This window comes from Streptomyces sp. CA189 (assembly GCF_056428985.1).
The window spans coordinates 1-56,220 of the sequence record NZ_JBWJVM010000035.1 but is presented as its reverse complement, the minus strand read 5'-3'; the positions used below and the strand labels follow the sequence as shown (position 1 = coordinate 56,220).

Below are 56,220 nucleotides of genomic sequence, written 5' to 3'. Positions count from 1 at the left end.
CTGCTGCGCAGCCTGCTCGGCGGCAAGGCGAACGCCGTCACCGAGCGGCTGGTCACGCGTCTCGTCACGCACCCGCGTGGACGTAGCCTGGAAGCGGGCCTCGAGTCCCTTTCCAAGGTCGCCGCCGAGCGTCGTGGCCGCATGGTCGCCACCGTGACCACTGCGGTTCCGCTCAGCGACGTCCAGAAGCAGCGTCTCGGCGCGGTGCTGGCCAAGCTGTACGGCCGCCCGATGCACCTGAACCTCGACCTGGACCCGACGGTCCTCGGCGGGATCTCGGTGCGGGTCGGCGACGAGGTCATCGACGGCACCATCTCGGACCGCATCGCAGAGGCGTCCCGACGCATGGCCGGCTGACCAGCCACAAAATTAGTACGAAGCATTCCTAGCGGCCCGGTTGGGCCGTGCAGAACTTGCAGAAGATTCCTGGGGGTCGCCCCCAGACCCCTAAGAAGCTTCAGGCCCAACAAGGAGAGCAGGGAACCCAGATGGCGGAGCTCACGATCCGGCCGGAGGAGATCCGGGACGCACTGGAGAACTTTGTCCAGTCGTACCAGCCGGACGCGGCCTCGCGCGAGGAGGTCGGTACGGTCAGCGTTGCCGGCGACGGCATCGCGAAGGTGGAGGGCCTGCCCTCCGCCATGGCGAACGAGCTGCTGAAGTTCGAGGACGGAACCCTTGGTCTCGCCCTGAACCTCGACGAGCGCGAGATCGGCGCCGTCGTCCTCGGCGAGTTCAGCGGTATCGAGGAGGGCCAGCCGGTGCAGCGCACCGGTGAGGTGCTCTCCGTCGGCGTCGGCGAGGGTTACCTCGGCCGCGTTGTCGACCCGCTCGGCAACCCGATCGACGGCCTCGGCGAGATCGCGACCGAGGGCCGCCGCGCCCTCGAGCTGCAGGCCCCCGGCGTCATGGTCCGCAAGTCGGTCCACGAGCCGATGCAGACCGGCTACAAGGCGATCGACGCGATGGTGCCGGTCGGCCGTGGTCAGCGTCAGCTGATCATCGGTGACCGTCAGACCGGCAAGACCGCTCTGGCCGTCGACACGATCATCAACCAGCGCGACAACTGGCGCTCGGGCGACGTGAACAAGCAGGTTCGCTGCATCTACGTCGCCATCGGCCAGAAGGGCTCGACCATCGCGTCCGTTCGCGGCGCCCTGGAAGACGCCGGTGCGCTCGAGTACACGACGATCGTCGCCGCCCCGGCGTCCGACCCGGCCGGCTTCAAGTACCTGGCGCCGTACACCGGTTCGGCCATCGGCCAGCACTGGATGTACGCCGGCAAGCACGTCCTGATCATCTTCGACGACCTGTCGAAGCAGGCCGACGCCTACCGCGCCGTGTCGCTGCTGCTGCGCCGTCCGCCGGGCCGCGAGGCCTACCCGGGCGACGTCTTCTACTTGCACTCCCGTCTGCTGGAGCGTTGCGCCAAGCTCTCCGACGACATGGGTGCCGGTTCGATGACCGGTCTGCCGATCGTCGAGACCAAGGCGAACGACGTGTCGGCGTTCATCCCGACCAACGTCATCTCCATCACCGACGGCCAGTGCTTCCTTGAGTCCGACCTGTTCAACGCGGGCCAGCGCCCGGCGCTGAACGTCGGCATCTCGGTCTCCCGCGTCGGTGGCTCGGCCCAGCACAAGGCCATGAAGCAGGTTTCCGGCCGTCTGCGCCTGGACCTCGCCCAGTACCGCGAGCTGGAGGCGTTCGCCGCCTTCGGCTCCGACCTGGACGCCGCTTCGAAGGCCTCGCTGGAGCGCGGCAAGCGTCTGGTGGAGCTGCTGAAGCAGGGCCAGTACCAGCCGATGCCCGTCGAGGAGCAGGTCGTCTCCGTCTGGGCCGGCACCACCGGCAAGATGGACGACGTCCCGGTCAACGACATCCGTCGCTTCGAGTCGGAGCTGCTGGACCACCTGCGCCTCGAGCGCAAGGAGCTCCTCACCTCCATCGCGGACGGCGGCAAGATGTCGGACGACACCCTGTCCTCCATCGCGGACGCCATTGCCGCCTTCAAGCGGCAGTTCGAGACCTCGGACGGCAAGCTCCTCGGCGAGGACGCGCCGGCCGTCAACGTCTCCAAGTGACGACGGAAGGGACCTGACTCATGGGAGCGCAGCTCCGGGTCTACAAGCGTCGCATCCGTGCCGTCACGGCGACCAAGAAGATCACCAAGGCGATGGAAATGATCGCCGCCTCGCGCATCGTCAAGGCGCAGCGCAAGGTGGCGGCATCGATGCCGTACGCGACCGAGCTCACCCGTGCGGTGACCGCGGTGGCGACCGGTTCGAACACCAAGCACGCCCTGACGACCGAGGTCGAGGCACCGGTGCGAGCCGCGGTCCTGCTCATCACGAGCGACCGCGGTCTGGCCGGCGGCTACTCCTCGAACGCCATCAAGCAGGCGGAGCGGCTCACCGAGCGGCTGCGCGGCGAGGGCAAGGAGGTCGACACGTACATCGTCGGCCGTAAGGGTGTCGCCTACTACGGCTTCCGCGAGCGCAAGGTCGCGGAATCGTGGACCGGCTTCACCGACAGCCCGGCCTACGCCGACGCCAAGCGCGTCGCGGCGCCGCTGATCGAGGCCATCCAGACGGTTACGGCCGAGGGTGGCGTCGACGAGCTGCACATCGTCTACACGGAATTCGTGTCGATGATGACGCAGAACGCGGTGGACGGCCGGATGCTGCCGCTCAGCCTCGACAAGGTCGAAGAAGAGGGCGGTGCGAAGGGCGAGATCCTTCCGCTGTTCGACTTCGAGCCGTCGGCGGAGGACGTCCTCGACGCCCTTCTGCCGCGCTACGTCGAGAGCCGCATCTACAACGCACTGCTGCAGTCGGCCGCTTCCGAGCACGCCGCCCGCCGCCGCGCGATGAAGTCGGCTACCGACAACGCCGGGGATCTCATCAAGAGCCTCTCCCGGCTTGCCAACGCGGCCCGCCAGGCCGAAATCACCCAGGAAATCAGCGAGATCGTCGGTGGCGCGAGCGCCATGGCTGACGCGACCGCGGGGAGTGACAAGTAATGACGACCACTGTTGAGACGGCCGCCGCCACGGGCCGCGTCGCCCGGGTCATCGGCCCGGTCGTCGACGTGGAGTTCCCCGTCGACGCCATGCCCGAGATCTACAACGCCCTCAAGGTCGAGGTCGCAGACCCGGCCGAGGACGGCAAGCTCAAGACGCTGACCCTCGAGGTCGCGCAGCACCTGGGTGACGGCCTGGTCCGCACCATCTCCATGCAGCCCACCGACGGTCTGGTCCGCCAGGCCACGGTGATCAACACGGGCGAGGGCATCACCGTCCCCGTCGGTGACTTCACCAAGGGCAAGGTGTTCAACACTCTCGGTGAGGTGCTGAACTACCCGGAGGAGAACGCCAACGTCACCGAGCGCTGGCCGATCCACCGCAAGGCGCCCCGCTTCGACGAGCTCGAGTCGAAGACCGAGATGTTCGAGACCGGCGTCAAGGTCATCGACCTTCTCACCCCGTACGTCAAGGGTGGAAAGATCGGTCTGTTCGGTGGTGCCGGTGTCGGCAAGACCGTTCTGATCCAGGAAATGATCTACCGCGTCGCCAACAACCACGACGGTGTGTCGGTCTTCGCGGGCGTCGGTGAGCGTACCCGTGAGGGCAACGACCTCATCGAGGAAATGGCCGAGTCGGGCGTCATCGACAAGACGGCGCTTGTCTTCGGCCAGATGGACGAGCCCCCGGGCACCCGTCTTCGCGTCGCCCTTGCCGGTCTGACCATGGCGGAGTACTTCCGCGATGTGCAGAAGCAGGACGTGCTCTTCTTCATCGACAACATCTTCCGTTACACCCAGGCCGGTTCGGAGGTGTCGACCCTTCTGGGCCGCATGCCGTCCGCCGTGGGTTACCAGCCGAACCTGGCTGACGAGATGGGTCTGCTGCAGGAGCGCATCACCTCGACCCGCGGTCACTCGATCACCTCGATGCAGGCGATCTACGTCCCCGCGGACGACCTGACCGACCCGGCGCCGGCCACCACCTTCGCCCACCTCGACGCGACGACGGTTCTTTCCCGTCCGATCTCCGAGAAGGGCATCTACCCGGCCGTGGACCCGCTGGACTCGACGTCCCGCATCCTCGACCCGCGGTACATCGCGGCGGACCACTACGCCACGGCGATGCGCGTCAAGGGGATCCTGCAGAAGTACAAGGACCTCCAGGACATCATCGCGATCCTCGGTATCGACGAGCTGGGCGAGGAGGACAAGCTCGTTGTCCACCGTGCCCGTCGTGTCGAGCGCTTCCTGTCGCAGAACACCCACGTCGCCAAGCAGTTCACCGGCGTCGACGGTTCGGACGTTCCGCTCGAGGAGTCCATCGTTGCCTTCAACGCGATCTGCGACGGAGACTACGACCACTTCCCCGAGCAGGCGTTCTTCCTGTGTGGTGGCATTGAGGACCTCAAGGCCAACGCCAAGGAGCTGGGCGTCTCCTGAAGCCGCGCTCATTCGTGAGCACAGCTGACTGACGGAGAGGGGCGGGTGTGTCCCGTCCCTCTCCTCACGCCCATTAGAATTTGACCCAACACCCGGCCATTCCGCCGGGTGGTGACCCGAGGAGCCTCCATGGCTGCTGAGCTGCACGTCGAGCTGGTCGCGGCGGACCGGAATGTCTGGTCCGGCGAGGCCACCCTGGTTGTCGCCCGCACCACGTCCGGCGACATCGGCGTCATGCCCGGTCACCAGCCGCTTCTCGGTGTGCTGGAATCGGGCCCGGTGACCATCCGTACCAGCGGGGGCAACACTGTTGTCGCCGCGGTGCACGGCGGATTCATCTCGTTCGCGGACAACAAGTTGTCGCTGCTGGCCGAGATCGCCGAGCTTGCCGACGAGATCGATGTCGAGCGGGCGGAGCGGGCACTGGAGCGCGCGAAGGCGGAGACCGATTCGGTCTCCGAGCGTCGCGCCGATGTCCGGCTGCGCGCGGTTTCGGGGCGCTGAGCCCCGGTACTGGTAAGAGTTTCAAACCTCAGCCGCGGCCTGTTCCGGAATTTTCCGGACCGGGTCGCGGCTGAGGCGATACGGGTCCCCCAGACTCCGTCTGGCAGGAACGCTGTCGTTTTGGGTTATTCGATGAGCGAGGAGGTCGGTGAAAGATGCTCCTCGCTCTGCTTGTGAGCGGCCTGGTCGTCGTGGCCCTGGTGGTGATCGGGCTGTTTGTGTTCGGGCTGCGCCGCAGGCTGATCCAGCGCTCCGGCGGCACCTTCGACTGCAGCATGCGCTGGGGCGTGTCCGAGGAACCCGACGTCTCCGGCAAGGGCTGGGTGTACGGGGTCGCGCGCTACAGCGGTGACCGCATCGACTGGTTCCGCGTCTTCAGCTACTCCCCGCGGCCGCGCCGGCTGCTGGAGCGGTCCTCCATCGAGGTCATCGCCCGCCGTGCGCCCGAGGGCGAGGAGGAGCTGGCCCTGCTCTCCGACGCCGTCGTACTCTGCTGCGCGCACCGCGGCACCCGCCTGGAACTGGCGATGAGCGATGACGCGCTGACCGGTTTCCTGGCCTGGCTGGAGGCGGCTCCGCCCGGGCAGCGGGTGAACGTCGCCTGAGGGCCGGCGGCGCCGGGTCGTCCCCGCCGGACGGAGTCCGGTGCAGCGGCGCGAAGCCGGGGAGGCCCCCTGGGGGCCGAGCCGTGCGAGCGGCGCGTGAAGAAGAAGAAGAAGCCGGGGGAGACGGGGGCGGACCCGTCTCTCCCGGCTTCGGTCTTTCTACTGGAGTCCGCTGTGGATCGCGGAGGCCAGCTCACCGTTCGTGGTGTCGCCGCTGAACTCCCAGAAGAAGGCGCCCTTGAGGCCCTGCTGCTTGGCCCAGGTCATCTTCCCGGCGATGGTGGCGGGGGTGTCGTAGCTCCACCAGTTGCTGCCGCACTTGGCGTAGGCGGTGCCGGCGATGGTGCCGGTGGCCGGGCAGCTGCTCTTGAGCACCTTGTAGTCCTCGATGCCCTGCTCGTACGTGCCGGCGGCCGGGCCGGTGGCGGTGCCGCCGGGGGCGGCCTGGGTGACGCCGGTCCAGCCGCGGCCGTAGAAGCCGATGCCGAGGTTGAGCTTGGAGCCGGTGATGCCCTTGCCCTTGAGCTTGGTGATGGCGGCCTCGGAGTTGAACCCGGCGGTCGGGATGCCGCTGTACGACGTGAGCGGGGAGTGCGGGGCCGTCGGGCCCTGCGCCGCCCAGGCGCCGAAGAAGTCGTAGGTCATCACGTTGTAGAAGTCGACGTACTGCGCCGCTCCCGCGTAGTCCGCGGCGTCCAGCTTGCCTCCGTTGGAGCCGTCGGCGGAGATGGCGGCGGTGACCAGGTTGCTCGCGCCGAACTTGGTGCGCATGGCCTGCATCATGTTCTTGATGGAGGCCGCTCCGCTGGTGTCGCAGGTCAGGCCGCAGGCGTTCGGGTACTCCCAGTCCAGGTCGATGCCGTCGAAGACGTCGGCCCAGCGCGGGTCCTCGACCAGGTCGTAGCAGGACTGGGCGAAGGCGGCCGGGTTCTGTACGGCCTGGCCGAAGCCGCCGGACCAGGTCCAGCCGCCGAAGGACCACAGCACCTTGATGTTCGGGTACTTCTTCTTCAGCTCGCGGAGCTGGTTGAAGTTGCCGCGCAGCGGCTGGTCCCAGGTGTCGGCGACGCCGTCGACGCTCTGGTCGGCGGTGTAGGCTTTCTCGTAGTCGGCGTAGGAGTCACCGATGGTGCACTTGCCGCCCTGGACGTTGCCGAAGGCGTAGTTGATGTGGGTGATCTTCGCAGCGCTGCCCGAGGTGACCAGGTTCTTCACGTGGTAGTTGCGGCCGTAGACGCCCCAGTTCGTGAAGTAGCCGAGCTTGACCGGGCCGCCCGGCGGCGGGGGATCGACGACTCCGCCGGTGGTGGTCACCGAGAGGACGCCGGAGGAGGGTCCGGTCTGGTCGATGGTGTCGCGGGCGGTGACCGTGTAGGCGTAGGCCGTGCCCTTGGTCAGGCCCGAGTCGGTGTACGAGAGGGTGGTGACGGTGGCGATCTTGGTGCCGCCGCGGAAGACGTCGTAGTTCTTGACGCCCTTGTCGTCGGTGGCCGCGGCCCAGCCGAGGGTCAGCCCGGTGTCGGTGACGCCGCTGGCCGTGGGGGTGCCGGGAGCGCTGGGCGGGTTGTCGGTGGGGTTGGTGCCGCCGTCGCAGCTGCCGCCGTTGATCTTGCAGCCGCTGGGGGCGCCGGAGCCCGTGCCGTTGAAGCCGAAGCTGACGGTGGCACCCGGGGCGAGGGTCCCGTTCCAGCCGACGTTCTTGCCGGTCCAGTGGGTGCCCGAGCTGGTGACGGTGGCGTCCCAGGCGGAGGTGACGGCGGTGCCGGCCGGGTAGTCCCACTCCACGGTCCAGCTGCTGAGGGTGGTCGTGCCGGTGTTCTTCACCGTCCACTTGCCCTCGAAGCCGGAGCCCCAGTCGGAGACCTTGGTGTACGTCGCGGTGGCGGAGGCGGCTGCCTCGGCGGGACCGGCGATGGCCACGAGTCCGGCGACGGGCAGGGTGAGGACGGCCAGTGCGGCCGCGACTCTTCGAAACAGCGATGCGCGTCGTGGGGGTGCTGTGCTCAAGGGTGCTCCTCCGAGGTCCGCAGCGGCCGTGGGGACGTCCGCTGCATGGGGGTGGGACCTGCGCCGCCCGTGAGCCTGCCGTATGACGTCTTGTCATGGCACGCTCACCACAGTTGTGCGTGAGAGTAGAAAGGTCTGGACCAACCGTCAAGAGGTCCAGACCTCCTTGAGCACCTCGGACGCATTTCCGGCCGGATTCGCTCTAGATCCCCAACTCCTGCGCCAGCACTGCCGCTTGGACCCGACTGCGCAGCTCCAGTTTGCCCAGTACCCGGCTGACGTGGGTCTTCGCCGTCGCCTCCGCCATCTCCAGGCGCACCGCGATCTCGGCGTTCGACAGACCCTCGCCCAGGCACCCCAGCACCTCCCGCTCGCGCGGGGTCAGGGATTCCACCGTGGCCGGCACGGGTACCCGTACGGGCCGCGGATCCGCGAACTCCGCGATCAGCCGCCGGGTCACCGCCGGGGCGATCAGGCCCTCCCCGCGCGCGACGGTCCGTACCGCCCCGATCAGCTCCGCCGCGTCCGCGTCCTTCAGCAGGAAGCCCGCCGCGCCCGCGCGCAGCGCGCCGAAGACGTACTCGTCCAGGTCGAAGGTGGTGAGTACGAGGACGTCGGCCCAGCCCTCCGCGACCACCCGGCGGGTCGCCGAGACCCCGTCCAGGATCGGCATCTGCACGTCCATCAGCACCACGTCGGGCCGCAGCTCGCGGGCCAGGCGCACGGCCTCCTCCCCGTCCGCGGCCTCGCCCGCCACCTCGATGTCGCCCGCGCTGCGCAGGATCAGGACCAGCCCGGCCCGTACCGCGCTCTGGTCCTCCGCCACCACGACCCTGATCGTCACGTCCGTACCGCCTCTTCTTCCACGGGCAGCGTCGCCCGGACCCGCCAGACCGCGTCCGCGCGGCCCGCTTCGAATGCTCCGCCGAGCAGTTCCGTCCGCTCGCGCATGCCGATCAGGCCGGCGCCCGAGCCGGGTGCGCGGGGGCCGGGGCGTTCCCCGTAGGGGGAGTCGACCGCGACGTGCAGCGCGCCGCCCCGGCCACCGCCCCCGCCCGCGGGGCGGTCGCGGGCCAGGCGGACGGTGACCGTGCCGGGGGCGGCGTGCTTGAGGGCGTTGGTCAGCGACTCCTGGACGATCCGGTACGCCGCCAGCTCCACCGGGGCGGGCAGCGGCTCGCGGGTGCGCCCGGCCTCCGCGGATCCTGCGGGCCGGTCGTCGAGGAGTACGAAGTCCAGCCCGCTCGCGGCCCCGTTCGTACGGGCCTGTTCCAGCAGGGCGCCCAGCCCCTCCAGCGAGGGCGTGGCGACGGCCTCCTGTCCGGCGCCCGCGTCCCGCAGCAGTCCGATCAGGCGGCGCATCTCGGCCAGGCCCTGGACGCTGTTCTCCCGGATCACCCCGAGCGCCTCCCGGCTGGTGGCGGGGGAGTCGATGGAGAGCGCGGCGGTGGAGTGGATGGCGATGGCGGAGAGGTGGTTGGCCACCATGTCGTGCAGTTCCCGGGCCATCCGGGCCCGCTCGGCGACCACCGCCTGCGACCGGTCCATTTCGGCCAGCAGCGCGGTCTGCTCGGCGCGCAGCCGGGCGGCCACGGCGGCCTCCCGGTGGTTGCGCAGGGTGGCGCCGGTCAGTGCAGGGCCGAAGCTCACGATGCCGGTGACCACGCCGATCAGCAGCGCCTGCGGGGTGCGCAGCCAGGCCACGGAGGCGATGGTCACGGCGACGGTGATCAGGCCGGTGGTCACCGGGAGGCGGCGGGCCATGGCCGGTTTTCCGTAGACGACGGCCGCGTACATCAGGTCGGTGAAGATCAGGACGGTGGCCAGGTTCCCCACGGTGAACTGATCGGCGATCAGCCCCGCGGTGCCGACCGCCAGGGTCACCCGGGGCATGCTGCGGCGCAGCAGCTCCATCGCGCCGAGGGCGAGGAGCGGGACCAGGGCCGCCCAGGCCGGGAACAGGTCCCGGGTGGGGGAGCTGTACACCCCGAGCGACCACAGGAGCAGGCCGGCGGCCACGCTGACCACGGCGAGCAGGACGTCGTCGCGGTGCGGTGGCGGGATCTGGGGGGTCACGGACCCATCCAACAGGGTGCGTCCGCGGCGGGCGTCGCCATCGCGGCCGCCTTTTGGACGGGTCCGTACATCGAAGGATGCAGGGCGGCCCCGCGGTATTCGTCATCGGCGACGAGGAATCGGTGCGAACCGGGCGGGAAGCTGGAGGCATCCCCCACACCGCAGGAACGGAGACTCCCGTGCTCGTCACCCTGATCATCGCCTGTGAAGTCGGCTTCTGGGTCCTGCTGGCCGGCGGCCTGGCCCTGCGCTACCTCGCGAAGATGCCGAAGACCGGCGCGGCCGTCCTGCTGTGCGAGCCGCTCCTGGAGCTGGTGCTGCTGGCGGCCACCGCGGCGGACCTCCGCGGCGGCGCGGAGCCGGACTGGAAGCACGGGCTCGCCGCGCTGTACCTCGGCTACACCGTCGCCTACGGGCACTACACCGTGCGCTGGCTCGACGGCCACGCCGCGTACCGGCTGGCCGGAGGGCCGAAGCCGGCCGGCGCCGGTTACGGCGGGGCGCGGGCCCTCCACGAGTGGAAGCTGGTCGCGCGGACCGTCCTCGCGGCGGCCGTCGCGGCCGGCCTGCTGCAGGCCGCGATCTGGTACGTCGGCGGTTCGGGCGACACCACCGTGCTGCGCGGATGGCAGCTCACGTCCCTGCGGGTGGTCGGCATCCACGCCCTGATCGCCCTCACCTACACGGTGTGGCCGAAGCGGGCACCGGTGGCGCAGACCGGCCCGCGCGGCTCCGTGGACGCGCCCTAGTGCTGTGACCGGAAAGGTTTGCCGTGTCACGGCGCCCGGCACGGCACCTCGCCGCGTTGTCGGACCACGACGAGCCACAGCACTAGGTTTCGCATGGACGTCCCGCGCTACGGCAGTCGGCTGGTTCGCGGCCGACTCGGTGGCGCGGGCCGGGCGGTCCCGGGCGGGAACTGATAGGCGGTCACCTGTCACCCTCCCGTCGCTCACCGCAAAGGGGCTGGTCCATGCCGGGCACGCCGACGACTCGACCGGCTGCTCACCGCCTCCCTGGGCGCACTGCTCGCGGTCGCGGTGCAGGCCGCTCCCGCCCGGGCCGCCGTGGGGGACATGACGGAGTATCCGGTCCCGACCCCCGCGAGCTCGCCTGCGGGGATCACGGCGGGACCGGACCGGGCGCTGTGGTCCACCGAGTCCGACGCCAACAAGATCGGACGCATCACGACCGGCGGCACCGTCACCGAGTTCACCGTACCCACCGCGTCGAGCTTCCCCTTCGACATCACACAGGGCCCCGACCGCGCCCTGTGGTTCACCGAGGGTGCGGCCGACAAGATCGGGCGGATCACGACCGGGGGCCAGTTCACGGAGTTCCCCCTGCCCGTGGCGGGCAGCTTTCCCACGGGCATCACACTCGGCGCCGACCGCGCCCTGTGGTTCACCGAGAACGGTACGAACAAGATCGGGCGGATGCGGCTCGACGGAACCGTCACCGAGTACGCCATCCCCACACCGGACAGCTTCCCGTACCACATCGCGGCCGGCCCCGGCGGGATGTGGTTCACCGCTTCCGAGCAGATCGGGCGGATCACCCCGACGGGCACCATCACGCTCTTCCCCCGGCCGAACCCGGGCGGAGGCGCCGACGGCATCACCCGCGGCCCCGACGGGAACATGTGGTACGCCGACCAGTTCGGTGTCATCGGGCGGATCACCCCGACGGGGGAGATCACCGAGTTCCCGGTGCCGGACGGCGCGGAGAAGGTGCCCTTCAACATCGCGACGGGGCCCGACCGGAACGTCTGGTTCACCGAACTCTTCGGCAACGCCATCGGCCGCGTCGAAGCCCTCCCGGGCCGGGGGCACGGCCCGCACGCCGCCGCCCCGCAGCCGGGTCCGCGTCACGAGGGCTCGCGTCACGAGGACGCGCGTCACGAGCGCCCGCGCCACTTGCTGCCCTGCGGTACCGGGACGCCCCCGGGGGCGGCCTCGTTCTGCCGCTGACGACACATCCGGGTCTTGGGGACCGCGGGGACGTTCCGTACCGGTACGTCCCCGCGGTCCCGGCGGGGCGTTCTAGCGGTCGCCGCCCGGGACCCACAGGACGTCGCCGACCTCCTTGTTGGCCGTGCGGGCCAGGATGAAGAGGAGGTCGGAGAGGCGGTTGAGGTACGTGGCCGTCAGCGGGTTCATGACCTCGCCGTGCGCCTCCAGGGCCGCCCACGTGGAGCGCTCGGCGCGCCGGACCACCGTGCAGGCCTGGTGCAGGAGGGCCGCGCCGGGGGTGCCGCCGGGGAGGATGAAGCTGCGGAGCTTCTCCAGCTCGCCGTTGAAGAGGTCGCAGTCGGCCTCCAGCTTGTCCACGTAGAACTGCTCGACGCGCAGCGGCGGGTACTCGGGGTTCTCGACCACCGGGGTGCAGAGGTCGGCGCCCACGTCGAACAGGTCGTTCTGCACCCGGACCAGGACCTTCACGACATCGGCGGGCAGCGAGCCGAGCGCGATCGCCGTCCCGATGGCCGCGTTGGCCTCGTTGGCGTCGGCGTACGCCGAGATCCGCAGATCGGTCTTGGCCGTGCGGCTCATGTCGCCGAGCGCGGTCGTGCCCTTGTCGCCGGTGCGGGTGTAGATGCGCGTGAGGTTCACCATGCCGCAAGCCTAGTGCGGACCAACTGCGGCCCCCCGTCGCACTGCTGGGCCGTCCCGGTGTGATGTCCGTCATCTGAGACGTGACGCGTGTTACTTCGCGGTCACTCCGCCCCTCGTGGACGCTAGTCTCCGCCGGAGAACGAACGAGGCTGTGCCGTATCCGAGGCCGTGTCCTAGGAAAGAACGTGGGGTGTGCAGTGGCTGGGAAGCTCGCCGTCATCGGTGCCGGACTGATGGGTTCCGGAATCGCGCAGGTCTCCGCTCAGGCGGGTTGGGACGTCGTGCTGCGCGATGTGACCGACGCCGCTCTGACGCGCGGTACCGACGGGATCAAGGCCTCGTACGACAGGTTCGTCGCCAAGGGCAAGCTGACGGCCGAGGACGCCGAAGCCGCGCTCGCCCGCATCACCACGACCACCGAGCTGGAAGCGGTCTCCGACGCCGACATCGTCGTCGAGGCCGTCTTCGAGAAGCTCGAGGTCAAGCACGAGATCTTCCGCGCGCTCGACAAGCTCGTGCGCGAGGACGCGATCCTCGCCTCCAACACCTCCGCCATCCCGATCACCAAGATCGCGGCCGTGACGGAGCGCCCGGACCGGGTCGTCGGCGCGCACTTCTTCTCGCCCGTCCCGATGATGCAGCTGTGCGAGCTGGTGCGCGGCTACAAGACGAGCGACGAAACCCTCGCCACCACCCGGGCGTTCGCCGAGTCCGTCGGCAAGACCTGCATCGTCGTCAACCGCGACGTCGCCGGCTTCGTGACGACCCGTCTCATCTCCGCGCTGGTCGTCGAAGCCGCGAAGCTGTACGAATCGGGCGTCGCGTCGGCCGAGGACATCGACATCGCCTGCAAGCTCGGCTTCGGGCACGCGATGGGCCCGCTGGCCACCGCGGACCTCACGGGCGTCGACATCCTGCTGCACGCCACCAGCAACATCTACACGGAATCGCAGGACGAGAAGTTCGCGCCGCCGGAGCTGATGCGCCGCATGGTGGACGCGGGCGACATCGGCCGGAAGAGCGGTCAGGGCTTCTACAAGCACTGAGCGTCAGTTCGAATGCCTGCACCCCACAGGGTGAATTAGGTATCGGTTCGCTCACGGTCGGCAACTTCCCTGCCCCCAAGGCAGTCAGTTGTAGTGAGAGTTGCCGACCACGGACCAGTCGGACCATACGCAATCAGTACCGCGCTGCCGGGAGTACACATGCACATCAGGGGCGACCACGCCGAACTCGCTGTCGGGGGTCGCCTCGACGTGCGCAGCGCGGCGGACGCCCGTACGGTCCTGCACACCGCCCTGGACGACGGTCACGGCGACCTCGTGCTGGACCTCACCGGGCTCGACTCCTGGGACGCGACGGGCCTCGGCGTGATCATGGGCGCCCACCGCCGGGCCGGCCGGACCGGCCGGCGGCTCGTCCTGCGCGGGGTCCCGCCCCAGATGCAGCGGCTGCTCGTGGCCACCCGGCTGCACCGGATCCTCGCGATCGAGGGCGGACTGGAAGCGGAGTCGCTGCCGCGCGCGTGACGCCCCCGGGGCCGTTCACGTGTCGACCAGGCCTGATTCACGGGGCCCGCGCAAACGTAACGGTCCGGTGGTGAAGGCACCCCTGCGGTTCCCGCCCCGCCGGGCACGGTCTAGGGTTCGGGCGGAAACCGGACCAGTAGCGACAGCGGCGTGTGCGAAGGCCGGGCGGGACGACGGCGCACGGCGCGATCGGGGGACTTGGTCATGGACCGCAGCAGCACACAGGGGCAGGCTGATCCGGCGGAGCGGCCGGCGCGCGTGGTGACACTGACCTCCGGGGACCTCACCCTCACCGTGAACCCCGTCGACGGCAGCGAGATCGTCAAGACGCACCGCCCCGGCGGCGAACCCGCCCCCGCCCCCGTCAAGCGCACCGCCGCCGCCCGCGCCTCCCGTGCCGCCGCCGCGCGGCCCCCCGTACCGCCGGGCGCCCCGGCCGGTGCGCGGCCCCTGCTGGGCCGCGAGGAGGAGCGCGAGCGCCTCGTACGCCTCCTCGCGCGCGGCCGCTCCGTACGGCTGACCGGGCCGCCCGGATCCGGGCGCACGGCGCTCCTCGACGCGGTCGCCGAGGCCTGCGCGGACCTCGCGCCCGACGGGGTCGTACGGCTCTGCGGGCACGGACACCAGCAGCCCGGCGAGCTGCTCCAGGCGCTGTACGCCACCGTGTACGAGGCTCCGGCCGAACGCCCCGACCGGGCCGGGCTCCTCGCCCGGGTGGCGGAGATAGGCGCCGTCGTCCTCGTCGACGACCTCGACATGGGCGGCACCGCCCTCGACGAACTGCTGCGGGCCACGCCGGAGTGCGCGTACCTGCTGGCCGCCACCCCCGACACCCGGGCCCCCTCCGACGACTCGCACCTCGAAGAGGTCTTCCTCGGCGGGCTGGCCCGCGCCGACTGCACGGCCCTGCTCGAAGCGGGCACCGGACGGGCGCTGACGGACGAGGAAACCGCCTGGGCCGGAGACCTGACCTTCGCCTCCGAGGGGCTGCCGCTGCGCTTCGTGCAGGCCGCCGCGCTGCTGCGGCAGCGCGACGAGCTCAACCGGACCGGCCTCTTCGACGAGGACGACGAGGACGAGGAGCCCGGCGTCTTCGAGGAGAAGCCGCGCGACACCGTCTTCGTGCCGCTGCCGACGCTGGCCGAGGGCGCCGCCCCGGCGGAGCTGCTCGCCTCGCGGGTCAGCGAGTCGGCGCGGGCCGCGCTACGGATCGCCTGCGCCCTGGGCGGGGAGCTGCCGCACCACGCGCACCTGCCCGCGCTGGTCGGCGACACCCACGCCGACACGGCCGTCTCGGAACTGCTCGACTGCGGGCTGCTGAGCCCCGTCGGGACGCGCTACCGGCTGGCCGCGGGGGTCGTACGACAGCTGGAGGAGACCGGCTACGGGGACACCGCGGCCGAGGAGGCCCGTACGGCCGCCCGGCACTACGCCTGGTGGACCGGGCACACCTCGGTCAGCCCCGAGCATGTCGCGGCGGAGGCCGACGCGGTGCTCTCGGCGCTGGCCGGGGCCGATGTGGTGGCCGCGGTACTGCTGGCCCGGACGGCGGCCCCGGCGTTCGCGGCCTCGCTGCACTGGGAGGCCTGGGAGCGGGTGCTGCGCGCGGGCGCGGAGGCCGCGCGGAAGGCCGGCGAGGTCGCGGAGCAGGCGTACTTCCACCACGAGCTGGGCGTACTGGCCCTGTGCGAGGGCCGGCTCGACCGGGCGCGGGCCGAGCTGGAGGCCTCGATCGGGCTGCGCGGCGCGCTGGCCGACAAGCGGGGGACCGTGGCCGGACGTCGGGCACTGGCCCTGGTCACCGACCGGGAGGCGGCGGAGGTCCAGGTATCGCCGCCGCTGCGACTGGCTCCGCCCGCCGCGGCTGCGGCTGCGGGCGGGGGAGTCGCGAGGCCGGCGGGGCCGGGTCAGCCGGCCGCGGGGGCCTTGGGCGGGGTGCCGGTCGCGGGTGCCCCTGGTGCCCCTGCTGTCCCGTCGGGTCCCGGCGGTCCGGGCCTTCCGCCGGCTCCGGGCGGTGCCGGGACTCCGGCGGCTCCTGGCCTTCCCGGGATTCCTGGGGCTCCCGAGGCTGCTGGTGCTGCCGGGCTTCTTAGCGCTGCCGGGACTCCGCTGCCTCCTGGGGCTGCCGAGGCCCCGCTGTTCCCCGGGATTCCCGGCGGTCCGGGGGCCGTCGGAGCTCCTGGGACTCCGCTTGCTCCCGGTGTTCCTGGGGCTGCCGGGGCTCCTGGGACTCCGCTTGCTCCCGGCGTTCCTGGGGCTGCCGGGGCTCCGCTGCTTCCTGGGGGTCCCCGGGTTCCGGGTGCTGCCGGTGCTGCCGGGACTCTGCCGACTGCCGGTGCTGCCGGGACTCCGCTTGTTCCTGGGGTTCCTGGGGTTCCCGGGGCTCTGCTTGCTCCCGGCGCTCCTGGGCCTGCCGGGGCTCCGTTGCTTCCTGGGGGTCCCCGGGTTCCGGGCGCCCCCGGTGCTGCCGGTGCTGCCGGGAACCCGTCGGCTGCCGGTGCTGCCGGGACTCTGCCGGAGGCCGGTGCTCCCGGTGCTCCCGTCGGCCCGGGGACGCCGTCCGCTCCCGGGGCTCTCACTGCTCCGGTGGTCCCCTCGCCCCCCGTGACTCGGGCGACCCTGTCGAAGGCCCTCGCCGCCCCGGCGTCCGAGCGTGCGGCGACGCGGGCTCAGGACGCCTTCACGACGGTGGTGCCCGCGGTGGCGCCGGCGGGCTCCGTCGCGCCCTCGACCCTGGCCGAGGTGTTCGAGGACGCCTTCCCCCTCAGCCCCGAGCCGGCCCCCGCGCCCAGGGCGCTGCCCGAGCCGAAGCCGAAGGCCGGCCGCAAGCCGCTGCTGCTGGCCGCGGCCGGGGCGGTGACCGTCGTAGTGCTGGGCACGGTGGTCGCACTGGCGATGACCACCGAGGACGAGGCGCCGCCGGCGCAGGCGCCGGCGGTCTCCACGGCCCCGAGCTCGGAGGACGCGCAGTCGCAGCCGAGCACTCCCGATCCGAGCGGAAACGCTCCCTCGCCGGAGCCGGAAGCCTCGTCCCCCACCACGCAGGCGCCGGGCACGACCCCGTCGCCGCGCAAGTCCCCTTCGGCCAAGCCGACGTCGACCCCGCAGACGTCGAGCCCGGCGAACCCGCCTCCGTCGTCGGCGACGAGCTCGGCCCCGTCGGAGAGCACCCCGCCGGCTTCATCGAGCCCCTCCGCGTCCGTCTCCGTGTCGCCGAGCGCCACGCACACGGAGCCGACCGAGAAACCGGAGACCACCACGGGCGGCACGGGCGGCACGGGCGGGACGGAGAACACGGCCCCCTGAGGGCCCGTCCCCCCGCCGCCGGGGCGGCCGGCAGTCGCCGCCGCCCCGCCCCGCCGCCTAGAACAGGCGGAGCTTGTCGTCCTCGATGCCGCGCATCGCGTTGTAGTCGAGGACGACGCAGTCCATGCCGCGGTCGTTCGCCAGGACGCGGGCCTGGGGCTTGATCTCCTGGGCCGCGAAGACGCCCTTGACCGGTGCCAGGTGCGGGTCGCGGTTCAGGAGTTCCAGGTAGCGGGTGAGCTGCTCGACGCCGTCGATCTCGCCGCGGCGCTTGATCTCCACCGCCACCGTCGCGCCGGAGGCGTCCCGGCACAGGATGTCGACCGGCCCGATCGCGGTCATGTACTCGCGGCGGATCAGCGTGTAGCCCTCGCCGAGGGTGTCGATCCGGTCGGCCAGGAGCTCCTGCAGGTGGGCCTCGACCCCGTCCTTGATCAGACCCGGGTCGATCCCCAGTTCGTGCGAAGAGTCGTGGAGGACTTCCTCCATGGTGATGATGAGCTTCTCGCCAGCCTTGTTGACGACGGTCCAGACGCCGGCGTCGTCACCGGTCCCCTCCTTGAGGGTGCACGGCGGCGACATCCAGTTGAGCGGTTTGTACGCTCGGTCGTCCGCGTGGATCGAGACACTGCCGTCGGCCTTCACGAGGATCAGACGGGGTGCCGAGGGCAGATGGGCGGTGAGCCGGCCCGCGTAATCGACGGAGCAGCGGGCAATGACGAGACGCATGGTCGGCAACGCTACTCGACCGACGGGCCTGCACGCGATTCGCCCCCGAAAGCCCCGTTCGAGGATGGCGCGTTGTATGCGCATTCTCCTGGTGCGGTACCCACCGGGCGCCTACCGTGGTGAGCGGGAGGTTGCGACACGTGCACACTGCGTCGCGATCTCCCTCCCTGCCCGTAAGGCTCCGGCAACCCAATCGGCCGGAGTCGCGAGAGGAGAACCCATGTCGCTCGACGTCTCACCGGCCCTACTCGAACAGGCCGAGCGAGGCGAGGTCGACGAAGCCGCTTTCGTCGACTGCGTCCGGACCTCCCTGCCCTACGCATGGGAGATGATCAGCTCGCTGGTGGCCCAGCTCAAGGTGGACGGCGGACAGTTCGCCGACAACCAGACGCCGCCGCCGGACGAGCAGGCGCGTGGCCAGCTGCTGCGCGCCCTCGCGAGTGACGCGATACGGGGTGCGCTGCAGCGCCACTTCGGAGTGCGCCTGGCATTCCAGAACTGCCACCGGGTAGCGGTGTTCCCGCTGGACTCCTCGGTGGACGACCGGCTGGCCAAGTTCACTTCGATCCGTGGTCAGCTGCTCAACCAGTCGCCCGAAATGCGCGACTGTTAGCAGGAAGACCGCACCACCGGCACGACCGCACGACCAGCACCTCCGCACGACCAGCACCTCCGCACCGCCGTACGACCGTATCGCCGCACGACCGGTACCTCGCTGCCGCTCCGGTGCCAACGGAGCGGCAGCCCTGGTCTCAGCCGAGCCGGGGGACCACCTCGGCGCCGAGTCGCCGGAGGTTCTCCTCGGTCGCGGCGAGGTCGCCCGATCCCTCCGTCAGCAGGGCGAACCGCGTGATGCCCGTACGCTCCGACGTGGCCGCCAGCCGGTCTGCCGCCAGTTCGGGCGTGCCCACGGGGTGCAGATCGCACAGCAGCTCGGTGTACGCGACCGGGTCGCGCATCGCCCGCTGCCGTCCGTCCACCGTGACGTGTGCGTCCAGGCCCTGCTTGAGCCAGCCCGGCATCGCCTTCAGCAGCGTTTCCCGGGCGTCGGCAGTCCGGTCCGCCAGCTGGCACACCCCGGCCGACACGTGGCCGGCCTCGGGCGAATGCCCCGCGGCCCGCGCCGTACGCCGCCACAGCTCGACCATGGCGGCCTTGTCCTCGTCCCCGCAGTGCATGCCCAGCAGCATCGGCAGTCCGCGCTCCGCGGCCAGCCGTACCGAGCCGGGAGAGGTGCAGGCGACGATCAGTTCCGGCCCAGTACCGTCCCCGTCCAGCGCCTCCGACGCCCGCGGTACGACGGCCACTTCGCGGAAGCCGTGCCGGCCGCCGGCCTCGGCCCCGGGCGCACCCACGCGCGGCTCGCTCAGCCAGCGGCGCAGCAGGTCCAGGTCCTCCGGGAAGCGGTTCTCGTACGCGTCGAGCCCGCCGCCGAAGACCTCCAGGTCCACCCAGGGACCGCCCCGGCCCACCCCCAGGGTGAACCGCCCCTCCGAGGTCAGGTGCAGCAGGGCCGCCTGCTCGCCCAGGGTCACGGGGTGGGTGCTCGGCAGCACGCTCACCGCCGTGCCCACCCGCAGCCGCCGGGTGCGGCCCAGCATCAGGGCCGCCAGCGTCACCGCGGACGGGCAGACCCCGTACGGGACGAAGTGGTGCTCGGCGAGCCAGACCGAGTCGAGTCCGGCCTCCTCGGCCACCTCGGCGGTCCGCACCGCCCGGTGCAGTGCCTCGCCCTGTCCCTGGCCCGGGAACTGGGCAGCCAGTACAAATGCTCCTACGCGCATCGCCTTTAGCCTCCTCGCGGCTGACGCGGCCTCCCCCAGGCGGACCGTTCTCCTCATTGGCAACAACGTCTGACACGTGCCAAAGGCACGGCCTGACCGGAAAGTTATTGGGATTGTCAGGCCAGTCGCGCCAACCGGCCGCCCAGTACTACGGTCGTCTTCGGCCACCCTGCGGGTACCCGGTCTCGCTGCGCGTAGTCTGGGAGAAAGTCACTGCCGTCCGCCCATCCGTGAGGTATACGTGTCACCGCGCCACAACCGCCCCAGGGGCGGCGAGAATCCAGCCGATCGTTCGGACCAGGGCTCGGGCCCGGGCAGTCTGGACCGGTACGGCCTGGAGCGCACGGAGGAGTACCAGGGCGAGGACTGGAAGGTCCGGCACGTCGCGGGCGCGAGCGCCGCGGGCAAGCGCTACCGCTGCCCCGGCTGCGACCAGGAGATCCCCTCCGGCACCCCGCACCTGGTGGCCTGGCCCGAGTACGGCGGGGTCGACGACCGCCGGCACTGGCACAAGGCCTGCTGGAACGCGAAGGACCGCCGCGCCTCCAAGGTGCAGCGGTCCCGCAACGCTCCCAAGTACTAACCGGCGCCGGCCGGCAGCGGCCTAGACGTCCCGGCGGCCGACCACCACGTACGAGGCGGCGATCGCGGCGCCCGTCACCACCAGGATCAGCGCCATGTGGCTCATGCTGCCCGGGATCACCATCTCGCCGGCCGCCGGGTCGGAGGCGGTGTTGGTCGGCATGCCGAACAGCTCCATCATCGCCACCGGCGCGTTGTACTGGAGCAGAGTCCGGCCGACCGGGGCGACGGCCTCCCAGATGCTGAGCACCGCCCCTATCACCGGCGGCAGCGTGACGACGCCGAGCATCACGGCGATCGCCCCCGCCGAGTGCCGCACCAGCGCCCCGACCGCCAGGGCCAGTACCCCGAGCAGGGTGACGTACAGGCTGCCCACGAGCCCGGAGGCCCACTCGGAAGGCGGGTGCGGCCCGGCGTCGGGGCCGTCGCGCAGGATCGACGCGGCCAGCCCCACCAGGCAGACCGACCCGGCGGTGGTGAGGAACGCGGTGAGGCCGAAGACGAGGTACTTCGCGGTGAGCACCCGGTACCGGTCGGGGGCCGCCGTGAAGGTGGTGCGGACCAGGCCGGTGCCGTACTCGGAGGTGATCGTCAGCACTCCGAGCACCATCACCGCGAGCTGCCCGACCAGCAGTCCGAAGAGGGCGGGGGCGATGAACGGCATCTGCTCGTAGTCCAGGGACCGGGTCTGCACGATGACCGTGCCGCCGATGCCGACGACGAGCAGCACCAGCGAGCCGAGCGTCCACATCGTGGAGCGCACCGAGGTCAGCTTCGTCCACTCCGAGGCCAGCGCGTGCCCCAGGTGCGGCCGGGGGGCCGGCAGCGGCGAGGTGTAGCCCGCCGGGCCCTGGTCCCCGGCGGTCGCGGTCGTCGGGGCGGTCATCGGGTGTCCTCGGGCTTCTGCGCGGGGGTGCGTACGGGGTCGGGGGAGTGCGTGGCTCCGGGGGAGTGCCCGGTCCCGGGCGGGCGCTCGGTCTCGGGGCCGGCGAGCTCACCGGGGCTCCCGGGCATCAGGAACGGCCGGCCGCCGGTCCCGGGCGGCGGGGGCGCGAAGAAGCCCGCCTGCGGGACCTGGAGGGCCTCGGCCGCCTCTTCTTCCTCCCACTTCGGGACGCTCAGCGGTTCGGGCTCCCAGAGCTCTGCGCGCGGGTCCTCGGTGGACGTGTACTCGACGGAGGACTGGGTCATCCGCATGTAGGCCTCCTCCAGCGAGGCCCGGTGCGGCGACAGCTCCCACAGCCGTACGCCGGCCGCGTGCGCGAGGTCGGAGATCTGCGGCAGCTCCAGCCCGGTCACCCGCAGCGCCCCGGCGGGCTCCCGGAGGACCCGGCCGCCCGCCTTGGTGAGGACGGAGCCGAGGGTGTCCCAGCCGCCCGGGTCGGTGTCGGCCGTGCGGACCCGGGCGAATCCGGCCGAATTGTGGGTGATGAAGTCCTGGGTGCCCATGTCGGCGAGCAGCCGGCCCCGGCCGATCACGATCAGGTGGTCGGCGGTCAGCGCCATCTCGCTCATGAGGTGGGAGGAGACGAAGACGGTGCGGCCCTCGGAGGCGAGCCGGCGCATCAGATTGCGGACCCAGAGGATGCCCTCGGGGTCGAGGCCGTTGACCGGCTCGTCGAAGAGCAGCACCTGGGGGTCGCCGAGCAGGGCGGTCGCGATGCCGAGCCGCTGGCCCATGCCGAGCGAGAACCCCTTGGCACGCTGCCGGGCCACGTCCTGCAGTCCCACGACGCCCAGCACCTCGTCCACCCGCTTCTCGGGGATCCCGGAGAGCTGGGCGATCGACAGCAGGTGGGTGCGGGCCCGGCGGCCGCCGTGGACGGCCTTGGCGTCGAGCAGGGCCCCGACGTGCCGCTGGGCGTTCGCGAGCTCGCGGAAGGGCAGGCCGTTGATCGTGACCTGGCCGGCGGTGGGCCGGTCCAGGCCGACGATCATGCGCATGGTGGTGGACTTCCCGGAGCCGTTGGGCCCCAGGAATCCCGTCACGTGACCGGGCTTGACCTGGAAGGAAAGGTCGTCGACAGCGGTCTTCGCGCCGAAGCGCTTGGTCAGGCCGACTGCCTCGATCATCTTTGCTGCCCCTTGCCAGGCCGGGACGACTCTCGCCCGCGTAAGGGTTAAGAGGATATCCAGTCCCTTGCGGTTCCACGTCGTCCCGGACCCTGAGCTACCCCTGAGAACCGACCCGGGGATCCCCCGTAGTACGTCAGGCGTCCCTCTTCTTGAGGACCAGCAGGCCTCCGGCCACCGCGGCGAGTACCCACAGCACCATGATCCCGAAGCCGCCCCACGGGCCGTACGGGGTCTCGAAGGACCCGAGGGCGTCGGGCACGACCTGCATGATCCTCCCCCCGGCAATGCTCGGCAGGTACTGGCCGACCGTACGGGTCGCCTCGAAACCCACGAGGAGGTTCGAGACGATCAGGAAGAACGGGACCAGGACGCTGATGGCAGCGACCGAACTGCGCAGCATGGCCGCCACGCCCATGCAGAAGAGGGCCAGCAGCGCCAGGTACAGGCCGGCGCCGGTCACGGCGCGCAGCACGCCCTCCTCGCCGATCCCGATGCCGAGGTCACCGAGGAGCGCCTGGGTGAGGAAGAACGACACGAAACTGGTCAGCAGCCCCACGACCAGGGCCAGCGCAGTCGCGACTGCCATCTTGCCGAGCAGGAAGTGCTCCCGGCGGGGTACGGCGGCCAGCGAGGTGCGGATCATGCCCGTGCTGTACTCGGTGCTCACGACCAGCACACCAAAGACGATCATGGCCAGCTGCCCAAGCTCCATCGAACTGAGGCTCGTCGCGGTGGGGTCGAAGGCGGCCCGCTGGGCCGCGTCCAGGTCGTTCGGGTCGAACGTGGCGCTGAAGAGCACGGCGAACCCGACGGTGACGAGGAAGACGAGGGCGAGCGTCCAGCTGGTGGAGGCGACCGTGCGGATCTTGGTCCACTCGGACTGGAGGATGGCGGGGAAGGAGGACATGGTTACTCGCCGCCCTTGCGCGTCGCTTCGTAGCCGGCGCCCCAGGCGGGGACGTCGGCCGGCCGGGCCGGATTGTCGGGGGCCATGCCCGGTGCGTGGGCGTGGTACTCGACGGAGTCCGCCGTCATCCGCATGAACGCTTCCTCCAGTGAAGCCCGCTGCGGGCTGAGTTCGTGCAGCACGATCTGGTGCTGGGCGGCGAGCTCGCCGAGCTGTTCCGACTCCACGCCGTCGATCTCCAGGGCGCCGGTGGCCGGGACGCTGATCGCGTCGATCCCGGCCCCGTGCAGGACGTCCTTCAGCCGTTCCTGCTGCGGCGTGCGGACGCGCACGTAACTGCGGGAGTTCTGCTGGATGAAATCCGCCATGGACAGGTCGGCCAGCAGTTTTCCCTGTCCGATGACGACCAAATGCTCTGCGGTCAGGGCCATTTCGCTCATCAGATGGGAAGAAACGAAGATCGTCCTTCCCTCCGCCGCGAGCCCCTTCATAAGATTGCGGATCCAGAGAATTCCCTCCGGGTCCAGACCATTGACGGGCTCGTCGAACATCAGGATCTCCGGGTCGCCGAGCAGCGCGGAGGCGATGCCGAGCCGCTGGCCCATACCCAGCGAGAATCCCTTCGACTTCTTCTTGGCGACGGGCGTCAGCCCCACCAGGTCCAACACCTCCGCGACCCGGCTCTCGGGGATCCGGTTCGACTGCGCAAGGCAGAGGAGGTTGTTGTACGCGCTGCGGCCGCCGTGCATCGCCTTCGCGTCCAGCAGTGCCCCGATGTACTTCAGCGGCTCCGGCAGGTCCCGGTAGTGCTTCCCGTCGATCCGGACCGTACCGCTGGTCGGGTTGTCGAGGTCGAGCATCATGCGCATGGTCGTGGACTTGCCCGCCCCGTTGGGGCCGAGGAAGCCGGTGACCACCCCCGGTCTGACCTGGAAGCTGAGGTTGTCCACGGCGGTTTTCGCGCCGAATCGTTTCGTAAGGCCCTCAAGCTCGATCATTCCGCCACGCTAGAACGCCCGAGGGCCCCACGCCACCTCTCACGGGTGACGAAGGGCCCTCGGCAGTTGGTGACTAGCGGCTCTGCTGCGCCGGAACGCCGCGGGTGACCGGCTCGTCGTCGATCGGCGCGGAGGCGGCGGCGACCGCGGCACCCGTCAGCGTCGCGAGCATCTCGCGGACGTTGGTGAGCTGCGCGTTGATCGAGTCGCGGCGGTTGGTGAGCGCCGCCAGCTCGCGCTCGGACTCGCTGCGGATCCGGTCGGCCTTGGCGTTGGCGTCGGCCACGATGTCCTCGGCCTGGCGCTGCGCGGTCTCCACGGTCTGGCGGGCGCGGCGCTCGGCGTCCGTACGGAGCTTCTCGGCCTCCAGGCGGAGCTGCTCGGCACGGTGCTCGATCTCCGCGAGACGCTTCTCGGCCTTGGCCTGACGGCCGGCCAGGTCGCGCTCGGACTGCTCGCGGCGCTTGGCCAGGTTGGTCTCGAAGTCCGCGGCGGCCTGGGCGGCCTTGGCGCGGGTCTCCTCGAAGAGCGCGTCCGCCTCCTCGCGCTTGGAGGCCGCGTCCTTCTGGGCCTCGGTGCGCAGGGACGCGGCGTCGCCCTTGGCCTTCTCGACGATCCGAACGCCCTCGTCCTCGGCGGTCGACTTCCGGTCGGCGGCGAACGACTCGGCGTCGTTGCGCACCTGCTGGGCTGCCGACTCGGCGAGCTCGCGGTGCTGCTCGGCCGCGCGACGGGCCTCCTCACGGAGGTCCTTCGCCTCCTCCTCGGCCAGGCGCAGGATCTTCTCGACCCGGGCGCCGAGACCGGCGTACGACGGCTCGGCGTCGTTCACCTGAGCCTGGGCGTTCTGCGTCTCGAGGTGCAACTCCTCGATCCGCTTTTCCAGAGAGTTGATACGTCCGAGGGCGCTGTCACGGTCGGAGACCAGCTTGGTGATGCGGTCGTCCACCTGACCGCGGTCGTAACCACGCCGCACGAGCTCGAAGCCGAAGGGGGAGGATGTGTCGCTCATGGGGTTCCTGTCGAATGAGACCGATGAGGTGCTACGCGAGGTGTTAGGTGTTAAGGGGAATCCTAGGCGCCAGGACGGCGTGTCATCGAGTCAATCCGCGTTTGATCTGGACAATGACACCCCTTTTGAGTGGCAAGGCGACAGAATGCTTGTCACTCGTTCGCCTGAACCTCCATCAGGGGCACAGAGTCGAGCGTGCTGACTAGCCCTCTGACGTCTTGCCACCCGAACGAGTGGAACCCGCTGTCGCACCGGCCTTCACGCCCCCCGCGCCCTGGCCGCCGACCCCGGGCTTTCCGCCACCCGAAGGCGCCTCGAATGATTCCAACGCCTCAAGAACGTCCTGGACACGGGAGATCTCCGCCTGAATGTCCTCGCGCCTGCGCACGAGTACCTCCAGCTCGCGCCGGCCCTCCTCGACGAGCCGCTCGGCCTCCGCCGTCGCCTCCGCGAGAGTGCCCTCGGCGGCCCGGACCAGCTCGGCCTTCTTCTGCTCGGCCTCCTTGAGCAGCGCCTCCGCCTTGCGCACCGCGGCGATGCGGACCTTGCTCGCCTCGCTGCTCGCGTCCGACACCAGCTCCTTGGCCTTCGCGTCGGCCTCGACGCTCTGCTCGGTCGCCGCCCGCACCAGCTTGTCCACGCGCTCGCCGGCCGACTTCATCTGCTCGGCCGACTCCCGGCGGGCCCGCTCGTGCAGCTCCTCGACCTCCGTCTCGACGCGGCCGCGCAGCTCCTCCGCCCGGTCCCTTATGGCCGACGCGTCGCTGCGCGCCCCGACCAGCAGTTCGTCGGCGTCCTGACGGGCCTTCTCCACCAGGGAGTTGCCCTCCAGGGTCGCCTCCGAGGCGATCCGCGCGGCTTCCTTGCGCGCCGCGTCGACCATCGCGTCCGCCTGCTCCTCGGCCGCCGTCGTGGCGGCCAGGGCCTGCTTCTGCGCGTCCCCGGTGAGCTTCTCGGCCTCCGAGGAGGCCTCCGTGATGAGCCGGTCGACCTGGGTCGCGGCCTCGCTGCGGCGCTTGTTGGCCTCTTCGCGGGCCTCGTCCAGCACCCGCTCCGATTCGCTGCGCGCCTCGCCCCGGATCCGCTCCGCCTCGGTGGCGGCCTCGGCCTTGACCCGCTCGGCCTCGGACCGGGTACGGGTCGCGTGCTCCTGCGCCGAGGACAGCGCCTCGGAGGCCTCGGCCCGCAGCCGCTCGGCCTCGTTCGCCGCTTCGCCGACCGTGCGCTCGGTGTCCTTGCGGGTCTGCTCGGTGAGCCGGTCCGCCTCCGCGACGGCCTCGCCGACCAGCCGGTCCGCCTGCTCGGCGGCCTCCGTACGGATCCGGCCCGCCTCGGCGCGCGCCTCGTCCAGAGTCCGCTCGGACTCCCGCTCGGCGCTCGCCAGGGTCTCGTTCGCCGCGACCGTGACCCGGTCCGCCTCCGCGGTGGCCTCGCCGATGATCCGGCCGCCCTCCGCGCGGGCGTCGTCCAGGGTCCGCGCCGCCTCGGCGCGCATCCGGTCCGCCTCCGCCGCGGCCTCGCCGACGGTGGCCTCGTTGGCCGTGCGCGTCTCCTCGACGAGCCGGTCGCCCTCGGTGCGCGCGTCGATGAGGATCCCCGTCGCGTCCCGCTCGGCCCCGGCCAGGGTCTGCGCCGCCTGCGCCGTGAGCCGCTCCGCCTTCGCCTTCGCCTGCTCCAGGGCGGCGGCCGCCTCGGCCCGCAGCGCCTCGGCCGCGGCCTCGGCCTCACCGACCGTCAGCGCATTGGCCGCGCGGGTCTCCTCGGTGTGCCGCTCGGCCTCCGTGGTGGCCTCGGAGATCAGCCGGTCCGCCTGCTCGGCCGCTTCCGTGCGCAGCCGGTTCGCCTCGGAGCGGGCCTCGTCCAGCGTGCCCGCGGCCTCGGTACGGGTCGCCTCGGCGGCGGCCTCGGCCTCGGCCGTGAGCCGCGCCGCCTCCGCCGCCGCCTCGCCGATCGTGGCCTCGTTCGCCGCGCGGGTCTCCTCGGTGAGGCGCTCGGCCTCGGCCGTCGCCTCCGCGACGATCCGGCCGCCCTCGGCGCGCGCGGCCTCCAGGGCCTCCGCCGCCTCGCCGCGGATCCGGTTGGCGTCGTCCCGGGCGTCGGCCTTCGTACGGGCCGCGTCGCGCTCGGCGGCGGCCAGCGCGTCGGTGGCCTCCGTGCGCACCCGCTGCGCGTACTCCGCGGTGTCCGTGCGCAGCTGCTCGGCCTCGGCGATCGCGTCGCCGACCGTCCGCTCGGCCAGCGCCTTCGCCGCGTCCGTCTCGGTGCGCGCCTCGCTGCGGATCCGGTTGGCGTCCTCGGTGGCCCGCTCCCGCTCCGCGTACGCGTCGGCGCGGACCCGGCCGGACTCCTCCTCGGCCTCCGTCTTCGTACGCTCCGCCGCGTGCTCGGCCGCGCTGCGCAGCCCCGCGACCTCTTCCTCGGCCTGCTCGTGCAGCCCGGCCACGGCGTCGCGCACCTGCTGGGCGGTGGCCTCGGCCGCCGCGACCACCTCGGACGCGCGCCGCTCGGCCTCCTCGGTCAGCCAGACCGCCTCGGCCGTGGCCTCCTCGGAACGCTTGCGGGCCTGGGCGAGGAGCTCCTCGCTCTCCTCCCGGGCCTGCGCCCGCTCGCTCTCCGCGTCCGTACGCGCCGAAGCAAGGGTCTCCTCGGACTCCCGGCGGCGCCGGGCGGCCTCCTCCTGGGCGGCGGCCAGCGCCTCGGCGGCCTCCTGCGCGACCCGCTCGGCGGCGGCCTTGGCCTCCGTGCGCAGCCGGTCCGCGGTCTCCTGCGCCTCGGAGCGCAGCCGCTCCGCCTCGGCCTCGGCCTCGCCGGTCAGCCGCACCGCGGCCTGCTCGGCCTCCGCGCGGGCCCGGCCGGCGTCCTCGGCGGCGTCGGTGCGGAGCTGGTCGGCCTCCGCCTCCGACTGCGTCTGCAGTGCGCGGATCCGCTCCGCCGACTCGGCGCGCAGCCGGTCGCTCTCCTCGGTGGTCTCCTTGCGGATGTTCTCGGCGGCCCCCCGGGCGTCGCGCAGCGTCTGCTCGGCGGTCGCCAGGCGTCCCTCGGCGTCGGTGTGCAGCCGGACGAGCTCCTCGTCGGCCTCCGCACGCTTCGCCGACAGCGCCCGCTCGGTCTCCTCGCGCCGCACGGCCGCCGCGGCGTCCGCCTCGGCCCGTACGGACTCCGCCTCCTCCTCGGCCTCCGCGCGCAGCCGCTCGGCCTCGGCGCGGGTCCGCTCCAGGGTCTCCTCGGCCTGCTTGCGCAGGGTGGTGGCGCGCTCGACGGCCTCGCCGCGGACCCGCTCGCTCTCGGCGTTCGCTCCGGAGCGCACCTCGTCGGCGTCGGCCCGGGACTTACCCAGCAGTTCCTCGGCGGTGCGGGCCGCCTCCTCGATCTGCTGGACCGCCTCGCGGCGGGCCTCGCCGCGGATTCGCTCGCCCTCGGCGACGGCCTCCGCGCGGAGCTGCTCGGCCTCGCCGCGCAGCCGGCGGGCCTCCTCCTGGAGCTCGACCGTACGGGCCCGGTACTCCTCCGTGTCGTCCTTCGCGGCGCCCTTGAGCTCATCGGCCGTGGTCGCGGCCTGGGCGCGCAGCCGCTCGGCCTCCGCCTCGGCCTCGCCGCGGATCCGCTCGGCCTCCTCGGACGCCGCCCGGGTGGTGGCGCGGGCGTCCTCCGAGGCCTTGTTCAGTACTTCCTCGGCGGTGCGGGCCGCCTTCGCGAGCTGGGCCGCCGTGTCCTCGGCCGCCGCGGTACGGGCCTGCTCGCCGGCCTCGGCGCGCAGCCGCTCGGTCTGCGCGCGGGCGTCGGCGAGCGCCTGTTCCGCCTCGGCCTTGAGGGTCTCGGCCTCCTTGTTGGCCTCGCCGACCAGGCGGGCCACCTGCTCCTTGGCCGTACGGGTGCGCTGCTCGTTGACGGATTCCGCCGAGGCGAGCTGCCGTGCGGCGCTCTCCTTGGCCTCCGCCAGCAGCTTCTCCGCGGCCGCGCGCGCCTCGCGCAGGGCCCCTTCGGCCTCCTGGGTGCGCTGCTCGGCGACCCGGCCCAGGTCCATCGTCTGGCGGCGGGTCTGCTCGGCTTCGGCGGAGGTGGTGGAGCGCAGCCGCTCCGCGTGCTCGGTGGCCTCCTGGGCCTGCGCGGAGGCGGCGGTCAGCAGCCGCTCGGCCTCCTTGCGGGCGCGCAGCAGCGTCGACTCGGCCTCGGCGCGGGCGGATTCGTTCTCGGAGGCGAGCCGGCGGGTGGCCTCGGAGGCGACCCGGGCGGCCTCGGCGCGGGCGGTGTTCAGGGTCTGCTCGGCCTCGACGCGGGACTCGTCCATGAGCCGGCGGGCCTGCGCCTCGGTGCGGGCGCGCAACTGCTCGGCCCAGGCCACGTTCTCGTTGACGTGGGCTTCCACCGTCTGGCGGCGCTCGCTCAGCTCCTGGTCCAGGCGCTGGCGGCGGTTGACGGCCTCGGCGTGCAGTTCGGCCTGGAGGCGCGCCTGGTGCTCGGCGTGCTCCTGGAGGATGCGCTGGGTCTGCGCCCGTACGTCGCGCAGTTCGCGCTCGGCGTCGGACCGCATCTGGTCGGCCTGGATCTGGGCATTGCGGAGCAGCTGCTCCGCCTGGTACCCCATGTCCGCGCCGTCGTAGGCGGGGCGGGACGCCAGGTTGCGGCGTACCTCGTGGAGCTTGGCGCGCAGCACCTCGACCTGGTACCCCAGGTCATCGGCGTGCTGGACGGCCTTCCCGCGTTCCTTCTTCAGCCGCTCCATCTCGGCTTCGAAGCGCGAGAGATGGTCGGCCTCGGCCTGATGGCTCTCCTGGCTTTCGTAGCCCCGCACAGCGCGGTCCCATCCGTCCCCTGGTCGCAAGCTCACTACCGAATGAGCACCGTCCGCCCGCTGAACGACGCCCCCGGGGAATGGTGTCAGATTCCGGGTCGGGCGATGCAGGCCCCGACCCCGTCTCCGCACCGAACCCCGGCCGAGCCAAAGCCACTCTACCGGCCGGGGAAACGGGACATCAGTGCGCTCTCGCGGGTATCCCAGGCTCTGACCCTGTGGCAGCTCCCTCTTCGGACCCACGGTGCGACGATTTGCGGTGTTCGAATATGTATGTCCGAGCTGCAGCGTACCGTCGTTGACGTGAGGCTCGTGGTGCAGGTCAAGCTGCCGACGGCGGCGCAGGAGGCGGCGCTACGCCGAGATCAAGGCGCGGTGGGGGCCGGGCACGCAGGCCGCCCAGCATGTGATCAAGAAGACGTGTGACGCCTATATGACGCTGAGGGCGAATCTGCGGGCCGGCAAACTCGGTCGCCCCACACCGGCGAGACGACGAGACGCGGCGACGCACCACAACCAGTGACGCGCCGTAAGGCAAGCCCGTCGCGTCAGTGATGGGCAGTTGACTGGTCTGGGTAGGGAGCTGCTGATTCTTTGGTCCACTCTTGTGAGTGATGGTCCATTTGGGTGAGTGTCGTTACGGTCGGGTGTGTGAATTTCAAGGAGTCGGCGAAGGTTTCGTGCGGACACGGCTCTGCCAGGATGCGGGCGGGTAGGGCCCTGAAGGCGGCGGTCGGCGATGGCTGATCCGGCCAAGCGGTTGCGCACTATCGCTCCGTCGTTTGTGGCGCTTGGTCCGTCCGGTGTGGCGGTACGCGACCGCCTGAAGCATCTGAGCGTCGAGGATGAGGGAGTCCTCCGGGTGGTGGGCGAGCATCAGGGTGCTCAGGCTTCCCGTGATCTCAAGCAGCGGTGCGCGGATGGCCCCGACCATTCCACCGAGACGTGGGCGGCCCGTAAGCGGGGGCTGACGGGGGAGTCGTCGTCGCGGATCGCCGGGGCGATCACCAAAGCCAGCCACGATCAGTGGGCGCTCGCCCGCCGCTGCTAGGCCGCGCACATCCAGACCCTGGACGCAGGCATCCACACACTGCGCCACCGCCTCGCCCTCCCGATCGGGGAGAAGGGAACCAAGGGTGCCGCGGGAGGCTACCGCTCCAAGAGCGAGTGGTTTAACAAGTCCCGCCGCCTCGCGACCTTGGAAGAGCGGCATGCGGCTGCTGTGGCCGACTGGCGGTCCGGTCGGGTCCGTGTGGTCCGGGGTGGGAAGCGGTTGGTGAACAGCCGGCACCACCTGGCCGAAGCCCAGCTCACTGAGGTGCAGTGGCGTGCCCGCTGGGAAGCCGAACGCTGGTTTCTCGCCGCTGATGGAGAGTCCGGGAAGCGGTTCGGGAACGAGACGATCCGTGTCGCCCCCGACGGCGAGGTCAGCATCAAGCTCCCGTCCCCGCTCGCGCACCTGGCCAACGCCAAGCTCGGCCGGTACGTCCTGACCTCCCGGATCATGTTCGCGCACCGGGGCGCGGAATGGGCCGACCGCATCGACGCGAACCGCGCCGTGGCCTACCGCATCCACCTCGACGTCACACGCGGCCGCTGGTACCTGACCGCAGCCTGGCAACGCCCCGTCGTCCAGACGATCCCCCTCGCCACCGCATGCGCGAACGGCATGGTCGGCGTCGATACCAACGCCGACCACTTCGCCGCCTACCGGCTCGACTCTCACGGCAACCCCATCGGCGAGCCACACCGCTTCCGCTACGACCTGTCCGGCACCGCTGATCACCGCGACGCCCAGATCCGCCACGCCCTCACCCGCCTGCTGCACTGGACGAAAAGTACCGGTGTCAAGGCCATAGCGATCGAAGACCTCGACTTCACAGCTGAGAAGACCCGCGAGAAGCACGGCCGCAGGAAACGGTTCCGGCAGGTTGTTTTCCGGCATCCCGACCGGCAAGCTCAAAGCCCGACTCGCCTCGATGGCCGCCGAACACGGCCTCGCCATCGTCGCAGTCGATCCCGCCCACACCTCCAAGCGGGGAGGCCAGCACTGGCAAAAGCCGCTGGTCACCCCCCCCGTCGAAAGATGTCCCGTCACGATGCCGCCGGTATCGCGATCGGGCGACGCGCCCTCGGACACCCAATCCGGCGTCGGACGGCACCGCCCCCACACGACCAGAGCGATCGTGTGGGGCATCGGACCGCCCAGGCCGGACCAGGCACCCAGGGGCGTGAGGGAAACCGCCCACCCGCAACGGACCACGCCCCCAGAGACGTGCCGCCGAGCGAGAAGAGAACGCGGAGACCCAGCGCATCCAAAACCGTTCGGGATGCGCCCAGTAAACGTCAGTGGGTCCAAGACCCACTCACGCACACTGGCTAGGAACGGTTGCTCGTGACCAGTTCGGTGAGGACGCCGTGGCAGTCCTTGGGGTGCAGGAAGGTGATCGAGGAGCCCATCGAGCCGGTGCGGGGCTGGTCGTAGAGGACGCGGACGCCCTTGCCGCGGATGGCCTCCGAGTCGCCCTGGACGTCCTCGGTGCCGAAGGCGATGTGGTGGACGCCCTCGCCGTTCTTGGCCAGCCACTTGCCGACCGCGGAGTCCTCGCGGGTGGGCTCCAGGAGCTGGAGGTAGGAGGCTCCGCCGTCGGAGGTCTCGTTGATCTTCAGCATGGCCTCGCGGACGCCCTGCTCCTCGTTGACCTCGGAGTGGAACACCTCGAAGCCGTACGTGGCACGGTAGAACTCAACCGTCTTGTCCAGGTCGAAGCAGGCGATCCCGATGTGGTCGATTCTTGTCAGCATGGACACAGTGCAGCGCTACCGGAGCCGGTTACGCAACGTGCGCGCGATCACACTGACGCGCCGGTGACGGCACGGGTACCGCTCAGTACATTCGGGTAAACCCTCGTTCACTCCTCATCTTCAAGGGGCTGTGCTCCATGTCCGGAACGAACAACACCACGTCAGTGATCGTCGCCGGGGCCCGCACGCCCATGGGGCGACTGCTCGGCTCGCTGAAGTCCTTCTCGGGTGCCGACCTCGGCGGCTTCGCCATCAAGTCCGCGCTGGAACGGGCCGGGATCTCCGGCGACCAGGTCCAGTACGTGATCATGGGCCAGGTCCTCCAGGCCGGTGCGGGCCAGATTCCCGCCCGCCAGGCCGCCGTCAAGGGCGGGATCCCCATGAACGTGCCCGCGCTCACCATCAACAAGGTGTGCCTGTCGGGCCTCGACGCCATCGCGCTGGCCGACCAGCTCATCCGCGCCGGGGAGTTCGACATCGTCGTCGCGGGCGGTCAGGAGTCCATGACCAACGCCCCGCACCTGCTGCCGAAGTCCCGCGAGGGCTTCAAGTACGGCGCCATCGAGATGCTCGACGCGATGGCCTACGACGGTCTCACCGACGCCTTCGAGAACATTCCGATGGGCCTGTCCACCGAGACGCACAACGGCCGCCTCGGCATCGAGCGGGCCCCGCAGGACGCGTTCGCGGCCACCTCCCACCAGCGCGCCGCGGCCGCGCAGAAGAACGGCGTCTTCGAGGCCGAGATCACCCCGGTCGAGATCCCGCAGCGCAAGGGCGAGCCGGTGGTGTTCTCGCAGGACGAGGGCATCCGGGCGGAGACCACGGTCGAGTCCCTCGGCAAGCTGCGTCCGGCCTTCGCCAAGGACGGCACCATCACCGCCGGCACCTCCTCGCAGATCAGCGACGGTGCGGCCGCCGTGGTCGTGATGAGCAAGGCCAAGGCCGAGGAGCTGGGCCTGGAGTGGCTCGCCGAGATCGGCGCCCACGGCAATGTGGCGGGCCCGGACAACTCGCTCCAGTCGCAGCCCTCCAACGCGATCCTGCACGCCCTGAAGAAGGAGGGCCTCGGCGTCGAGGACCTCGACCTCATCGAGATCAACGAGGCCTTCGCGGCGGTCGCCGTGCAGTCGATGAAGGACCTTGGCGTGACCCCGGAAAAGGTGAACGTCAACGGCGGCGCCATCGCCCTGGGCCACCCGATCGGGATGTCCGGCGCCCGCGTGGTGCTGCACCTGGCGCTGGAGCTCAAGCGCCGTGGCGGCGGGGTCGGCGCGGCCGCCCTGTGCGGCGGCGGCGGCCAGGGCGACGCCCTGATCGTCCGCGTCCCGTAGCGGGCGGGCGGCCGACGGCCGCCCGCACCCCTGTCCGTACGAGACCCGCGGGACCCGAGTGACCCGCGAGAACGAAGGAGCGCAGCAAGAATGACGGCGGTGGACGTCCCCCAGCTGGTGGCCCAGGCCCGTGAGGGCAGGCCGCGAGCGGTCGCCCGGCTGATCTCGCTGGTCGAGGGGGCGTCCCCGCAGCTGCGCGAGGTGATGGCGGCGCTGGCGCCGCTCACGGGCAACGCGTACGTGGTGGGCCTCACCGGCTCCCCGGGCGTCGGCAAGTCCACGACCACCTCGGCGCTGGTCTCCGCCTACCGGCAGGCCGGCAAGCGGGTCGGCGTCCTTGCCGTCGACCCGTCCTCGCCGTTCAGCGGGGGCGCGCTGCTCGGGGACCGGGTGCGCATGTCGGACCACGCGTCCGACCCCGGGGTGTACATCCGCTCCATGGCCACCCGCGGCCACCTGGGCGGACTCGCCTGGGCGGCCCCGCAGGCGATCCGGGTGCTGGACGCGGCCGGCTGCGAGGTGATCCTGGTCGAGACCGTCGGGGTCGGGCAGTCGGAGGTGGAGATCGCGGCGCAGGCCGACACCTCGGTGGTGCTGCTGGCCCCCGGGATGGGCGACGGGATCCAGGCCGCGAAGGCGGGCATCCTGGAGATCGGCGACGTCTACGTGGTGAACAAGGCCGACCGGGACGGCGCGGACGCCACCGCCCGGGAGCTGAACCACATGCTCAGCCTGGGGGAGTCCCGGGGCAAGGGCGACTGGCGGCCGCCGATCGTGAAGACGGTCGCGGCGCGCGGTACGGGCATCGACGAGCTGGTCGAGGCGCTGGAGAAGCACCGGGCGTGGATGGACGAGCACGGGGTGCTGGCGCAGCGGCGTACGGCCCGGGCCGCGCGCGAGGTGGAAACCATCGCGATCACCGCGCTGCGGGCCCGGCTGGCCGACGTGCACGGCGACGCCCACCTGGAGGCGCTGGCCGCACGGGTCGCGCTGGGCGAGCTGGATCCGTACGCGGCCTCGGACGCGCTGCTCACGACCCTGACGGAACCGACGGAACCGACGGAACCGGATGCGGAGCCCGTGGGCCGGTCATAGACTGGCGAACGCCCGGAATGCCCCAACGCAGGGAGGTTTCATGGCGAAGCGCGGCAACAAGAAGCGAGCCCGCAAGAAGAAGAAGGCCAACCACGGAAAGCGTCCCAACGCCTGACCGTGAGCACTGACCGCATACGGAAGCCGCACCCCGTCCACGGGGTGCGGCTTCCGTACGTGTGGCGCGCGGGGCTCAGTTGTTCCCGTCGTCGTTGTCGTCGTCGGTGTCGGAGGAGACCACCTTGGCCGTGGCGGTGTCCACGTGGACGTTCTGGGTCTTTCCGTCGGTCGTCTTGACCTCGACGTTCCAGGTGGCGGCGCGACTGTTGTCGTCGTCATCCCACTCCACCGACCAGACCTTGCCGGGGTGGGCGGCCACGGCCGTCTTCATCGCCTGCTCGGCGGTCACCTTCGCGGCGAGCAGCGCGGCGTAGTCGTCGGCCTGCTGGTCGTCGTCCTGGTTCTCCTTGGTGACACTGCCGCTCGCGGCGTCCACCTCCAGCTCCGAGTGGGTGCCGTCCTTGCTGACGACGTCCACGTGCCAGACCGCGCCGTCGCGGTCCAGGGACTCGATGACACCGGGGTTGGCCTTCAGGGCCGCCGCGGCCGCGGCCTCGGCGGTCACATCGACGCGTGCGGCCGTGGCCGCGGTCAGGATGGTCGGGGTGGCGGCCGTGGCGGTGGCCGCGGCGGCCACCGGGCCTCCCAGTGCCAGGACCACGGCCGCGGCCGCCGAAACGTACGTGTGGCGCTGCATGACGGGACCTCCTCAGGCCGGCCACGTGCGCCTACGGTCGCTCGGCGGGGCCGGCAGCGAGTGCGTAGTCACCATTGTCCGGTGACCCGCCGCGAAGGGCGCGCCGAGCGACCGGGGGGCTCAGGCCTTGCCGCGGCCCGCGCGCAGGTGTTCGGCGACCGGGTTGAGCGCGGCGCGCAGCGCGGCGATGGCGTCCGGCGGGAGCAGGTCGATGAAGTGCCGGCGGACGGACGCCACGTGGTGCGGGGCGACCTTGCGCATCATCTCCATGCCCTCGGGCGTGAGGACGGCGTAGAGCCCGCGGCGGTCGGACTCGCAGTTCACGCGGCGGACGAGGCCCGCCGATTCCATGCGGGTGATCTGGTGGGAGAGCCGGCTCTTGGACTGCAGCGTCGACGTCGCGAGATCGCTCATCCGCATCCGGTGTTCCTCGGATTCGGAGAGGTTCACGAGGATCTCGTAGTCGTTGTTGGTGAGCCCGAACGGCTGGAGGTCCTTCTCCAGCTGGTGCATCAGCAGTCTGCTGACGTCCAGGTGGGTGCGCCAAGCGCACTGCTCGGCGTCGTTCAGCCAGGGGGTGGCCGTCTCGGTCTCGATGGTCTCCATGAAAGAACTCTACCTAAGAAGTTGAAATGCGTACAAAAATGCGGTGGGGTGAGAGGTTTCCTACAGTCCGAAGCGCCTCTGGAGATCACCCAGCTGCCCCGGCATCCGCGGTACGCCGCTCTGCCCGTGCGCACCCTGCCCGTGCGCACCCTGCCCGGGCACGCCCTGCGCGTTGCCCGTGGCCGCGCCGGCGCCCACGGTCCCGACCGCCTGCTCCGGCATCAGCAGCTCCGAGGACTGGAGCAGCACCGTACCCGCCCCCACGAACTCGAACTGGTGCTCCTCGCCCGAGGAGCCCCCGACGCCCGTCAGCGAGCGCAGGCCGCCGATCACGCCCGCCATGTACCCGTGGTCGTAGTGGTGGCAGGGGGACGGGCAGTCCGCCCACCCCACCAGCGCCTGCGGGTCCACGCGCAGCGGCGGCTCCATGAACACCACCGGACCGCTGGAGGCCGCCACGAACTTCCCGGTCCCGATCAGGGTGAGGAAGCCCGGGACGATCGACTGCTTCAGCGCGAGCGAGGGCTGGTAGGCGAGCAGGTTGCCCGACCGGATGGTCAGGTTGCCGTTGTCCAGATCGTACGAGTTCACGTCGAAGGCCCGGTCGGCCAGCAGCATCTTGCCCTGGCCCTCGGCCACCACCCAGTCGCTCGCGTGCAGCGGCGAGTGGAAGCTGGTGCGCAGCAGCCGGTCGAACCGGCCGTGGCCGATGCCGTTGAACTCGATGCGCCCGTAGTAGGCGATCATCTTGCCCTTCTGCAGGAACCACTGGCTCCCCTTGAGCTCCACGCAGAAGGTGTAGGCGTTGACGTTGTCGTCGGACGGCAGGGTGTACGGGTCGAAGACGGTCGGACCTCCCGGTCCGCCGGTCACGGGACCAAAGTTCACCGGGTCTCTCCCAGGGTGCTCCGGGCTTCAGCCCGGGGAGGAATGGGTCCCGCCATCGTAGGTGCGGATCGTCGGAGTTCTGCTTGCATCTGCCGTGACCTGCGCTTTCTGGCGTTGTCAGTGGGCTGGTCCAGGTTGGTCGCGTGACGGCATCTCAAAAGGCGGAGGAAGTCGGGCATGCCCGATTCACCTACCGGCTTCGTGTGTCGTCGACCGCGCTCGCCAAGTTGATGGGTGAGTGGAAGTGGTGCCGGTGGGTCTGGAACGAATGCTGCGCTCGGTCGAAGAAGGCCCACGCCGAGAAGGGCAGGCTGCCGACGAGGCAGCGGGCCGGGATGCCCAAGTTCAAGAAGCAGCACCAGGCCGACCCGACGCTCAACTACACCCGGCGCGGATTCCGGATCAAGGACGATCGCTTGCACCTGGCGGCCGGCATCGTTCTGAGGGTGGTGTGGTCCCGCCGCCTCCCGGCGGATCCGTCGTCGGTGCGGATCTACCGTGACAGCCTCGGCCACTGGTACGCCTCCTTCGTCGTCCCAGCCGAAGTGCAGCCGCTTCCGGAAACGGGTGCGGTGATCGGGATCGACTGGGGTGTGAGGGAGACCGCGACCACCACCAGTGATGCCCATGACCTCCCGCACCCCGAACGCGGGAAGAAAGCGGCTGCCGGGCTTGCCCGCTATGAGCGGATGGTGGCGCGCCGTAGACCGGCGAGGGGCAAGCCCGGGTCGAGGGGCTACCACGCGGCGAAGAGGCTGACCGCGGAGCTGCACAGGAAGGTGGCCCGGCAGCGGCAGGACATCGGCCGCAAGTGGGCTAAAACCGTGGTCCGCGACCACGACGTCCTGGCGGTTGAGGACTTCCGCCCGAAGTTCCCTGCCAAGTCGACCATGGCCCGTAAGGCCGCCGACGCGGCGATCGGTTCGACCAAGCACGAGCTGATCGTCATGGCGCGCAAGCACGGGCGCGTCGTGCACCTTGTCCATCCCGCGCACACCACCATGGACTGCGCGCAGTGCGGAGCGAGAACCAAGCACGCACTACCTCTCTCTGAACGTACATACACCTGCATCGCGTGTGGAGCCGTGTCCGCCAGGGACAAGAACTCCGCGCGCGTGATGCTGGTCCGGGCTGGTCTCAACCCGGCTGGTGCTGATCGTGTAAGAGCTGACGGGCCGCTGGTCCGTAGCCAGCGTGAGCCAGGAATCCCCGCCCGTCAGGGCGGGGAGGATTCAAAGCTTCTCCTCCGAGGCCTGTACGTACACCGCGCCCTGGCCGGACAGCTCCAGCTGGAACGCCTCGCCCGAGCCGCGGCCGACCATGTCCCGCCAGCCCAGCGCCGTGGACAGCTTGTTGCGGACCTCGCCGTGGTGGGCGACGTACGCCTGCGGGTCCACGTGGATCGGGCGGTTCGGGTGGATCGGCAGCTCGATGACCCCGCCGTGGGCCATCACGGCCACCGAGCCGTGGCCCTTGAGGGTGGTGGTGAACAGGCCCTGGCCGGTCACCTGGCCGCGGACCATGCCCATGACCCCGCCCTGCGCGCCCATGAACATCGTGCCCTGCTGCAGGGTGCCGTCGAAGGCGAGCAGCCGGTCGGCCTCCACGTAGAGCGTCTCGCCGGTGAGGCTGATGACCTGGATGTGGTGGCCGCCGTGGCCGAACATCACGGTGCCGCTGCCCTCGACCTCCATCAGCGGGGTCTGCTCGTTCGCCACCCGGCGCCCGATCATGCCCATCACGCCGCCCTGGCCGCCGGTCAGGCTCGGGGTGAAGGAGACCTCGCCGCGGTAGGCGAGCATCGCGCCGCGCTGGCTGTACATCTTCTGCCCCGGTACGACCTGGGCCTCGACCATCTTCGAGTTGATCTCGCGGAACGGCATCAGACGTCGCCCCCGATGGTGTTGCGCTCGCTGGGCTGCACGTAGACCAGGCCCTCGCCCTCGAAGCGGATCTGGAACGCCTCGCCGGAGCCCTCGCCGATCAGCGTGCGGAAGTTCACACCGGACTGGAAGGACTGCTGGAGGTTGCCGGTGTGCGCGATGTACGCCCCCGGGTCCACGGAGAGCGGGTACTGGGCGCTGACGCGCAGCACCACCGCCGGGCCGTCGGACACGATCGCCGCCTGCCCGCTGCCCTCGACGGTGGTGGTGAACAGGCCGTTGCCCGTGCTCGCACCCCGCAGGCCGGTGAAGGTGGTGCCGGTGCGCAGGCCCGCATCGGTGCACAGCAGGTTGCTGGACTCGACGTACAGCTTCTCGCCGCGCAGATTGACCAGATTGATCTCGCTCGCCCGGTCGGCGAAGAAGCAGGTGCCGTGCCCCTGCACTTCCATCACGGTCATCTGCTCGCCGGTGAGCCGCCGGGTCACCATTCCGCGGAGGCCTTCGCCGCCGCCCGTCATCTTCTTGAAGGCCATCTGGCCGTCGTACGCGACCATGGCGCCGTTTTTCGCTTTCACGGCGTCCCCGGTCAGGTCGACGGCGAGCACCTTGCTGCCTTGGAGTCGGAACTGAGCCACGGGAAGACGTTATCCGCAGCGGGCGGCACCGAACAGGGCCCGTTGGCCGATATCCGCCGGGCCGGGCCCCGCGCCAAGATCACCCGGGGCGGCTGAGACACTGGGACGGACCCCCGGCATCCATCCCGAAGGTTCCACGTGGACATCAAGACCGCTTCCGCCCTGCACCGGCTGCGCCTCATCTCCGTACCGGAGGCGCTCTCGTTCCCGGCGCTGCTGATCTTCGGCTCGGTGCTGAGCCGGATCTCGGACATCGACTACCTGATGATGCCGCTCGGCGTCATCCACGGGATCCTGTTCGTCATCTACGGCGTCTTCCTGCTGGACGTCTGGTTCAAGGCGAAGTGGCCCCTGAAGAAGGTCGTGCTGTTCTTCCTGCTGGCGCTGGTCCCCTTCGGCGGGCTCTACGGCGACCGCCTGCTCAAGCGCGACGAATCGGCCGGCGTGCTCGCCGCCCGCGCCCGTGAGGCGGCCCGCGCATGATGATCGCGTTCTCGGTGACCCCGCTGGGCGTCGGCGAGGAGGTCGGCGAGTACGTGGCCGACGCCGCCCGCGTCGTCCGTGAATCGGGGCTGCCGAACCGCACGGACGCCATGTTCACCACCATCGAGGGCGAACGAGCATACCTCTGAGTACATGGGGGAGCCCCGCCACACGGAGCCGAGTCCGTAGGCGGGGCTTTTGCGCTCAGACCCGGGTCAGGTTGTCCGGCGTATCGAGCCACGCACGGTCGCCGCTGCTATCGACGGTCAGCCCGAAGCGATCGAAGTCCGGGCGGCCCTGCTCCTCCCACCATCGGTATGCGGCTTCCGTCTCATCCCAGAGCCGACGCGGACCCGACTGGACAACGAGGTACTCACTCGCCCCGGGCACGTAGTCGATGGACGCCCACGACTGCGTGTCATCGCTGTAGAACCACACGACGTAGGAACCATCGTCGTAGTTCTCGACGGACCAGAACGTCCCCGGTACCCGCAGGCTGATCGCGAACTGTTCGACCCACCCGTCGATGTCGGCCGGGGAAAGCGTCGTGGTGCTCCTGACGCCGCCTGCGGGCCACTCCCGGCCCTTGAGGTACGCGTCATGCTGCGCCCGGTCGGCACGCTGCTGCCGTAGGCGCATGAAGGCGCTGGAGCGGGTGAAGTGTCCGCTCGCCGTACCGTCGCCCACGACAAGCCGGGCGATGGCTTCACCGCCGTACCCGGTTCCCCACGGGGCCACGATGATCCCGCCGGCCACGGTCTGCTGGACCCACGCGTAGGGGACCTCCCCGATCGAGCATGTGGCAATCACCCGGTCGTACGGGGCCCCCTCGGGGTAGCCGAGCCGTCCGTCTCCCACGATGACCAGAGGAGACAGCCCAGCGTCCCGAAGGTTGCTGATCGCGCCGTTGGCGACCTCTGGGTCGTACTCGATCGAGACGACGTTCTCGGAGCCGAGACGGAAGGACATGAGACCCGCATTCCACCCCGTCCCGGCTCCGATCTCCATGGCCTTGTGCGGCTTGTGGACGTCTGCGTCCCCCAGCATTCCAAAGACCATGCGGGGCTGAGAGTTGGAGCTAGTAGGAGTACGTCCTACGTCGTCGCCAGTGTGATTGCCGTCGTCCCACTGAGTCGTCAGGGGGATGTCGGAGTACACGGCGGTGAGCCACGCATCAGGGTCCGTGTCTCGGTCCACCAAGGCGTTCTGCCGAGTACCTGCTGCGATGCCCGGCCAGATGCGTGCGGGTACGAACATGTCCCGGGGGACTGCCTTGAAGGCATGCAGCCAGTCTGATGTCAGCGCGCCCGAAGCAACGAGCGCAGAGGCGAGCCCCGAAGGGCCCACCTCCTCTTTGCGCTTGGTCATTAGCCTCTACTTCTTCGCGGGGCCGGAGCCGTCGGACGAGTTGCCGCCACTGCCAGTGTCGGTGCCGCCGCCGCCGTGCCCCTTGCCGCTGCTGCCGTCGTCCTGCTGGCTGCCGCCCTGGCCTGATCCGGTGCCACCGCCGTGCTTGGGCATGCTGTGCTCCCTTGTGGAGTAGTGACTGCTGGTTGAATACCCACCCCGTGAGGAGTGGGGGCTTGCCCGCCCCTACCAGGGGCCTTGCGCCATGGGGAATGCGAGTTGGCCAACCCGGCAGGGACGGAATCTAGGGCGGGCTAGTACGGCACTGGGCGCACTCGCAGGGCGGGTACTCGACTCCGAAGCCGTCCCAGTAGCCGAGGGCGCGGAACCGGGCTCGGTCGGCTGCGGAGCGGTGAATGACCGGGCCCTGGCGGTTCGACCGAATCACGCGGGTCTCACCGGTCCGGGCGAACAGCTCGTAGTCCCCGGGAGCCAGCCGAACGATCACCACGCGCGTGGTCCGGAGGGTCATCCGGGAACGGCTGGACATGCCGCCCGAGCCGGGAGGGAACGGCGGGGGCGGCTTACGCATCGCCTCCTCGGCAGCGATCTCCCGAAGAGCGCAGCGGACTTCCCGGGCTTGCTCAGCCGGGATCACGCGCCCCACCCCTTGGCCACGATGCAGGCGACGATGCCAATCCATGCGACCGCACCGAGGGTTACGGCTAACGCGCTCCGCCGGCTGGGGAGTACGTGGTCCTGGTGCTCGTTGTCGTCGGTCACTGGGCACGCTCCACCACGGCGACTTCCGAGAACTCTCTTAGGAACACCATGTGGCCGGTGCGGCCCGTGTGCTGAATGCACATGTCGGTGCAGACATCCGTGTTCCCGGTCGGCTCGGCGGTCCAGTTGCAGTCAGGGTTCAGGCACCGCGCCGTTGCGGTCGTCTCGGCGGACGGATGCCGCCGCATGACGTACGTGATGTAGCGCATCACCGAGATCACGCTCATGCCGCGTCCCGGCGGTGCGGGTGGTTGCGGAGCTCCTCGTTCTGCACCGCCACGGAGCACGGGTCATCGGCTTCCCGAGAGATCTCACGGGCCGTGGCCAGCGCAAGGCACATCCCGCATCCGGGTACGGGGACCGGTTCGAGCGGGTCGGTTCGTGCTGCCTCTTGCTGTGCTGCCGTCGCCATGCCGCACCCCTTTGAGTAACCCGCCGGATGCTCGATGCTCTCGCCGGATAGGAGTGATCCACAGGGACGTAACGTCCTACTCTCGCAACGCTATTGATCCACTCCAAGGAACTCGGCGAGCTTGCGCAGACCGACAGGCCGCACGGGCCCCGCCCACAGATCACTCACGATGGCTACCGCCAGGGTGTGGTGCCGCATCCAGCCCGGGGCAACTCGCCTGAGCGCTTCCAGAGCCTTCACCGCACCCTCCGCGTCGCCCACATCGGTATGGGCGCGCGCCACATCCAAGAGCAGCCACGTACGCCACGACGGAGGCGTGTCCGGAGATAGGCGCATGCCTTTGGACAGCTTCAACGCCTCTTCCGGACGCTCATGCTGGACGGCTAGACGTACGCGTTCGATGCGGACCGATGAGCGGCTGAACACGGAGACGAGCTTGCCGTCTACCGGGGGCGGCAGCTTGGCAAGGCGGTCCGCCGCTTTCTCAGCGGTGACCATCATGTCGTTGGCGGTCTCGTAGTCGTCGCTCCGTGCGTACGACGTGGCGGCAGACATCAGCAGTGCGCCCCACACGCGGACACCTTCGGACGTATCCGTGTGCTCCCGCTCCACCCCGTCCGCAGCGTGCACGGCCAGATTCCGCGCGTCATCCAATCGGGCTTGCCGCTGATAGGCCCACGCAACCGAGTTCGACACCATCGGGGCAAGCAACGGGTCCGACGAGTCCCCGGCAGCACCGTAGGCGCGCTCCAGCGCCGAGAGAGCGAGGTCCGTCTTGCCTAGCCGGATGGCCAGATGTCCGCCGAGTTGCAGCGCTTTGCCCAGCGCCGCTTGGCCGGCTGCCCTCTGCTCCGGATTCCCCACCGCAGCGAGTAGCCGCGCGTCCGCGATGATGCCCGGCAGGACGTCCATGAGACGGCCGAACTCCGCCGAGTGGTACAGCGTCCACCCTTCGGCCAGTTCCGTCCTCAGAAGCGGCAGGGAGAGCCGCTCGACGCCCGCAGGATCGACAGGCGGAGCGAACATCGGGGGCATGATGGCGCGCCGGACGGCTACGAGTTGGGGCGGGTCGGCTTCACCGCTCGACGGGACGCCTGGCGGGTCCCCCAGTAGGGCAGTCAGCTCCACGCCGAGCCCCTTGGCGAGCGAATGCAGCGTCGGCAACCGTGCGCTGTGCTTCCGATGCTGCTCAAGCTTCCGGATCACGTCCACGGACACGCCGGACCGTCCGGCAAGACCCTCTTGCGTCAGGTCAGCGAACCGGCGCAGCCTCGCCATGCGGTCGCCCAGGTGCTCAGTAGCCATGCCCCGAAGCTACGCCCAAACATCACGTCGGTGGCAGTGACCCGGAAACCCGTACAAGGGCCGAAGCGCCATCACGTTCCGGTCCCTGATCAGGGCGCTTCGGGGGCGTTGCGCACCCCTTAAACTGGTCGTTCTCGCGCCGCCTTACGGCCGTTTCGCCAGGTTGGCGGAGCGCAGGGGCAGGAAAACGAGATTGCACGCAGGGCGCGCCTTCCGAGCTGTGGCCAGGGTCGCCAGAAGGGTTTCGCCTGAACTTTGATCACACCCTGCCCCCATGGCCGGACAGACGAAAGACCGCCTGCCAGCGTGGACAGACGGCCTTTCAGGTTGTTTCGGGTCACTCAGTGTCGGACAGCGCCCGGTACAGCGTCGCGCGGGACACCTTGAGCGCTTTGGCAATGGCCGTGACGCTCTCGCCCTGAGCCTTGCGAGCCTTGGCGGCAGCGAGCTTGTCAGCGTCCATCACCGCCGGACGCCCACCCACACGCCCCTGAGCCCTGGCAGCGTCCAGACCCGCACGCGTCCGGTCCTTGATCAGGCTCCGCTCGAACTCCGCCATGGCGCCCACCACCTGAAGCATCAGGCGACCGTCAGGCGTGTTCGGATCGATGCTCGCCAGCGCCCCCGTCAGCACCTTGAACCCGACCCCACGGACAGCGAGAGCGTCCACCATGTTCACCAGGTCGATCAGCGAGCGAGCGAACCGGTCCAGCTTCCACACGCACAGCGTGTCCCCGGGGCGCACGTAGTCGAGTACGGCTGCAAGCTCAGGGCGGTCCGTGTTCTTGCCACTCGCCTTGTCCGTGAAGACCCGCGCGCACCCCGCTGCGGCAAGCGCGTCATGCTGCAACTGAGCTTCCTGGTCATCCGTGCTGACCCGTGCGTAACCGATGAGGTGTCCCGTGGGCGCGTTCATGACCACATCGTCTCAGAACTCGTCTCACAACACCATGGGTTTCCGGCAGGTTTTGAGACGAGTTTTGAACGTCAATCCGGGCCCTTGGGGGCGTCGGCTGGGCCGTCTCGTAAACCATCGTTTCTGCGACACTTTTCACTCGTCACGCTGCGCCACGACTCCCCGATGTCCGCAACTGCCAGACCCGTACGGACCGGGGAGGGCAGACACCTGACGGTGGCTCGGGCTGCCCTTGGGGGCCATCCCCCTGCCTACGCCACCTCACTCGCCCACGTCGACGCCTCGGTGCACCAGGGTTGGAAGTGCCGAACCAACTGCCTTTTTCACTTTCTCTCTTACGCGTTTAGTAGAAAATGAAAACAGGGTGAGGTGGCGCACTTTGGCACACTCTGGCGACAGGGGGTAGCGAAGTGAGTGCTTCTGTGACGTTATGCAGCCAACGTCGCCACGAGGTTCCCTTCGGGCTTCCTGCATAGCCGTCGACGGGGGACGATGCATCAGGCGACGAGTGGCGGAATGGCGTGACTTCCACGGCGTCAGGAAGCTGAACGGCCCGCCACCGGGTTTCCCCAGCAACGGGCCGTGACAGGCGCTCAGACGACTACAGGCGACTTTCCTGCCATGCGATGTCGTTCAAGAGGTCCTGCCGGATCTCCGGCGTCAGGCGGGCGGACCTGGGGGTCGGTTCTTCGGACTCATCCCGGTCGATGGCGTCAAGCGCGGCTTGTGCGGCGTCCTCTTCGTCAGGCCCCCACTTAACCGACAGGCGGTCTGCCGCCTCGCGTGGGTGAAGGGTCACGCGAAGATTGAGGAGAGTGAGCAGACGCCTACGTCCTGCCGTGTCCTCGGCCTCCCATGCCTGCCCCATCGTGCGCCCGGTCGGCACCGAGACCTCTCGGGGATCCGGGTCGTGTGCGGCCAGCAGACGGGCGTACGCGGCTTCCAGCTCCTTCGCTTTGCGCTCAAGGGTTGGCATCATCAGCACGCCAGCGGTGGCCATGCGATCAGCCACTCGGTCGGCTTGTTCCTGAAGCTCTTCCATGTCCGCCGACAGGTCGTTGCCGCCCTCAAGGTGAACCAGGACTTCCCGCATTTTCCCGAACACGGTCAGGAAGTCGCCCTCTACCCGCTGGTCGAGAGTCTCCGCGTAGATGGTGGTGTGGCCCGCCTTGCAGCGGTAGAGGGGGATGCCTTTGTCCGACGTGCCACCGTTCAGCTTGCAGCCCCGGTAGCACGTCGCCATGTCGGAGCACATCGGCGTCGCACGTCGCGGGGCGCGATCCTTGCCCGTGGCCAGGGCGTTCATTCGATCCCGCGCCGCTTTCAACTCCGCAGCCGACAGGATCGGGTCAGCGAACTGAACCGGCGTGACGCCATCGGCCGCCGTGATCAGCTTCCCCTTGTGGGCTCGCTGGCCGCGCAGTGTCGGGGCTTTCAGTAGCCGTCGCCACTGAGGTTCGCTGACTCCGACGATCCTGGCGGTGCCGGCTACCGTTCCGCCGTTCACCAGGGTGGTTACGGCGTCCCGGATGGCCGATGCTTGCTCGGGGTCCACCTCAAGGTAGGCGGCGTCGTCACGTCGCACGATCCGGTATCCGCGAGGAGCGCGCCCCGATGCCCATCGACCTTGTTGGCGACGGGTGGCGTGGCCTTCCGTGATGCGGTCTTTGATCATCTCCCGTTCCCACTCGGCCAGCGCCGCGAGGACCACGGCCACCATGCGACCGGTGGGGGTGAGTGTGTTGATCGTGCCGTCAGTGGTGGCGATCTTCACGCCGTAGTGCTCGCCCCATGCGATGAGCCGGAGGAACTCGGACACGCTGCGCGCGTATCGGTCCAGCTTCCACGCGATGACGAGATCGGGGCGAGCGGCCATGAGAGCGCTCATCTGCTCGCGCGCCTCAAGCGGTTTGGCGCCGGAGACCCCGGCGTCCGGGTACTCCACGGCGTCGTCGGGGTCGTACCCGTTCGCCACCAGCCACCGCTGGGCCGCCTGGCGTTGCGTTTCCAGAGATGCGGAGTCGTCCGACTCTCGCGACAACCGCAGGTAAATGGCAATGCGCATGCCTGAATCCCCTCCCACCCCATAAACGGGACCTCCATGTTGTCAGAGGTGCCCTCTCTTGGGGGAGTGGGACGAGGTGATGGACGTGGTCAAGCGCGCGGTGGCCGCGGTGGAGGCGCGCGCGCCCCGGGTCTCCTTCATCCTCAAGGCCGACATCCGCCCCGGCGTCACGGACGGCATGACGTCCAAGGTGGAAACGGTGGAACGCCACCTCGCCGGGGGCTGAGCCACCCGCGAGCCCCTCGCTCCCGCGCGGCCCCTCGGTTCTCCGGAGATCGTTCCGGTGGATTCGAGGGGCTTCGTCGTGTCCGGGGCCGATCCGGGGCCAATATTTCGTACTGATCGGTACAACTTTCGCATGTATGTACGATCGCCGGGCCCGGCACGCATCAGCAGAAGGACGCCCCGTGACCTACCCGCCGCCGTACCCTCACCCGCATGCGCCCTCACGGCATTGGTGGCACCATCCGGCAGTGATCATCACCCTGCTCGTCGTCTTTCCGCCCGGTGGCATCGCCCTCGCGTGGACCAGCGGCTGGAGCAAGGGCAAGAAGATCACCGCCACCGTCCTCGCCGGCCTCTGGTTCTTCACCCCCTTCCTGGGCGATCCGCCGGAGAAGACCGGGACCGACGCGAAGCCGCAGGCCGCGGTGACCCAGGAGGCCGCTGCCCTACCCGTACCCTCGGCAACCGCGACGCCCTCGCCTTCGGCGACCGTGATACCCGCGCCTTCGGCGACCGCGGCCCCGGCTTACCCGAAGATGCCGAAGGTCATCGGCCTCACCTTCGCCAAGGCGACCGAGACCCTCGAGCCGGTCGGGCTCCAGTCGGTGGTACCGGAGAGCGCGTACGCCGACGTCACGCTGCCTGCTGCCGCGGCCGGCTGGAAGGTCTGCTTCCAGGACCCGGCCGAGGGCAAGGAGATCCAGGCCCCGAAGACCACGAGCGCCCACCTCAAGGTCGTGGCACCCGGCACGGCCTGCCCGGCGGCGGCAGGCGCCCGGCTGCATCCGGACCCCGAACCCACACCTGAAGCGCCGGGTGACGGGGACGACTCGGGCAGCTCTTCCTCGGGCGGATCCTCCACCGGCGGTGGAGGCGGCAGCGTCTCCTACAAGAACTGCACCGCCGTTCGCGCCGCGGGAGCCGACCCGATCCGTAGCGGCGACCCCGGTTACGGCCGCCACCTGGACCGGGACGGCGACGGTGTGGCCTGCGAGTAGCGGGCTCGTGCCACGGTCGCCGAGGCCGGGGGCTGACCGGATCGCGGGACCCGTCGGATCACACGTCCCGTCGGCTCCCGCGTTCCGCCGGCTCACACGGCGTGGACGTGCACGTCGGGCGGATTGAGTACCGACAGGTACGCGGTGATGTCCTCGGGGTCGCTGGTGAAGATCACCGCACTGCCGTGCTTCGCGGCGGCCAGGGCCACGGCGGCGTCCACTGCATCCGGCCGTTTCTTCGGGGGGAGTTCGGCCTCCCCCAGGGCGGTGCCGACCCGCCGCCAGTCCGCCAGGTCGAACCCCGTCGCGCAGGCGATGCACTCCGGGCGGCCCGCCCTGGTCTCGCGCATCGGCGGGGCCGAAGTCCGTGCCTGTGGCACGGTGCAGTCCCTGAGCGTCGTGGCCAGCGCACGGACCAGTGCCGGTTGGGGGCGCCACGCCTGTGCCAGCACCGGCCCGAGGACGAGGGCCCGGTGCGGGGTCTCCTTCAGGGCTTCGTGCAGGTGGACCGCCTTGGCCTTGCGGTCGGCGAGAGCGATGAGCATCCCGGTGTCGTAGACGGGGACCCTGCCCACGCTCACGCGGCTTTTCCGGGACGCGCACCGGATCGATCCGCCCCGTAGACGAGACCGAGGGCCGCTTCGACCTCCCGCCGCTCCTGCTCCGTCAGTTCCGGGACGGCCGCGTCCGCCTGCGGTGCGTTCGCGGCCTCGGCTTCGGCCGCCGCGATCAAGGCGTCCACGTCGGCGAACTGCGCCTCTACGGCCTCGGTCTCGGCCATCTGCCGGGTCGCGGCGTGCACGAGGTACGCGGAGACGTCCAGGCCGGCGTGCTCGGCGTGCCGCCTGATGCGCTCGGCCTGCTCCTGCTCAAGGCTGATACTGATCCTGGTCTTGGCCACAGCCGTAGTGTATGACGCGTATTACGCCCCTGTCAGGCCTGGCAGACTTCGGAGCCATGACCCCTTCCGTGATCAAGCACGCCGTTCCGTACTACTCCCAGTGGGAGTCCGCCGCGCTGGTGCCGGAGTTCGTCGCGGGCGCCGACGCGGCTCGGGATCCCCTGTGGGCCGGGTCCGGCGCCGAGTCCCCCGAGGAGTACGCCTTCTGGGCGCCCCGCATGTGCGGGGTGGCCTGCCTGCGGATGGCGCTGGGCCGGCTGGGGGTCCCGGTGCCGCCCTCGGTGGAGCTGGTGAAGGAGCTCTGCGGGGCCGGGGCGTACGTGGTGGACGGGGACGCCGTGAAGGGGCTGATCTACCAGCCGTTCGCCGAGTACGTCACCGCCCGCTGGGGCCTGGACGCCCGCTCGGCGCCCGTACTGGACCACCGGACCGTCCGGGACACGCTCGCCGGGGGCGGTCTGGCGATGCTCTCGGTCCATTGGGCCGTCCGTACCCTGGTCCCCGCGGTGGAGGCCCGGGGAGGACACCTGGTGCTCGCCGTCGGGGCCACCGAGGACGCCGTCCTGGTGCACAATCCCTCCGGCTTCCCCGACGGTTCCCAGCAGTACGCGCCCGTCCCCTGGGCCGACCTGGACCGCTTCTACGCCGGACGCGGCATCCTGCTGGGCGGCCGGGCCGGCTGACGGGCGCGCCGGGCCCCCTCGTCGCCGCGTCCCGGTGTCATCACCCGTTCGGCCCCGTCCGCAAGGGCACGGAACGGAACCGCCCGGGTGGGTGCACCCAGTTCGACAGGCCGAGGCGTCTCCCCTTTCGTTGGGATACGTACCTCGGTTTCGAGCGCTGGAGGAACCGTGCGGCAGGAAGCCTTCGACTACGAGACCCACAGCCGGCTGGCCGGCCCCTGTGAGCAGCCGGATCCCGCCGTCGCCTACCGGGTGAGGTACCGCTCCCTGCTCGCGCGCGAGGACCTCCGGACCCGAATACGGGCCGTCGCGCTCATGACGCTCGCCCCCGTCGCCGCCACCGGGCTGCTGCTCTACCTCGTCTGGCCCACGCACCGGACCGTCCGGGAGGGCGGCGAGGACTGGCTGGTGCGGCTCGACGCCGTGATGCTCGGATCCGTCGCCCTGATCATGCTCTTCATGGTGGTCAACGTGGTCTCGATCGCCCACGCCACGATGGTCGCCCGGGACCCCGTCCCTGTCCCCGCCGAGCCCGGCACCCGCGTCGCCTTCCTCACCACCTACGTCCCCGGCAAGGAACCGCTCTCCATGGCGGCCGCCACCCTGCGCGGGGCCGTGGCCGTCCGCCACGACGGGCCGCTCGACGTCTGGCTCCTCGACGAGGGCGACGACCCCGGGGCCAAGGAGCTGTGCGCGGCGCTCGGCGTGCGCCACTTCACCCGCAGGGGCGTCGCCGAGTGGAACACGGCCGAGGGGGCCCACCGGGCGAAGACCAAGCACGGCAACTACAACTCCTGGCTGGCCCGGCACGGCGGGGACTACGACTACTTCGCCTCCGTGGACACCGACCACGTGCCGCTCCCGCAGTACCTGGAGCGGATGCTCGGCTTCTTCCGCGACCCCGACATCGCCTTCGTCGTCGGCCCGCAGGTCTACGGCAACTACACCACCCCGGTCACCAAGGCCGCCGAGTCCCAGCAGTACCTCTTCCACGCGCTGATCCAGCGCGCGGGGAACCGCTACGGCGCCCCCATGTTCGTCGGCACCAACAACGCCGTCCGGATCAGCGCGCTGCGGCAGGTCGGCGGGCTCTACGACTCCCTCACCGAGGACATGGCCACCGGCTTCGAGCTGCACCGGAGCAGGAACCCCGGCACCGGCAGGTTCTGGCGCTCCGTCTACACCCCCGACGTGCTCGCCGTGGGGGAGGGGCCGAGCACCTGGACCGACTTCTTCACGCAGCAGCTGCGCTGGTCGAGGGGGACGTACGAGACCCTTCTGCGGCAGTACTGGCGGGGCTGCTTCCGGATGCCCCCGGGCCGCTGGCTCAACTACACCCTGATGCTCGTCTACTACCCGATGACGGCGGTCAACTGGCTCCTCGGCGTCCTGAGCTGCGTGCTGTTCCTGTGGTTCGGAGCCTCCGGCACCCAGGTCTCCTCCGAGGTCTGGCTGATGCTCTACACCGACGCCGCCGCCCTCCAGGTCGGCCTGTACCTGTGGAACCGCCGCCACAACGTCTCGCCCCACGAGCCGGAGGGCTCCGGCGGCCTCGCCGGCATGGCGATGTCGGCCGTCTGTGCCCCCATCTACCTCATGTCGCTCGGCTCGGCGGTCCTGCGCACCCGGGGCCGTTTCATCGTCACCCCCAAGGGCGGCACCGCCAGTCCCGACCGGCCCGCGACCTTCCGCGTCCACCTCTTCTGGGCCGCCGTCCTCCTCGTCTCCCTCGCGGCCTCCGTGCGCTACGAGCACACCCACGCGGCCATGCGGGTCTGGGCGGTGCTCGCCCTGGCCGTCACCCTCGCCCCGCCGGCCGTATGGGCCGTGACGGAGCTGCGCGCCCGTACGGCCCGGGCCGCGCCCGGCGGGGGCCCCGAGCCGGGCGAGGAGCCGGAGCAGGCGTTCGCGACGACGGCGGGAGGGAGCTGAGCCATGGAGTACCGCCCTTCGAAGCAGTTCAAGAAGACGGCCCTGGGCGCCGGAGCCGCCGCCCTGCTGCTCGCGCTCAACGCGCCCGCCGCGCTCTCCTTCGCCGGGGACCGCTACCACTCGTACAAGATCGGGCAGGCCGGCTACCGGGTCCAGTACGGCTCGTGGGGGCTGGTCGGCCTCCCCGAGGGGTACCGGATCAACGCCATGCACGCGGCGCTGCTGCGCACCGGCAAGGTGCTGCTGATCGCCGGCTCCGGCAACGACCAGCGCAACTTCGACAGGGGCAGCTTCTCGACCGTCCTGTGGGACCCGCAGGACGACAGCTTCAAGAAGATCCCGACCCCGGAGGACTTCTTCTGCTCGGGCCACAGCCAACTCCCCGGCGGACAGCTCCTGGTGGCCGGCGGGACCGCACGCTACGAGGTGCTCGACGGGAAGGTCACCCGGGCCGGCGGCGGCATGCGGGTCAAGAACGAGAGCCCCGACAAGGCGGTCAGGCTGGCGAAGGGCACCGTCTTCCGGTCCCCCTCCGGCGTGGAGTACGTGTCGAAGTTCGCCGTCACCGTCCCCAAGGCCACCCGGACGTTCGAGATCGCCTACGGGCGCGGCGGGCAGATGATGCCGTGGAAGACGAAGGTGGTCGCGGCGGAGGCCCGGGTCTTCGTGGAGGCGGTCCGGGAGGGCGCCGCGGGGCTCACGACCCAGGCCGCCCAGTACACGGTGGCCGGGCTGACCGGCAAGGACGCCGCCGCCGTCTACGGGCTCGCGGAACGGCTCAGCGCCGACAAGCAGGACTTCCAGGGCATCAAGTCCGCCTACGAGTTCGACCCCGTCGCGGAGAAGTACGTACCGGTCGACCCGATGAGGGACGCCCGCTGGTATCCGACCCTCGTGGGGCTCCAGGACGGGCGGGTCCTCGCGGTGTCCGGGCTCAACGACGTGGGCGACGTCGTACCCGGCGACAACGAGTACTACGACCCGAAGACCAAGAAGTGGTCCAAGGGGCCCTTCCGCTACTTCCCGACCTACCCCGCCCTCTTCCTCACCCAGGGCGGCAAACTGCTCTACACCGGCTCGAACGCGGGCTACGGGCCCAAGGGCAAGGGGCGCGAGCCGGGCGTGTGGGATCTGGCGACGAACCAGTACCGGAAGATCGGCGGACTGGCCGACCCCGACCAGCTGGAGACCTCCTCGTCCGTACTGCTGGCCCCGGCGCAGGACCAGAAGGTGATGGTGCTCGGCGGCGGCGGAGTCGGCGAGTCCAGACTGTCCACGGACCGCACGGCCGTCGTCGACCTCAAGGCGGAGGTGCCGGTCTTCCGGTCGACGGCCCGGCTGCCGCAGGGCGTGCGCTACCTCAACAGCGTGCTGCTGCCCGACGACTCCCTCTTCACCACGGGCGGCTCCGCCGACTACCGGGGCCGGGGCGCCAGCGACATCCGCAAGGCGCAGTTCTACTACCCGCGCACCGACACCTTCGTGGCCGCCGCGGCCCCGACGGTCGGGCGCAACTACCACTCCGAGGCGCTGCTGCTGCCCGACGGGCGGGTGGCGACCTTCGGGTCCGACCCGCTCTTCGCGGACAAGGACAACACCAGGCTGGGCAGGTTCGAGCACCGGCTGGAGGTGTACAGCCCGCCGTACCTGCACCGGGACCCGGCGCTGCGGCCGGTGCTCGGGGAGGGGCCCGAGGAGGTGGAGCTCGGCGGCTCCGCCACCTTCCGGGCACCGGGGGCCGAGCGGATCGAGCGGGCCCGGCTGATGCGGCCGAGCGCGGTCACGCACACCACCGACGTGGAGCAGCGCTCGATCGAGCTCGGGCTGGAGAAGACGGCCGACGCGGTGACGGTCGCCGTGCCGGCGGACCCGACGCTGGTGCCGCCCGGCTGGTACATGCTGTTCGTGACGGACGCGGACGGGACCCCGTCGGTGGCGAAGTGGGTCCGGGTGCGGCCGGCCCCGGAGCCGGCACCGCCGGAGCCGCCGTCGGCGGCCTCGCGGGACGGCTGGCTGAACTAGGCCGTCTCCTCCGGATCTTGCCGGTCAGGCGGACAGGGCGCGGAACTGGCCGATCGCCGCGATCACGGGCGTCCCGACCTCGCCGACCGCGGTGGCGACCCGCAGGACGGTGTCGAGCGCCCGGCGCACGGCCCCGGGGCGGGCGGCCTCGCCCTCGCGGACGGTCTCCAGGGACGCGTCGATGTCGGCCAGGTCGTCCCCGGAGACCTGCCCGCGAAGGGCCTCGATGAGTCTGATCACGTCCTGGAGGGCCGGCGGCGCAGTTTGGGGCGAGTGATAGGTGTTCACGACTTTCCCTGTGACGTTGCTGCCGCCGGAGATGTTGATGTTGTCGCCGACGTGATGGACCCGGGGCTGCTCGTTGCCGATCATCCGGTCACCTCTTCCCTGTGACGTTGGTGCCGCCGGAGATGTCGATGTTGTCGCCGATGTGCCCGATGTGGTTCTGGACGTTGATCGCGAAGGCGGCGTTCGGATCGTCGATCGCGTCCATGATCTTGAGGACGAGGCCCTGTACCTCTGCGATGTCGAGGCTGACCAGGGCGGGGTGGGCGGCGCCGCCGGTCTCGATGACCAGGACGTAGTAGGTCTTGGTGCTCAGCACCGAGTACAGCCGTTTGGCCAGGATCGCGGCGATGGTCGCGGCGGCGACGCCCACGGCGGGCCCCGCGCCATCCGTGTCCTGGAAGGCGGTCACGCCCCCGGCGGTGACGAGCGCCAGGAGGATCATGAACCTCACGAAGGCCGAGATGGCCGCAGCGCGGGCGGGGGTCATGCTGAGCGCCCTGACCCGGGTGATGTTGGTGATGGGGAACGCGTCGGCGCCGACCCAGAGCACCCGTCGTGCGACGCGGACCTCGATGACCTCGTGCTCGGATATGACGGACCCCCCGGTGCCGTGTTCGTAGCGCACAGGATCCATCTCAACTCCCCGTAGGGCAAGGGGAATTCGGCCAATCTAGTCCGTGGAGCGGCGGGCCAGGCCCAGGGCGTAGTCCGGCCACCAGGTGCCGGCCGGCGGGCCGCCGCGGCAGGTGCCGTCGGATTCGCCGGGCCGCTTGACCCAGAGGTACGCGTCCACGAGCGGGTGACCCGTCCCGTCGGTCGGCGGGGTGCCCAGTGCCCGGCCCGGCGGGTTGCACCAGGCCTGGCCGCGGTCGCCCCGGAGGGGGCCGTCGCCGTTGCGGCTGGTGTCGATCACGAAGTGCTTGCCCTTGGTGGCTTTGGAGAGGGCGGCGCCGTACTCCCGGCCGGCCGCGCTGGGCTGGAAGTTGGAGACGTTGAGGGAGAAGCCGTCGGCGCGGTCGAGCCCCGCCTCGTAGAGGGGGTCGACCAGCTTCTTCGGATCCGGGATCCAGGCCGGGTTGCCGGCGTCCAGGTAGACCTTGGTGTTCTTGTTGCGCTTGAGCCGGTCGACGGCCTCGGAGAGCAGCCGCAGCCGCTCCTCCCGGCGGTCGGCCCCGGTGCAGCCGTCCACGAGGTGCGGGACCGCGTCCGGCTCCAGGACGACCAGGGCCTTCGCGTCGGCGATGTTGTCGGCGAAGGCGCCGATCCAGCTCCGGTACGCGGCGGCGTCCCGGGCGCCGCCCGCCGAGTGCTGCCCGCAGTCCCGGTACGGGATGTTGTACGCGACGAGGACCAGGGTGCGGCCGGCCGCGCGGGCGCCCGCCCGGGCCCGGCGGATCTCGGGGCCGGGGTCGCCGGCCGGGCCCCACAGGGCCATTGGCCGGTCGGCGATGCGGCGCAGCACCTGGGCGTCGCTGTTGCGGCCCTGTGCCTCCCAGGCGGCGACCTGGCGGGCGGCGTCGCTCTGCGGGTCCACCCAGAACGGGGACTCGTCGACGAGGCCGACTCCCGCGGGGCGGTGGGGCGGTGCGGACTCCGGCTGCGCGGCGGGGGTGGGGGTGCAAGCCGCTGTCGCGGCCAGGGCAAGGGTGAGGGCGGCCGTGAGGAGGGTGGCGGGGCGGCTGCGGCGTCTGCGGGGGGCTGGCATCCGGCTTCCTCGGGGCGAAGGGGCGGGCGGCTGCGGGCCGGGTCATCGTGACATGGGGGCAGGTGGGGCGGGGTGCGACAGCGCCGCGTGCGTACGGGTGCTGCTGTGGGGGCTTGGTCCCCTACCCTCCCCCAGACTCCGTCCGGGGGGACCCCCGGTTCGCCCG

Annotated in this window: 50 protein-coding genes and 5 pseudogenes (1 of these 55 only partly in view); 25 read left to right on the top strand and 30 right to left on the bottom strand. The window is 70.6% G+C overall.

Features of this window, described 5'->3' with window-relative positions; all coding sequences use genetic code 11:
• The 6 genes from AC061S_RS24665 to AC061S_RS24640 form a co-directional block, all read left to right on the top strand.
• Positions 1-357: the end of a F0F1 ATP synthase subunit delta gene (locus AC061S_RS24665; protein ID WP_478688084.1), read on the top strand. 459 nt of this gene lie to the left of the window's left edge; 357 of the gene's 816 nt are visible here — the last part of the coding sequence; the start codon falls outside the window, past its left edge; the stop codon is at positions 355-357.
• 131 nt (positions 358-488) lie between these two features.
• Positions 489-2,084: a F0F1 ATP synthase subunit alpha gene (atpA, locus tag AC061S_RS24660; RefSeq protein ID WP_243336230.1), complete on the top strand. Its 1,596-nt coding sequence runs from the start codon at positions 489-491 to the stop codon at positions 2,082-2,084.
• A 20-nt stretch (positions 2,085-2,104) separates the two neighbouring features.
• Positions 2,105-3,022 carry a F0F1 ATP synthase subunit gamma gene (locus tag AC061S_RS24655; protein WP_243336231.1) on the top strand — a complete coding sequence of 306 codons (918 nt, stop codon included), beginning with the start codon at positions 2,105-2,107 and terminating at the stop codon, positions 3,020-3,022.
• Positions 3,022-4,464 carry a F0F1 ATP synthase subunit beta gene (gene atpD / locus AC061S_RS24650; protein WP_243336232.1) on the top strand — a complete coding sequence of 481 codons (1,443 nt, stop codon included), beginning with the start codon at positions 3,022-3,024 and terminating at the stop codon, positions 4,462-4,464. The genes AC061S_RS24655 and atpD overlap by 1 nt, the downstream gene beginning before the upstream one ends.
• Positions 4,465-4,593: 129 nt before the next feature.
• Complete coding sequence (locus AC061S_RS24645) at positions 4,594-4,968, top strand: F0F1 ATP synthase subunit epsilon (protein WP_478688083.1); 375 nt, start codon at positions 4,594-4,596, stop codon at positions 4,966-4,968.
• A gap of 155 nt (positions 4,969-5,123) precedes the next feature.
• Positions 5,124-5,573, top strand: a complete 450-nt coding sequence (locus AC061S_RS24640) for a DUF2550 domain-containing protein (RefSeq protein ID WP_243336234.1) — start codon at positions 5,124-5,126, stop codon at positions 5,571-5,573.
• A 159-nt stretch (positions 5,574-5,732) separates the two neighbouring features.
• Here AC061S_RS24640 and AC061S_RS24635 read toward each other — a convergent pair whose 3' ends face one another.
• The 3 genes from AC061S_RS24635 to AC061S_RS24625 all read right to left on the bottom strand — a co-directional run bounded on the left by AC061S_RS24635 (position 5,733) and on the right by AC061S_RS24625 (position 9,668).
• Positions 5,733-7,580 (bottom strand): glycosyl hydrolase family 18 protein, encoded by a 1,848-nt coding sequence (locus AC061S_RS24635; protein ID WP_478688082.1) that lies wholly within the window; start codon positions 7,578-7,580, stop codon positions 5,733-5,735.
• 202 nt (positions 7,581-7,782) lie between these two features.
• Positions 7,783-8,424 (bottom strand): response regulator, encoded by a 642-nt coding sequence (locus AC061S_RS24630; protein ID WP_478688081.1) that lies wholly within the window; start codon positions 8,422-8,424, stop codon positions 7,783-7,785.
• Positions 8,421-9,668 (bottom strand): sensor histidine kinase, encoded by a 1,248-nt coding sequence (locus tag AC061S_RS24625; protein ID WP_478688080.1) that lies wholly within the window; start codon positions 9,666-9,668, stop codon positions 8,421-8,423. The genes AC061S_RS24630 and AC061S_RS24625 overlap by 4 nt, the downstream gene beginning before the upstream one ends.
• Before the next feature lie 167 nt (positions 9,669-9,835).
• Between AC061S_RS24625 and AC061S_RS24620 the strand changes: the two genes are divergently transcribed.
• On the top strand, positions 9,836-10,405 hold the full coding sequence (locus AC061S_RS24620) for a hypothetical protein (RefSeq protein WP_478688079.1): 570 nt from the start codon (positions 9,836-9,838) through the stop codon (positions 10,403-10,405).
• Positions 10,406-10,732: 327 nt separating this feature from the next.
• The gene (locus AC061S_RS24615) at positions 10,733-11,626 is read left to right on the top strand and encodes a Vgb family protein (RefSeq protein WP_478688078.1); all 894 of its coding nucleotides are present in this window, start codon (positions 10,733-10,735) and stop codon (positions 11,624-11,626) included.
• A gap of 72 nt (positions 11,627-11,698) precedes the next feature.
• On the opposite strand, the gene AC061S_RS24610 is transcribed toward AC061S_RS24615, so the two are convergent.
• Complete coding sequence (locus AC061S_RS24610; RefSeq protein ID WP_389691944.1) at positions 11,699-12,271, bottom strand: cob(I)yrinic acid a,c-diamide adenosyltransferase; 573 nt, start codon at positions 12,269-12,271, stop codon at positions 11,699-11,701.
• A gap of 197 nt (positions 12,272-12,468) precedes the next feature.
• Here AC061S_RS24610 and AC061S_RS24605 point away from each other — a divergent pair, with 197 nt between their 5' ends.
• From AC061S_RS24605 to AC061S_RS24595, 3 genes and pseudogenes are all read left to right on the top strand, one after another.
• The gene (locus AC061S_RS24605) at positions 12,469-13,317 is read left to right on the top strand and encodes a 3-hydroxyacyl-CoA dehydrogenase family protein (RefSeq protein WP_478688077.1); all 849 of its coding nucleotides are present in this window, start codon (positions 12,469-12,471) and stop codon (positions 13,315-13,317) included.
• Between the two features lie 159 nt (positions 13,318-13,476).
• Complete coding sequence (locus tag AC061S_RS24600) at positions 13,477-13,800, top strand: STAS domain-containing protein (protein ID WP_243336243.1); 324 nt, start codon at positions 13,477-13,479, stop codon at positions 13,798-13,800.
• A 204-nt stretch (positions 13,801-14,004) separates the two neighbouring features.
• Positions 14,005-15,831 (top strand): annotated as a pseudogene (locus AC061S_RS24595) (ATP-binding protein); the annotation flags it as partial.
• Positions 15,832-17,163: 1,332 nt separating this feature from the next.
• Here the strand turns inward: AC061S_RS24595 and nucS are convergent.
• Positions 17,164-17,835, bottom strand: a complete 672-nt coding sequence (gene nucS / locus AC061S_RS24590; protein ID WP_478688076.1) for an endonuclease NucS — start codon at positions 17,833-17,835, stop codon at positions 17,164-17,166.
• Between the two features lie 220 nt (positions 17,836-18,055).
• Between nucS and AC061S_RS24585 the strand changes: the two genes are divergently transcribed.
• A complete protein-coding gene (locus tag AC061S_RS24585; RefSeq protein WP_243336246.1) occupies positions 18,056-18,448 on the top strand; it encodes an SCO5389 family protein in 393 nt (130 codons plus the stop codon).
• 139 nt (positions 18,449-18,587) lie between these two features.
• Here the strand turns inward: AC061S_RS24585 and AC061S_RS24580 are convergent, their stop codons facing one another.
• On the bottom strand, positions 18,588-19,619 hold the full coding sequence (locus tag AC061S_RS24580; protein WP_478688075.1) for an LLM class flavin-dependent oxidoreductase: 1,032 nt from the start codon (positions 19,617-19,619) through the stop codon (positions 18,588-18,590).
• Positions 19,620-19,860: 241 nt separating this feature from the next.
• Between AC061S_RS24580 and AC061S_RS24575 the strand changes: the two genes are divergently transcribed.
• Positions 19,861-20,202, top strand: a complete 342-nt coding sequence (locus AC061S_RS24575) for an ATP/GTP-binding protein (protein WP_478688074.1) — start codon at positions 19,861-19,863, stop codon at positions 20,200-20,202.
• A gap of 21 nt (positions 20,203-20,223) precedes the next feature.
• On the opposite strand, the gene AC061S_RS24570 is transcribed toward AC061S_RS24575, so the two are convergent.
• The 6 genes from AC061S_RS24570 to scy all read right to left on the bottom strand — a co-directional run bounded on the left by AC061S_RS24570 (position 20,224) and on the right by scy (position 29,986).
• Entirely contained in the window at positions 20,224-21,087 is an 864-nt protein-coding gene (locus tag AC061S_RS24570; protein WP_478688073.1) for an ABC transporter permease, read from the bottom strand.
• Complete coding sequence (locus AC061S_RS24565; protein WP_478688072.1) at positions 21,084-22,274, bottom strand: ABC transporter ATP-binding protein; 1,191 nt, start codon at positions 22,272-22,274, stop codon at positions 21,084-21,086. The genes AC061S_RS24570 and AC061S_RS24565 overlap by 4 nt, the downstream gene beginning before the upstream one ends.
• Before the next feature lie 136 nt (positions 22,275-22,410).
• Positions 22,411-23,184: an ABC transporter permease gene (locus AC061S_RS24560; protein ID WP_478688071.1), complete on the bottom strand. Its 774-nt coding sequence runs from the start codon at positions 23,182-23,184 to the stop codon at positions 22,411-22,413.
• 2 nt (positions 23,185-23,186) lie between these two features.
• On the bottom strand, positions 23,187-24,182 hold the full coding sequence (locus AC061S_RS24555) for an ABC transporter ATP-binding protein (RefSeq protein WP_478688070.1): 996 nt from the start codon (positions 24,180-24,182) through the stop codon (positions 23,187-23,189).
• 73 nt (positions 24,183-24,255) lie between these two features.
• The gene (locus AC061S_RS24550; protein ID WP_243336252.1) at positions 24,256-25,194 is read right to left on the bottom strand and encodes a coiled-coil domain-containing protein; all 939 of its coding nucleotides are present in this window, start codon (positions 25,192-25,194) and stop codon (positions 24,256-24,258) included.
• A gap of 202 nt (positions 25,195-25,396) precedes the next feature.
• Complete coding sequence (gene scy, locus AC061S_RS24545; protein ID WP_478688069.1) at positions 25,397-29,986, bottom strand: polarized growth protein Scy; 4,590 nt, start codon at positions 29,984-29,986, stop codon at positions 25,397-25,399.
• A gap of 739 nt (positions 29,987-30,725) precedes the next feature.
• On the opposite strand from scy, the pseudogene AC061S_RS24540 reads away from it, so the two are divergent.
• Positions 30,726-32,369 (top strand): annotated as a pseudogene (locus AC061S_RS24540) (nuclease/transposase family protein).
• Here AC061S_RS24540 and mce read toward each other — a convergent pair.
• Entirely contained in the window at positions 32,366-32,791 is a 426-nt protein-coding gene (gene mce, locus AC061S_RS24535; RefSeq protein ID WP_478688068.1) for a methylmalonyl-CoA epimerase, read from the bottom strand. The pseudogene AC061S_RS24540 and the gene mce overlap by 4 nt on opposite strands.
• A 137-nt stretch (positions 32,792-32,928) precedes the next feature.
• On the opposite strand from mce, the gene AC061S_RS24530 reads away from it, so the two are divergent.
• The 3 genes from AC061S_RS24530 to AC061S_RS24520 all read left to right on the top strand — a co-directional run bounded on the left by AC061S_RS24530 (position 32,929) and on the right by AC061S_RS24520 (position 35,335).
• Positions 32,929-34,125 (top strand): acetyl-CoA C-acetyltransferase, encoded by a 1,197-nt coding sequence (locus AC061S_RS24530; RefSeq protein ID WP_478688067.1) that lies wholly within the window; start codon positions 32,929-32,931, stop codon positions 34,123-34,125.
• A gap of 90 nt (positions 34,126-34,215) precedes the next feature.
• Positions 34,216-35,220 carry a methylmalonyl Co-A mutase-associated GTPase MeaB gene (gene meaB / locus AC061S_RS24525; RefSeq protein WP_478688066.1) on the top strand — a complete coding sequence of 335 codons (1,005 nt, stop codon included), beginning with the start codon at positions 34,216-34,218 and terminating at the stop codon, positions 35,218-35,220.
• A 40-nt stretch (positions 35,221-35,260) separates the two neighbouring features.
• Entirely contained in the window at positions 35,261-35,335 is a 75-nt protein-coding gene (locus AC061S_RS24520; RefSeq protein ID WP_099895366.1) for a 50S ribosomal protein bL37, read from the top strand.
• Positions 35,336-35,410: 75 nt separating this feature from the next.
• Here the strand turns inward: AC061S_RS24520 and AC061S_RS24515 are convergent, their stop codons facing one another.
• The 3 genes from AC061S_RS24515 to AC061S_RS24505 all read right to left on the bottom strand — a co-directional run bounded on the left by AC061S_RS24515 (position 35,411) and on the right by AC061S_RS24505 (position 37,453).
• Positions 35,411-35,974: a PepSY domain-containing protein gene (locus AC061S_RS24515; RefSeq protein WP_478688065.1), complete on the bottom strand. Its 564-nt coding sequence runs from the start codon at positions 35,972-35,974 to the stop codon at positions 35,411-35,413.
• Positions 35,975-36,094: 120 nt separating this feature from the next.
• Positions 36,095-36,571: a MarR family winged helix-turn-helix transcriptional regulator gene (locus AC061S_RS24510; RefSeq protein ID WP_478688103.1), complete on the bottom strand. Its 477-nt coding sequence runs from the start codon at positions 36,569-36,571 to the stop codon at positions 36,095-36,097.
• Between the two features lie 69 nt (positions 36,572-36,640).
• On the bottom strand, positions 36,641-37,453 hold the full coding sequence (locus AC061S_RS24505; RefSeq protein ID WP_478688102.1) for an AIM24 family protein: 813 nt from the start codon (positions 37,451-37,453) through the stop codon (positions 36,641-36,643).
• 158 nt (positions 37,454-37,611) lie between these two features.
• Between AC061S_RS24505 and AC061S_RS24500 the strand changes: the two are divergent.
• Positions 37,612-38,655: pseudogene (locus tag AC061S_RS24500) on the top strand (RNA-guided endonuclease InsQ/TnpB family protein); the annotation flags it as partial.
• Between the two features lie 45 nt (positions 38,656-38,700).
• On the opposite strand, the gene AC061S_RS24495 reads toward AC061S_RS24500, so the two are convergent.
• The gene (locus AC061S_RS24495) at positions 38,701-39,351 is read right to left on the bottom strand and encodes an AIM24 family protein (RefSeq protein ID WP_250744760.1); all 651 of its coding nucleotides are present in this window, start codon (positions 39,349-39,351) and stop codon (positions 38,701-38,703) included.
• Positions 39,351-39,989, bottom strand: a complete 639-nt coding sequence (locus AC061S_RS24490) for an AIM24 family protein (protein WP_478688064.1) — start codon at positions 39,987-39,989, stop codon at positions 39,351-39,353. The genes AC061S_RS24495 and AC061S_RS24490 overlap by 1 nt, the downstream gene beginning before the upstream one ends.
• Before the next feature lie 138 nt (positions 39,990-40,127).
• On the opposite strand from AC061S_RS24490, the gene AC061S_RS24485 reads away from it, so the two are divergent.
• Positions 40,128-40,472: a DUF3817 domain-containing protein gene (locus AC061S_RS24485; protein WP_422524762.1), complete on the top strand. Its 345-nt coding sequence runs from the start codon at positions 40,128-40,130 to the stop codon at positions 40,470-40,472.
• Positions 40,469-40,606, top strand: a pseudogene (locus AC061S_RS24480) (thiamine-binding protein); the annotation flags it as partial. The gene AC061S_RS24485 and the pseudogene AC061S_RS24480, both read left to right, overlap by 4 nt.
• Before the next feature lie 70 nt (positions 40,607-40,676).
• Here the strand turns inward: AC061S_RS24480 and AC061S_RS24475 are convergent.
• The 7 genes from AC061S_RS24475 to AC061S_RS24445 all read right to left on the bottom strand — a co-directional run bounded on the left by AC061S_RS24475 (position 40,677) and on the right by AC061S_RS24445 (position 47,300).
• Complete coding sequence (locus AC061S_RS24475) at positions 40,677-41,840, bottom strand: methyltransferase domain-containing protein (protein WP_478688063.1); 1,164 nt, start codon at positions 41,838-41,840, stop codon at positions 40,677-40,679.
• A gap of 6 nt (positions 41,841-41,846) precedes the next feature.
• Positions 41,847-41,993 carry a hypothetical protein gene (locus tag AC061S_RS24470; protein ID WP_330299914.1) on the bottom strand — a complete coding sequence of 49 codons (147 nt, stop codon included), beginning with the start codon at positions 41,991-41,993 and terminating at the stop codon, positions 41,847-41,849.
• A gap of 130 nt (positions 41,994-42,123) precedes the next feature.
• Complete coding sequence (locus AC061S_RS24465; RefSeq protein ID WP_478688062.1) at positions 42,124-42,411, bottom strand: hypothetical protein; 288 nt, start codon at positions 42,409-42,411, stop codon at positions 42,124-42,126.
• 187 nt (positions 42,412-42,598) lie between these two features.
• Positions 42,599-42,829: a DUF7848 domain-containing protein gene (locus AC061S_RS24460; RefSeq protein WP_478688061.1), complete on the bottom strand. Its 231-nt coding sequence runs from the start codon at positions 42,827-42,829 to the stop codon at positions 42,599-42,601.
• Positions 42,830-43,104: 275 nt separating this feature from the next.
• A complete protein-coding gene (locus AC061S_RS24455; protein WP_478688060.1) occupies positions 43,105-44,319 on the bottom strand; it encodes a helix-turn-helix domain-containing protein in 1,215 nt (404 codons plus the stop codon).
• Positions 44,320-44,656: 337 nt separating this feature from the next.
• Positions 44,657-45,235: a recombinase family protein gene (locus AC061S_RS24450; RefSeq protein ID WP_478688059.1), complete on the bottom strand. Its 579-nt coding sequence runs from the start codon at positions 45,233-45,235 to the stop codon at positions 44,657-44,659.
• 601 nt (positions 45,236-45,836) lie between these two features.
• Entirely contained in the window at positions 45,837-47,300 is a 1,464-nt protein-coding gene (locus tag AC061S_RS24445) for a recombinase family protein (RefSeq protein ID WP_478688058.1), read from the bottom strand.
• A 61-nt stretch (positions 47,301-47,361) separates the two neighbouring features.
• Here AC061S_RS24445 and AC061S_RS24440 point away from each other — a divergent pair.
• Positions 47,362-47,526 (top strand): annotated as a pseudogene (locus tag AC061S_RS24440) (thiamine-binding protein); the annotation flags it as partial.
• A 247-nt stretch (positions 47,527-47,773) separates the two neighbouring features.
• Positions 47,774-48,523 carry an excalibur calcium-binding domain-containing protein gene (locus AC061S_RS24435; protein ID WP_478688057.1) on the top strand — a complete coding sequence of 250 codons (750 nt, stop codon included), beginning with the start codon at positions 47,774-47,776 and terminating at the stop codon, positions 48,521-48,523.
• Between the two features lie 92 nt (positions 48,524-48,615).
• Here the strand turns inward: AC061S_RS24435 and AC061S_RS24430 are convergent, their stop codons facing one another.
• Positions 48,616-49,104 (bottom strand): hypothetical protein, encoded by a 489-nt coding sequence (locus AC061S_RS24430; protein ID WP_478688056.1) that lies wholly within the window; start codon positions 49,102-49,104, stop codon positions 48,616-48,618.
• Positions 49,101-49,424, bottom strand: coding sequence for a hypothetical protein (locus tag AC061S_RS24425; RefSeq protein WP_478688055.1), 324 nt, complete (start codon positions 49,422-49,424; stop codon positions 49,101-49,103). The genes AC061S_RS24430 and AC061S_RS24425 overlap by 4 nt, the downstream gene beginning before the upstream one ends.
• A 56-nt stretch (positions 49,425-49,480) precedes the next feature.
• On the opposite strand from AC061S_RS24425, the gene AC061S_RS24420 reads away from it, so the two are divergent.
• From AC061S_RS24420 to glxA, 3 genes are all read left to right on the top strand, one after another.
• Positions 49,481-50,107 carry a C39 family peptidase gene (locus AC061S_RS24420; protein WP_478688054.1) on the top strand — a complete coding sequence of 209 codons (627 nt, stop codon included), beginning with the start codon at positions 49,481-49,483 and terminating at the stop codon, positions 50,105-50,107.
• A 168-nt stretch (positions 50,108-50,275) separates the two neighbouring features.
• Positions 50,276-52,039, top strand: a complete 1,764-nt coding sequence (locus AC061S_RS24415) for a glycosyltransferase family 2 protein (protein ID WP_478688053.1) — start codon at positions 50,276-50,278, stop codon at positions 52,037-52,039.
• A 3-nt stretch (positions 52,040-52,042) separates the two neighbouring features.
• Positions 52,043-54,061 carry a radical copper oxidase GlxA gene (glxA, locus tag AC061S_RS24410; protein ID WP_478688052.1) on the top strand — a complete coding sequence of 673 codons (2,019 nt, stop codon included), beginning with the start codon at positions 52,043-52,045 and terminating at the stop codon, positions 54,059-54,061.
• Between the two features lie 24 nt (positions 54,062-54,085).
• Here glxA and AC061S_RS24405 read toward each other — a convergent pair whose 3' ends face one another.
• Genes AC061S_RS24405 through AC061S_RS24395 form a run of 3 tightly spaced genes read right to left on the bottom strand, consistent with a single transcriptional unit; the run spans position 54,086 to position 56,054 of the window.
• Entirely contained in the window at positions 54,086-54,433 is a 348-nt protein-coding gene (locus tag AC061S_RS24405; protein WP_478688051.1) for a hypothetical protein, read from the bottom strand.
• A gap of 4 nt (positions 54,434-54,437) precedes the next feature.
• The gene (locus AC061S_RS24400) at positions 54,438-54,983 is read right to left on the bottom strand and encodes a DUF6232 family protein (RefSeq protein WP_478688050.1); all 546 of its coding nucleotides are present in this window, start codon (positions 54,981-54,983) and stop codon (positions 54,438-54,440) included.
• Between the two features lie 36 nt (positions 54,984-55,019).
• Complete coding sequence (locus tag AC061S_RS24395; RefSeq protein ID WP_478688049.1) at positions 55,020-56,054, bottom strand: glycoside hydrolase family 6 protein; 1,035 nt, start codon at positions 56,052-56,054, stop codon at positions 55,020-55,022.
• Positions 56,055-56,220 lie beyond the last annotated feature (166 nt).

Bases quoted from the DNA above. Each gene is read 5' to 3' on its own strand.
- atpA (WP_243336230.1), top strand. From the start codon at position 489: ATGGCGGAGCTCACGATCCGGCCGGAGGAGATCCGGGACGCACTGGAG.
- AC061S_RS24655 (WP_243336231.1), top strand. From the start codon at position 2,105: ATGGGAGCGCAGCTCCGGGTCTACAAGCGTCGCATCCGTGCCGTCACG.
- atpD (WP_243336232.1), top strand. From the start codon at position 3,022: ATGACGACCACTGTTGAGACGGCCGCCGCCACGGGCCGCGTCGCCCGG.
- AC061S_RS24645 (WP_478688083.1), top strand. From the start codon at position 4,594: ATGGCTGCTGAGCTGCACGTCGAGCTGGTCGCGGCGGACCGGAATGTC.
- AC061S_RS24640 (WP_243336234.1), top strand. From the start codon at position 5,124: ATGCTCCTCGCTCTGCTTGTGAGCGGCCTGGTCGTCGTGGCCCTGGTG.
- AC061S_RS24615 (WP_478688078.1), top strand. From the start codon at position 10,733: ATGACGGAGTATCCGGTCCCGACCCCCGCGAGCTCGCCTGCGGGGATC.
- AC061S_RS24610 (WP_389691944.1), bottom strand. From the start codon at position 12,271: ATGGTGAACCTCACGCGCATCTACACCCGCACCGGCGACAAGGGCACG.
- AC061S_RS24600 (WP_243336243.1), top strand. From the start codon at position 13,477: ATGCACATCAGGGGCGACCACGCCGAACTCGCTGTCGGGGGTCGCCTC.
- nucS (WP_478688076.1), bottom strand. From the start codon at position 17,835: ATGCGTCTCGTCATTGCCCGCTGCTCCGTCGATTACGCGGGCCGGCTC.
- AC061S_RS24585 (WP_243336246.1), top strand. From the start codon at position 18,056: ATGTCGCTCGACGTCTCACCGGCCCTACTCGAACAGGCCGAGCGAGGC.
- AC061S_RS24580 (WP_478688075.1), bottom strand. From the start codon at position 19,619: ATGCGCGTAGGAGCATTTGTACTGGCTGCCCAGTTCCCGGGCCAGGGA.
- AC061S_RS24570 (WP_478688073.1), bottom strand. From the start codon at position 21,087: ATGACCGCCCCGACGACCGCGACCGCCGGGGACCAGGGCCCGGCGGGC.
- AC061S_RS24565 (WP_478688072.1), bottom strand. From the start codon at position 22,274: ATGATCGAGGCAGTCGGCCTGACCAAGCGCTTCGGCGCGAAGACCGCT.
- AC061S_RS24560 (WP_478688071.1), bottom strand. From the start codon at position 23,184: ATGTCCTCCTTCCCCGCCATCCTCCAGTCCGAGTGGACCAAGATCCGC.
- AC061S_RS24555 (WP_478688070.1), bottom strand. From the start codon at position 24,182: ATGATCGAGCTTGAGGGCCTTACGAAACGATTCGGCGCGAAAACCGCC.
- AC061S_RS24550 (WP_243336252.1), bottom strand. From the start codon at position 25,194: ATGAGCGACACATCCTCCCCCTTCGGCTTCGAGCTCGTGCGGCGTGGT.
- mce (WP_478688068.1), bottom strand. From the start codon at position 32,791: ATGCTGACAAGAATCGACCACATCGGGATCGCCTGCTTCGACCTGGAC.
- AC061S_RS24530 (WP_478688067.1), top strand. From the start codon at position 32,929: ATGTCCGGAACGAACAACACCACGTCAGTGATCGTCGCCGGGGCCCGC.
- meaB (WP_478688066.1), top strand. From the start codon at position 34,216: ATGACGGCGGTGGACGTCCCCCAGCTGGTGGCCCAGGCCCGTGAGGGC.
- AC061S_RS24515 (WP_478688065.1), bottom strand. From the start codon at position 35,974: ATGCAGCGCCACACGTACGTTTCGGCGGCCGCGGCCGTGGTCCTGGCA.
- AC061S_RS24495 (WP_250744760.1), bottom strand. From the start codon at position 39,351: ATGCCGTTCCGCGAGATCAACTCGAAGATGGTCGAGGCCCAGGTCGTA.
- AC061S_RS24475 (WP_478688063.1), bottom strand. From the start codon at position 41,840: ATGACCAAGCGCAAAGAGGAGGTGGGCCCTTCGGGGCTCGCCTCTGCG.
- AC061S_RS24470 (WP_330299914.1), bottom strand. From the start codon at position 41,993: ATGCCCAAGCACGGCGGTGGCACCGGATCAGGCCAGGGCGGCAGCCAG.
- AC061S_RS24465 (WP_478688062.1), bottom strand. From the start codon at position 42,411: ATGCGTAAGCCGCCCCCGCCGTTCCCTCCCGGCTCGGGCGGCATGTCC.
- AC061S_RS24460 (WP_478688061.1), bottom strand. From the start codon at position 42,829: ATGAGCGTGATCTCGGTGATGCGCTACATCACGTACGTCATGCGGCGG.
- AC061S_RS24455 (WP_478688060.1), bottom strand. From the start codon at position 44,319: ATGGCTACTGAGCACCTGGGCGACCGCATGGCGAGGCTGCGCCGGTTC.
- AC061S_RS24450 (WP_478688059.1), bottom strand. From the start codon at position 45,235: ATGAACGCGCCCACGGGACACCTCATCGGTTACGCACGGGTCAGCACG.
- AC061S_RS24445 (WP_478688058.1), bottom strand. From the start codon at position 47,300: ATGCGCATTGCCATTTACCTGCGGTTGTCGCGAGAGTCGGACGACTCC.
- AC061S_RS24420 (WP_478688054.1), top strand. From the start codon at position 49,481: ATGACCCCTTCCGTGATCAAGCACGCCGTTCCGTACTACTCCCAGTGG.
- glxA (WP_478688052.1), top strand. From the start codon at position 52,043: ATGGAGTACCGCCCTTCGAAGCAGTTCAAGAAGACGGCCCTGGGCGCC.
- AC061S_RS24405 (WP_478688051.1), bottom strand. From the start codon at position 54,433: ATGATCGGCAACGAGCAGCCCCGGGTCCATCACGTCGGCGACAACATC.
- AC061S_RS24400 (WP_478688050.1), bottom strand. From the start codon at position 54,983: ATGGATCCTGTGCGCTACGAACACGGCACCGGGGGGTCCGTCATATCC.
- AC061S_RS24395 (WP_478688049.1), bottom strand. From the start codon at position 56,054: ATGCCAGCCCCCCGCAGACGCCGCAGCCGCCCCGCCACCCTCCTCACG.